The sequence below is a fragment of the Streptomyces sirii genome (assembly GCF_045690365.1).
Lineage (GTDB): Bacteria > Actinomycetota > Actinomycetes > Streptomycetales > Streptomycetaceae > Streptomyces > Streptomyces sirii.
This window is the reverse complement of the sequence record NZ_CP147982.1, coordinates 4,903,786-4,957,601: the sequence shown is the minus strand read 5'-3', so window position 1 is coordinate 4,957,601 and position 53,816 is coordinate 4,903,786. Positions and strand designations below refer to the sequence as shown.

Below are 53,816 nucleotides of genomic sequence, written 5' to 3'. Positions count from 1 at the left end.
ACCGGGGAGATCGCGGTCGGCAAGGCCGCCGACTTCCTCGTCGTGGACCTCCGTGTCCCCGAGCTCACGCCGTCGTACGACCTGCGGTGGGAAGTCGTCCGCCTGGCGAACCGCGACCAGATCGCCGCGGTCGTCGTGGGCGGCAAACTGCGCCTGTGGCACGGCTGGCCGCCGGACTGGGACGGCCCGGCCCTGGTCGCCCGCGCGGCGAAGCTGGGCCCGGAGGTCGTCCGCCGCGCCAAGATCCAACGGGTGGAGCCGGTTTAGGGGCGGTCCGGGGCGGTCCACGTGCAGGAATACCCCCTGCCCCGGCCACGTTGTGGCCCCGTAGGGGGGCCTCGCACCCCCTACGGGATCTGTTCGCCCCCGCCCTAGGTGAAAGACCCCGCTGCCCGCGGGCCGCCCCCTCACCTCCCCTACCGCCCCCGTCAGTTGCCACCCCGCACCCGGTCGAGGGTCGCGTGCAGCGTCAGTCGGTCGCCGCGCAGATGGATGAACTCCAGGTCCGCGGGGCGGCCGTCGGCGAGGCGGGTGAGGCGTTCGACGGCGAGTACGGCGGCGCCCTCGGGTAGCGCGAGCACCGCGCAGGTCGCCGGGTCCGCGACGACGGCCTGTGCGGAGATCTCGGCCCGGCCCAGCGGCTCGCCCGCCGCCGTCTCGATCAGGTCGAACACGTCCTGCCGCTCCAGTGCCTCCCGCCCCCGCGCCAGCAGCGGCCCGCCCACCTCGGGGATGAGGTACGTGCAGTCCAGGGACAGCGGCGCCCCGTCCACCCGGCGCAGCCGCTCCAGATAGACCGCCGGGCTGCCCTCGGCCAGCCCCAGTCGCCGGGCGACCGTCATCGGCGGCCGTACGCTCCGCGCCTCCCGCACCTCGTTGACGACCGTCCCGTGCCGCCCCAGCACCTCCGCCAGCCCGGACAGCTCCCCCAGCGGATGCCGGTACGTCCGCCCGACCACTACCGTGCCCACACCCCGCCGCCGCGCCACCAGCCCCTCGTCCCGCAGCAGTCCCAGTGCCTCCCGCACGGTGTTGCGGGAGGTGGCGAACTCGGCGACCAGCGCCCGCTCGTCCGGCAGCACGCCCTTCGGGAACGCGCCGCGCAACACCTGCGCGCGCAGCACGTTCGCCACCCGCCGCGCCCGGTCCGCCCGCGTGCGCCCCTCGCCGGTCCCGCCACCTGTGGCCATCGGATCGTGCACGCCCGGCCCCTCCTTCGCTGACACGGCTCCCGGTTGCGCCGCGACGCCCGGGCCCGTCCTGGGCGAGCGGCCTGGCCGCGAAGCTACGCCACCCTGCGTGACCTGCATAGATATCGGCGTTACCGGATTGCCGTACCCGATGGGGGATGCATCGCCGCCGCGCCTGGTACCGCTAGCGTGAGGCGCCCGCTCCGGTGCGGGACCGGGATGAATCGGGAGGTTTCAGTGACCAGCAAGGCCGCGCCCTTCGACGACCTCGACCGCAAGATCATGGCGGCGCTGATCGACAACGCACGGGCCAGCTTCGCCGAGATCGGGGCGGCCGTCGGGCTGTCGTCCACGGCGATCAAGCGGCGGGTGGACCGGCTGCGGGAGAACAACGTGATCACGGGGTTCACGGCGACCGTGCGGCCGGCCGCGCTGGGGTGGCTGACCGAGGCGTATGTCGAGGTGTACTGCGACAGCGCGGCGCCGCCCCGGCGGCTCGCCGAGGTGGTGCGCAACCATCCGGAGATCGCGGCGGCGATGACCGTCACCGGGGGCGCCGATGCGCTGCTGCACGTACGGGCGACCGACGTCGAGCACTTCGAGGAGGTGCTGGAGCGGATCCGCACCGAGCCGTTCATCCGCAAGACGATCAGCTACATGGTGCTGTCGCATCTGCTGCCGGACAGCCCGGAGGCGGGCGCGAGCCGCCCCTCGACCAAAGGCGGCGCAGCAAACCGGCTCTAGCCGACGTGTGGACGCAGCATTCCTGCGCGGATGAGCAACATTCGCTTCTTGTGACCGGAATGGGTCCCTTCTTACCGTGGAGTGCACCGCGGGTGACGATCAGTGACAGCTCGTCATGCCGCATGTCCTCACGGGAAGCGGAGGGATATTTCTGTGCCGACGAGTCGTGCGCCGAGCCCCCGGCGCTATCTGGTCTGCGAGCCCCGGCATTTCGATGTGCGCTACGCCATCAACCCCTGGATGCGGGCGGACGTGCCGGTCGACACGGCCCTCGCCGGCCGCCAGTGGACGGCGCTGACCGAGGCCTATCGCGAGCACGGGCACACGGTGGAGTCCGTGCCGCCGGTCCCGGGTCTGCCGGACATGGTGTTCGCGGCGAATTCGGCGGTCGTCGTCGAGGGGCGGGTCTTCGGCTCGCACTTCCACGCACCGGAGCGGCGGCCGGAGTCCACCGCGTACGAGACCTGGTTCAAGGCCGCCGGGTTCGACGTCTACCGGCCGGAGTCCGTGTGCGAGGGCGAGGGCGACCTGGTCCCGGCGGGCCGGTTTCTGCTGGCCGGCACCGGCTTTCGTACGACGCGGGCCGCCCATCGGGAGGTGCAGGAGTTCTTCGGCGTACCGACCATCAGCCTCCAGCTGGTCGACCCGCACTTCTACCACCTGGACACCGCGCTCTTCGTCCTCGGCGGAGACGACGGGGAGCAGAACATCGCGTACTACCCGGGGGCGTTCTCGCCGGGGTCCCGTGAGGTGCTCGCGCGGCTCTTCCCGGAGGCGATGACCGCGACCCGGGACGACGCCATGGCGTTCGGCCTCAACTCCGTCTCCGACGGCCGCCATGTCTTCATCGCCCCGCAGGCCACCGGGCTGATCGACGAGCTCGCCGCCCGTGGCTACGTCCCCGTCCCCGTCGACCTGTCGGAGTTCCACAAGGCCGGCGGCGGCATCAAGTGCTGCACCCAGGAGATCCGTTCATGACTGCTCCCACCCGCACCCTCCGTGTCGGCGCGCCCCGCTCGTCCGCCGAGCTGATCGACGCCGAGCGCCCGGTCCTGGCGCACAATTACCACCCGCTGCCCGTGGTCGTCGCGCGCGCCGAGGGCGTCTGGGTCGAGGACGTCGAAGGCCGCCGCTACCTCGACATGCTGGCCGGCTACTCGGCGCTCAACTTCGGCCACCGCCACCCGGACCTCGTCGAGGCCGCGCACCGCCAGCTCGACCAGCTCACCCTCACCTCCCGGGCGTTCCACAACGACCAGCTCGCCGGATTCGCCGAAGGCCTGGCCGAGCTGACCGGCCTGGACATGGTGCTGCCGATGAACACCGGCGCCGAGGCGGTGGAGAGCGGCATCAAGGTTGCCCGCAAGTGGGCGTACGACGTCAAGGGCGTCCCCGCGGACCAGGCCACGATCGTGGTGGCCGGCGGCAACTTCCACGGCCGTACGACCACGATCGTCGGCTTCTCCGACGACGAGACGGCCCGGGTCGGCTTCGGCCCCTTCGCCCCCGGTTTCCGCACCGTCCCGTACAACGACCTCGCCGCCCTGGAAGCGGCCGTCGACGAGACCACGGCCGCGGTGCTGATCGAGCCCGTCCAGGGCGAGGCGGGCGTGATCATCCCCGACGACGGCTACCTCACCGGCGTGCGCGAGCTGACCCGGCGGGCCGGGTGCCTGCTCATCGCCGACGAGATCCAGTCCGGCCTGGGCCGCACCGGCACCACCCTGGCCGTCGAGCACGAGTCCGTCGTCCCCGACGTCCTGCTGCTCGGCAAGGCGCTCGGCGGCGGCATCGTCCCGGTCTCCGCGGTCGTCGCCCGCCGCGACGTGCTCGGTGTGCTGGGCCCCGGCCAGCACGGTTCGACGTTCGGCGGCAACCCGCTGTCGGCGGCGGTCGGTTCGGCGGTCGTCGGGCTGCTGGCCACCGGCGAGTTCCAGCGCCGCGCGGCCGACCTGGGCGAGGTCCTCCGTACCGGCCTGGCCGACCTGGTCGGCAAGGGCGTGACCGGCTTCCGCGCCCGCGGCCTGTGGGCCGGCGTGGACATCGACCCCGCCCTGGGCACCGGTCGCGAGATCAGCGAACGCCTGCTCAAGGAGGGCGTGCTGGTCAAGGACACCCATGGCTCGACGATCCGGCTCGCCCCGCCGCTGACCATCACCGGCGAGGAGCTGGCGTCGGCGCTGGCCGGCCTGGAGCGGGTGCTGGACTAGGAGCTGCGCGGTGGGGGGACACGCCCTGGGGGTGTCCCCTAGGCGGCGCGCAGGGACTTCCAGGTCTGTGGACCGACGACCCCGTCGGGCAGGAGGCCCCGCACGTCCTGGAAGTGCGCCACCCAGCTCTCGGTCTGCGGGCCGAAGTCGCCGTCGCCGTCCAGCACGCTGCGGCCGCTCCAGTAGTTGATCAGGCACTGGATCTCCCTGACCCCGTCGCCCGTGTCGCCGCGCCGCGTGATGGCCTGGCCGTCGTAGTAGCCGCAGTGGCCGCGGACTTGCTGCGGTGCGGCGGCGGGCACCGGGGACGCGGCCGGGGCGGCGGCGTGGGCGGCGGTGGGTGCCGTGGCCAGCAGCAGGCCGGCCGCTACGGAAAGAGCGGCGGCGCGGGAACGCGGACCCCTGGGCATCGGAAGATCTCCTTCTCCTTCGAACACCGTGCCTGCCGTGCGGACCGTCTTCCGCGGCGGGCCCGGCGGGACCGGCCAGGGCGGCGCGGCAGCCGCAGTCAGGTTTGGCCCGCGCGGTGCCCGGCCATGCGCGCGCCCCGCGGAATCCGCCCCTATGAGTGACGGCGTGGCCCCGTCGCTACGGCCGGGCGGCGCACGCCGCCAGCAGGCTCTCGGCGGCGCTGCGGGCGTGCCGGGCCGCGTCGGGCTCGCCCGAGACGGCGGCGGCGGTGATCGCACCGTCGACCAGCAGCGCCAACTGGCCCGCCAGGGGGGCGGGCTGGCGGACCGGGACGGCCTGGACCAGCTCGGTCAGGTAGGACAGCAGCGCCCGCTTGTGCTCCCGGGCGACCTGGCCGACCCCGTCGGAGACGGCCCCCAGCTCACCGAACGCGTTGATGAACGCGCAGCCGCGGAAGTCCGGCGCGCGGAACCAGTCGTGCAGCCAGTCGAAGACCGCGAGCGGCCGCTTCGCGGGATCGTCGGCGTGCTCGGTGACGTAGGCGGCGAGGGCGGCGCGCCAGCGCTCGTCGCGTCGGCGCAGATACGCCTCGACGAGGTCGTGCTTGGCGGGGAAGCACTGGTAGAGGCGCTTGAGCGACACCCCGGCGGCGGCGCGGAGTTCGTCCATGCCGACGGCCTGGATACCGCGGTCGTAGAACAGCTTCTCCGCGGCGTCGAGTATCCGCGTCCGGGCTTGGGCGCGGGCCTCGTCGTGGTCCATGACACCTCCGTGGCTCTTCGGCGCGGCTTTTCAGGAGAACGGTCGTTCTCTACACTAGCCGACCAGGGAGGGAACGACCGTTCTCCTTCACCCCGAGACAGTCCCGCCGAGGGCCGAGAGAAGCCCCACCCAAGACAGGGAGCCCGCCATGGCACCACGCCCCCCGTTCCCCCCGTTCGACGAGCCGAGCGCACTACAGAAGGTGCAGGCCGCCGAGGACGCCTGGAACACCCGCGATCCGGAGCGGGTCGCCCTCGCCTACACCGAGGACTCGATCTGGCGGAACCGCGACACCTTCCTCACCGGCCGGGGCGAGATCGTGGCGTTCCTGCGCCGGAAGTGGGCCAGGGAGCTGGACTACGCGCTGCGCAAGGAGCTGTGGTCCTACAGCGGCAACCGCATCGCGGTGCGCTTCCAGTACGAGAGCCGCGACGCGGACGGCCAGTGGTGGCGCAGCTACGGCAACGAGCTGTGGGAGTTCGACGAGGAGGGGCTGATGCGTCGCCGGGAGGCTGGCATCCACGATGTCGCGATCACGGCGGCGGAGCGGCGGATCTTCGGCCCGCGACCGGAGGCCGAGCGGGGTCGACTCCTCCCCTTCCGCTGACCGGCCATCCGGAGCCGGCACCTCATCAGGATTCCGGAGGTGCCGGCTCCGGATGTTTTCCACAGCCGCCGCCCCAACTCCTGTGCATGCGGGCCGAGTCGGAGTATCTTGGAATAACCGTTCCAAGATGAGTTGCGGGAGGTTTCCGCAGCGCGAGACGAGCAGGCCGCCATGCCCGACATCAAGCACTTCAACCCCGACATCGTGCTCGACGACGCTCTCCAGATCTTCTGGCGCCAGGGCCTGCCCACCACCGGAATCCAGACCCTGGTGACCGCGACCGGAGTCAGCCGCTCCAGCCTCTATGCGACCTTCGGCAACAAGGACGGTCTCTACGCAGCGGCGCTGGGCCGCTATATAGAGCAGCACTCGACGCCGGCCTTCGCCCGGCTCTCGTCGGCGGGCTCCGGCCTTACGGCCGTCGAGGAGTTCTTCAGCGGGCTGATCGGCATCCGCTGCGCCGGCCCGGTCGCCGGCTGGGGCTGCATGGTCACCAACGCCTACGCCGGTCCCGAGTGCGCCGATCCCGATATCCGCGGCCTGCTCGAAGAGCATCACGGCGCACTCCGGTCGGCCATGCGATCGGCCCTGGAATCCGCCGCCGAACTGGACCAACTCCAGCCGTCCACCGACCTCGACGACGCCGCCGCGGTGCTGGCGACCCTCGCGTACGGCGTCAATCTGCGCTCCCGCGCCGGCGCCGACGCCCGGTCCCTGACCGACACGGTTTCCGCCGCCCTCGCCCCGCTGCGCGCCCGTCCCTCACCCCAGGAGCAACCCTGCCCATGAGCCTCAACGACGAACTCACCGCGTTCTTCCGCGCCGGCTACCCCGAATTGCCGGCCGCCGCCCGCGCCGTGATGGAGCGCGCCGCCCGCGATCTCGGCGTGGTGCTGCTGGAGGGCGCGCAGGGCCAGATTGCAGAAGGGGCACCAGGCGCCGCGGTACCGAGAAGCACTCCCTGGCCTTCGACGTCCTCAGCGACCTCGGCTCGGACACCGCCAAGAGTTACGGCCTCGCCTTCGACCTGACCGACGAACTGGCCGCCGTCTACGACTCCTTCGGCTTCGACCTGCAGCGCGTCAACGGCGGCCACCCCCGCACGCTGCCGATACCGGCCACCTACGTCATCGACCGCGACGCCACCATCCGCTGGGCCTTCATCGACACCGACTACGTCGCCCGCGCCGAGCCCTCCGACATCCTGGCCGCCCTCGACGCACTACCGTCCGCACACTGATTCCGCCGGCGCTCCGGCCGCTCCCTAACGGCGATCTGACGGCGACAGGATCCCCTGTGGCGCGCCTACGGGCCGGTGCGCCAACTCGCCGCCATCCCCCCATAGGCCCCCGCGCGCCAGGGCGCTATGGTCGTTTTTCCAGGAACGTTACGGGGGAGGACAGCCGCCGATGGCACAGGACGATGCCGTGATCGGCTGTACGGGAGTGCTGCTGATCGGCACTCGCGGGGCTGCCGGCCCCGGTGAGGTCCTGGTGCGGATCAGAGGTGGTTCGGAGGCCTTTCTCGCCTGGTCCGCCCAGCCCCTTCCGGTAGGGGCGACCGTGCTCGTGACCGAGTCCCGTGGCCATCGCCAGGTCGACGTCATGGAGTGGGCCGATCCGTTGGACGCGTTGACCGGCGATGCCGGCGACGCTTGTTGAGGAGACACAGGATGTTCGGTTATCGCGTTCCCTCCCCCGATCAAGCCATGCTGATCTCGGGTGGCAGGCGTGGACATGGGGGCGCGCCGTTTCGAGTGGTGACCGGCCACGGCAAGTTCGTGCTCCCGGTCTTCCGCAAGGTCCGCTTTCTCACCCTGGGGTTGTGTGAGGCCGAGGTGGCCGAGCGGTGCGTGACCCGGCAGGGCATCACCCTCACGGTCCGCGCCGTGATCGCCTTCAAGGTCGGCAACGACACCGAGAGCATCGTCAACGCCGGTCAGCGCTTCCTGTCCGACCAGGACCAGATGTCGATCCTGACCGGCCGCATCTTCGCCGGTCATCTGCGCTCCATCATCGGTTCGATGACGGTCGAGGAGATCGTCACCGAGCGGCAGAAGCTGGCCACCGAGGTCCTGGAGACCTCCAAGACCGAGATGGCCAAGATCGGTCTGATCGTGGACTCCCTCCAGATCCAGTCGATCGACGACGGCGACACCGGCTACATCGAGGCGATGTCCGCCCCGCACAAGGCGGCCATCCAGCGCCAGGCGCAGATCGCGCAGGCCCAGGCCACCCAGGCATCGGTCGAGGCGCAGCAGGAGGCCGCGCGCAATCAGGCCGAGTACTCCCGGCAGACCGCCGTGGTCCAGGCCGAGTACACCGCCGAGGTGGACCGCGCCCAGGCCCACGCCGCCCAGGCCGGCCCGCTCGCCCAGGCGCATGCGCAGCAGGAAGTCCTCGCCGCGCAGACCGAGCTGGCCGAGCGCCGCGCCCGGCTGCGCCAGCAGGAACTGGTCGCCGAGGTGGTCAAGCCCGCCGAGGCCGAGGCCGAGCGCATCAAGCTGCTGGCCATGGCCGAGGCCGAGCGGATGAAGATCCAGGCCGAGGCCGCCGCCTCCTACGACCGGGTCGCCCTGGACCGGATGCTCATCGACCAGCTCCCGCAGATCGTCAAGGAGGCCTCCGCGGGCCTGGCCAACGCCAACGTCAACGTCCTCAACGGCACCGACGGCCTCGGTGAGATCGCCGCCGGCCTGGTCGGCCAGGGCCTGACCATCCTCGACTCCGTCCGCCGCAACCTCGGCACCCCCGAGAAGACCGACACCGCCGCGTCCCCCAACGGCCAGGGTCCCAGCGGCCGCGTCGAGATCGAGTAGCCCGCGCCGAGAGACGTCCGGTGGGTCGTGTCCGTTGCGGCCCCGGGCCCACCGGAGACGGCCTCAGGGCGTGTCCATACCGCCCCGGCCCCGCTGCCGTTCCTCCTGCGCGTGCCGGTGGCGGGCCCAGGCGACCAGGTGGTTGAGGACGGAGACGGTGGTGGCGATGTCGGCGTCGTCGAAACCGTCGAGCGCCTCGTGGAGACCGGCCTGGCTGGTGTGCTGGAGGCGCTGGAGGACGGCCTTGCCGTGCGGGGTGATGGCGACCTGGCGGGCGCGCCGGTCGAGCGAGTCCGGGGTGCGTTCGACCAGGTTCTGGGACTCCAACTGGCCTATCTGACGGGTGACATGAGGGGGCTCTACCATCAGCAGGTCGGCCAGGTCGCCGACCCTGCTGACCCCTCCGCTGTCCTCCAGGGCCATCAGCAACCACAGGTCGGAGCGTGCCGCCGTGACGCCCGCCTTGGTCGCCTGGCGTTCGTGCGCCCGGGATCGGGTGAGCAGGTAGGACAGCGTGGCCAGCACTCTCTGCAGTGCGGCGGTGGGGTCCTGGTCTCTTCCGGGCTCCTGCATGCAGGCACTTTAGCCGCCCCGGTGACCACGGGAACGCGATGCTCCGGGCACGCTCCGTACGCCTCCCCGCTCGCTTTGAGCCAACCTCACGGCGGCCGTGAACGCCCCTTTCCGGGCCCGCTCAGGGTGAGTTAACGTGACGTCACTTCGTTGCTTAACTTAGGTAACTAATTACGTCGGCCCACGGCCATGGGCCGCCCCTGCCCGGCCGCACAGGACCATCGAGGAGTGGCGCCACCCGCACACCGTTCACCACGGCAGTGCCGTGTCCCGATCGCGGAAGGACCAGCCGCATGACGACCGCAGAACGCACCGAGGCCCAGCGCGACGCCGGCCCCGGCGAGGGCCCCGCCGCCCTCACCCTCCCGGCCACGCGGGCCGGCGGCTGCCCCTTCGATCCGGCACCCGGAGTCGAACGCGCCCGCCGCGAGGAGCCCGTCACCCGGGCGACGCTGTGGGACGGCTCCTCCTGTTGGCTGGTGACCCGGTACGAGGACGTACGGGCGGTGCTCGCCGACCCGCGGTTCAGCGCCGACGCGACCCGCCCCGGATTCCCCTTCCTCACCGCCGGCGCCCGGGAGTTGTTCGCCAAGACCCCGGCCTTCATCCGCACGGACGACCCCGAGCACGCACGGCAGCGCCGGATGCTCACCGCCGACTTCATGATCAAGAAGATGGAGGCGATGCGCCCCGAGGTGCAGCGCATCGCCGACGAACTGCTCGACCGGATGACCGAGGGCCGCGACGCGGCCGACCTCGTGGCCGAGTTCGCGCTGCCGCTGCCGTCCCTGGTCATCTGCCTGCTGCTCGGCGTCCCGTATGAGGACCACGGCTTCTTCCAGGAGCGCAGCCGGATCCTGCTCAATCTCGGCTCGGCACCCGAGGCCGTACGCACCGCGCAGGAGGATCTGCAGCGCTATCTGAGCGAGCTCGCCGAGTCCAAGCGGCAGACCCCGGACGGCGGGATCGTCAGCCGGCTGGTCGAGCGCGGAGAGCTCGACGACGCCGAAATCGCCTCCATGGGGCGGCTGTTACTGATCGCCGGCCATGAGACCACCGCGAACATGACCGCGCTGTCCACCCTCACCCTGCTGCGCAACCCCGCCCAACTGGCGCGACTGCGCCAGGACCCGTCGCTGATCAAGGGCGCCGTCGAGGAGCTGCTGCGCTATCTGACGATCGTCCACAACGGCCTGCCGCGGGTGGCCACCGAGGACATCACCGTCGGCGGCGCCACCATCCGCGCCGGCGAGGGCGTGCTGTGCACGATCAACACCGCCAACCGCGACGAGGACGTCTTCCCCGACGGTGCCGTGCTCGACGTCGGCCGCGACGCCCGCCGCCATGTCGCCTTCGGCTTCGGCGTCCACCAGTGCCTGGGGCAGCCGCTGGCCCGGGTGGAACTGCAGATCGCCCTCGAAACGCTGCTGCGCCGGCTACCGGAACTGCGGCTGGCCGTGCCCTTCGAGGACGTCCCGTTCCGCCACGACATGGGGATCTACGGGGTGCACGCCCTCCCGGTCGCCTGGTGAACGGACCTCAGGCCGCGTAGCCGAAACGCCGAACCGGAACCCCGGGAACCCGGAACCCGAAGGCCACAAGCCGCGGACCCCGGGCTCCGGAAGCCGGATCCCGACCCCCGGCCCTCGACATCTCGGCTCCGCTCGGCGATCTGGCACGCGAAGATCAGGCCCCCGAAATGCGCCACCCGACATCCGCCACCCGACACCCAACTACGGGGAGAACCATGCGCGTCCACATCGACCAGGACAAGTGCTGCGGCGCCGGAAGCTGTGTGCTGTCGGCACCCGACGTGTTCGACCAGCGTGACGAGGACGGCATCGTCGTCCTCGTCGACGCCGAACCGCCGGCCGAGCTGCACGACGCGGTACGCGAGGCGGCGGCGCTCTGCCCCGCGGCCGCGATCACGACGGAGCAGACCGAGCGGGTGTAGCCGCCGCCCGCGGGGGCCTCGGCCCGGCGCGCCCGCAGGCGTCGCCACCGAGGCCCCGCACGCCCCTCCCGCACGCCCTCCGCGGACCCTACGGCCGCGGCGCCGGCCCGTCCGCGACCAGGCCGTCCGCGACCAGGCCGTCCAGCACCGCCTCCCCCAGCGCCTGCACCGCGGACTGGGGACGCACCATCACCGTGAACTCCTTGATCAGGCCCGCCTCGTCGAACTGCAGCAGATCGATGCCGTGGATCTGCTTGCCCCGCACGGTGGCCCGGAAGATCAGGATCGCCGAGTCGGCGGAGCCGCCCGCCGCACCGGCCGCCGTCTCCGCGCTGCCGGCCAGCTCACCCACGTAGTGGAAGTCCTCGAAGGTGCGCAGCAGCACCCCGAACAGCCCGAGGACCATCGGCCGCCCCTCGAAGGGCTTGAACTTCACCGGGCTGTACAGCCGGATGTCCTCGGTGAACAGCTCCTCCAGCGCGCCGAGTTCGCCCGCCTCCACCGCCGCCTTGAACCGCTCCGCGGTGGCCTGCCCGGTCCGCGCCCCGGTCGTCATGGTTGTCCCCTCTCGCCGCTTCCTAGTCATGGATATGATTAGTCATATTCTTGAGTATGGGAAGAGCGGAGAAGGGGCGACCCGGGGCGATGGCTCTCAAGCACGCGGTGCTGGCGGCACTGCTGGACGGCGAGTACAGCGGCTACCAGCTGGCCAAGGCGTTCGACGTCGGCGTCGCCAACTTCTGGCACGCACTGCCGCAGCAGCTCTACGCCGAGCTGACCAGGCTGGAGGCGGCGGGGCTGGTCGGCGGCCGGCAGGTGGTGCAGGAGACCCGGCCCAACAAGCGGCTGTTCCATGTCACCGACGAGGGCCTGGCCGAGCTGGAGCGGTTCGCGGCGGCCACCTCCAAGCCGTCGTTCATCCGCGACGATCTGCTGGTGAAGGTGCAGGCCGTGGACCGGGTCGACGCCGCGCCGGTGATCGAGCAGCTCGACGAGCGGGCCCGGACCGCCGCCGCCAAGGTCGAGATCTTCGAGAAGCTGCTGGCCCGGCTGCGCGGCGAGCGGGACGAGTCGGAGTTCCTGGCCCACGGCGCGCGCATCGGCCCGTATCTGACCTGTCTGCGTGGCCTCGCCTTCGAACGGGAGACCCGGGACTGGTGCGAGCGGATCGCGGGCGTCCTCAGGGAGCGCAGCGCGGTGCGCCGACAGCACCGGGGCGGCGCGTAGTTGATCACCCCGGACCGGCGTCTCGTACAGCGCTCGACGGATCGATTCGCCGGCACCCCTTCGTGTGACGGGCCACATCACCGGGCTCGGGCATGGGCAGCTCCCTTCCGCACAGCTACCGGAAACGGAAGGAATGTCCCCATGCGTCCACGCCGCGCCACCACCGTCGCCGCCACCGCCCTCGGCGCCCTCGCACTCGCACTGTCCCTGCCCGCCTCCTCGGCCGGCGCCGCCACCGGCACCTTCACCTACGTCTACGAGGACCTGGGCGGGGGCCCGCACCTGGGCGTGCTGCCCGACCCGCCCAGCCGGGAGTGCATCACCCTCCCTGAGGTCGCGCCCGAATTCGTCCCGCCCGCGCACTCGCCCCGCAACGACACCGGCTCCACCGCCACGGTCTTCACCGGCGCCCACTGCGACGGCGACCACTTCACTCTCCGGCCGAACGGCGGCCACGCCTCCGAGCGGCTGAAGCTCCGCTCGGTGGTCTTCTCCTAGGCGCCCAGATCCTCCGCTTCGGCCGGCGACCGGCCGAAGCGGAGGGTGGTCCTGGCAGGGGTAGGCACAGCGTGCCCAGGTTGAACAGGGCACTGGTTAGGACAACCGGAACGCCGGATTCTCGATGGCATGACCCACACCTCTGTCTCCGCGTACGCCGCGCCCGCCCCCAACGCTCCACTGGAGCGGATCACGATTCCGCGCCGCGAGCTGGGTGCCCACGACATCCTGATAGAGATCAAGTACGCCGGCATCTGCCACTCCGACATCCACACCGTGCGCGCCGAGTGGGGCGACGGCGGGAACTTCCCGATCGTCCCCGGCCATGAGATCGCCGGTGTGGTCGCCGAGGTCGGCGCCGAGGTCAGCCGCTACCGGGCGGGCGACCGCGTCGGCGTCGGCTGCTTCGTCGACTCCTGCCGGGAGTGCGAGAACTGCCGGTCCGGCCTGCAGCAGTACTGCACCGGCGAGCTCGGCAACGTCGGTACGTACAACGCGACCGGCCGGGACGGCGAGCCCACCTACGGCGGCTACTCCACGCACCTCGTCGTCGACGAGAACTACGCGCTGCGCATCCCCGACGGCATCCCGCTGGACGCCGCGGCCCCGCTGCTGTGCGCGGGCATCACCCTCTACTCCCCCCTCGCCCACTGGAAGGCCGGTCCGGGCAAGCGGGTCGCCGTCGTCGGACTGGGCGGCCTCGGCCACATGGGCGTGAAGATCGCGCATGCGATGGGCGCCGAGGTCACCGTGCTGAGCCAGTCGCTGCGCAAGAAGGACGACGGCCTGCGGCTGGGCGCGGACCACTACTACGCGACCTCCGACCCGGCCACGTTCGAGGCGCTGGCGGGCACCTTCGACCTGATCGTCAACACCGTCTCGGCCGACCTGGACCTGAACGCCTACCTGGGTCTGCTGCGCACCGACGGCACCCTGGTCCAGGTCGGGGCGCCCGAACGGCCGCTTCCGGTCGCGCCGTTCGCGCTGATCCCGGGGCGGAAGTCGCTGGCCGGGTCGATGATCGGCGGCATCCCCGAGACGCAGGAGATGCTCGACTTCTGCGGTGCGCACGGGCTGGCCGCGGACATCGAGGTGATCAGCGCGGACCGGATCAACGAGGCGTACGAGCGGGTGCTGGCGAGCGATGTGCGCTACCGCTTCGTGATCGACACCGCCACGATCTGACCGCCCGTCCCCCGCCGTTCCGGCCAGACTCCCCGTGCGAGACTGCCCGAAGGAGCGCTCGCCGCGCCCGTCCCGGCCCCTTCTGGGTGCCGGGGCGGCCCGCTGAGCCGGGCCCCGAAAGATTCTCGCCGCCGCCCGGCAACCCCCGGGTCCGCCGCACGTCGTGACGGGTGAAGGGCGCCATCTGGCGCTGCCCGTCGAAGAACGTGGAGCAGCCGACCGTGAAGCACATCCGCACTTCCCGCCTCCCCCGCGCCGTTTCGCCGTACGCGGCCGATGCCGCCCCACGGCGCACCGCCCGCCCCGCCGTCCGCCCCGCGCTGCGCCGTGCGGCCGGCGCCGGGCTGCTCGCGGCGCTGGCGTTCACCGCGCTGTCGGCCGCGGGCACCGCGCACGCCGACGACCGCACGCCCAAGCCGCAGCACACCCGGCCGGGGCAGGCCACCCCGTCGCCCGCGCCGCGTCCGACCGACGGCGGTGCGCGGCCGACGCCCGCCCCGGACACCAGCGTCAGCCCGTCCCCCAGCGCCCGGCCCAGCTCGCCCACCGACCCCCGGCCGTCCGCCTCGCCCAGCCTCCCGGGGCCGCGGCCGAGCAGCACCGCCTCGCCCCGCCCCAGCGCCGAGCCGTCCAAGGCCCCCCAGCGCGGCGAGGGTCGCGGGAGCGGCAGGCAACTCGCGCACACCGGCGCCTCGTCCGCGACCACGATGGCCTTCGGCGGCGGCGCCGCGGCACTGATCGCCGCGGGCGGCGGCACGGTCTACGCCGTCCGGCGCCGGCGCGGCTGAGCCGCCGCCCGGCCGCCCGTCCCGAGGAACACATGGAGTACTCCGTCGGCCCGCACAGCGCCCCGGTACGGTTCGCCCTGCCGGGGCCCCGGCACGCCCTGTGGCGGTGGCTGCTGCGCGGCGCCCGCCCGGCGGCCGTCCACCGCGAGGCACCGCAGCGCACCGGGCCCTTCGCCCAGCGGCCCGGGGACGGCCACCCGCCGTACGGGCACCGCCCGCCCGACGACGCCACCGCCCCGCCGCCCGACCCCCGCCCCACGATCAGCGAGCTCTACCACGCGCAACGGCTCGCCATGGTCCGGCTGGCCGTACTGCTCGTCGACGACCGCGCCACCGCCGAGGACGTCGTCCAGGACGCCTTCGCCGCGCTCTACAAGCGGCACGGCGACCAGCTCGGCGAGGTCGACAACGCGCCGGCCTATCTGCGCACCGCGGTCGTCAACGCCGCCCGCTCGGTGCTGCGGCGCCGGCGCACCGCGCGCGACTACACCCCGCCGTACGAGGCCGACGCGCCGTCCGCGGAGGAGCGGATCGTGCTGGACGAGGAGCACCGCGAGGTGCTCGCCGCGCTGAGCGGGCTGACCGCCCGGCGCCGCGAGGTCCTCGTACTGCGCTACTGGTGCGATCTGACGGAGGCTCAGATCGCGACGACGCTGGGCATCAGCCGCGGCGCGGTGAAATCCCTCGCCAGCCGCGCCCTGGACGCACTGGAGAAGACCTTGGAGGCGCGGTCATGAACGGCCCCGGCACGGAGCCCGAACGGCGCGTCGAGGAGCGGCTGCGGCGGGCCTTCGCGGCCCGCGCGGACAGCATCGGCGCCCGGGATCTGCGGCCCGCCGCGCCCCCGGGACCGCCGCTGCGCCGCGGCCGGCCGACCGGCCCGCAGCGGCCCTGGCTGCGCCGCTTCGGCCTGCCCCTGGCGGCTGCCGCCGCGGCCGCCGCCGTCGCGCTCGGCTATCTGGCGACCGCCCCGGACGGCCCGCCGGTCCGCCCCGCGCCCCCCGCCACCTCGCCGAGCCCCGTCCCCACCCCGTCCCCGTCGCGCAGCGCCGCGCCCCCCGAGCCGTCGACGCGCGACACGCCGACGGGCCCGGGCCGCTCCGCGAGCCCCTCCGGCGCCCCGTCGCCCGGCGCCGACCCCGCACGCCCGCCCGGGCGCGCCCCCAGCGCCACCCCCACACCCCCTAGGGGCGGCCGCCCGATGGAGAGCACCCGGCCGCCCTCCTCGGCGACCCCGTCGGCCACCCCCGACCCGAGCAACTCCCCCTCGCCCTCGTCGCCTTGACGGCCCCGGCCGGGGACACGGCCGGTGCGGGGCGCCGGCGCCCGGCGGCGGGCGGCCCCGCGCGTCGGCGCTCCGGCACCCGCCCGTCCCCGGGCGAGCGTTAGCGGCGCGTTAGCCGATCACCAGCGCCCGCGCCGAAGGTCGTATGCAGCCACCGTCCCGGGGGGAGTCCCATATGCCGCCCATCACCGCCGTCACCGCCCGCCGGGCGTTCGCCGCGGGCCTGACCGCCACCGCCGCGCTGGCGCTCACCGCCGGCTGCCACGACGGCTACGGCACCCGGGCCGACGCGCCGGCCACCGCGGTGTCCCCGGCCCCCGCCCCGCCCGCCCCGCCGGACGGCGGCGACCGGCCCGGCCCCGGCGGACGGGTCGCCTGTACGCCGGAGATGCTCCGCTTCCACGCGGGCGCGCTGCCCCACCCCGCCCACCGCATGCTGCTGACGGTCACCAACGACTCCGACCGGACCTGCGACTTCGCCGCCCAGGGCTACCCCCTGCTGCGCTTCGGCGACGACCGGCAGCCGGCGATCCCCGCGATCGAGGACAGCCGGCCACCGTCCGTGGTCACCCTCGCGCCCCACGCGACCGCGTACGCCGCGATCACCACCTCGGCGGGCGGCGGCCCGCACTTCGGAGGGGGCCGGGGCGGCCGGAAGATCTCCCAGTTCGGTGTCGCGCTGGCCGCCCGCGCCCACCCCACCCAGGTCGGCCTGGACGACCGCGCCCCGGTCCCCGTCGACCCGCACACCGCCAAGGTCACCTACTGGCAGGCGAGCCTGGCGGCGGCCCGTAAGTGGTGACAGGGTCCGGAAGCGGCTGCGGGCGCCGGCGCGGAACGGGGCGCGCCCGACGGGGCGGGGCGCGCCGTAGTCCGTTCGGGTCGCATCCGGCCATATCCCCCGGAGTGTCGCCCGCCAATGATCCAAATTTGCCGCCAATGATCCTTTTGCACTGCTGCGGCATGGCTGCGCCTGGTGCCGCTCGCCCGGTAGGCTTTCCGTGTGATCTTCAAGCGCATCGGAAATGGGCGGCCGTACCCCGACCACGGCCGGGAGAGCACCCGCCAGTGGGCGGATGTCGCCCCGCGCCCGGTACGCCTCGACCAGTTGGTGACCACCAAGCAGCAGCTCGATCTCGAAACGCTGCTCGCCGAGGACTCGACGTTCTACGGCGACCTCTTCGCGCACGTCGTGAAGTGGGGCGGCGACCTCTATCTGGAGGACGGCCTGCACCGCGCGGTGCGCGCCGCGCTCCAGCAGCGCCAGGTGCTGCACGCCCGCGTCCTCGAACTGGACTGACGCTCCCCACGCCGCCACCGGTACGCGTACGCCTGCCGGCAGGCGGCCCACCGGTGAGCGGCCCACCGGCAAGCACCGATGGGCCGCCCGACTCAGCCGTGGATCACGGCATCTGGATCCAGGGGCTGCGCGGGATCACATTGTGCGTGGACCCCACGCCACGGAGCCGCGCCACCACGGTGTAATCGCCGGCCGACTTCGGCTCCCAGTCGAATCCCTTGATGGTGTACTTGTTCACCTTGCCCTTGGGGCAGGGCCGCTTGGCCGCCTTGTAGACCGTGCTGCCACTGCCCGCCTTGAGGACGTTGAACTCCACCTCGCACTTGTCGTGCTTGGCGGGCAGCCAGACGCGCGCGTAGGCGCGCAGGAGCCCCCGCCCCGGCTTGCTGACGCACGACTGCCAGTAGTAGATCTTGTTGTTGTGCTCGTGGGTGTTGGAGTAGTCGTAGCAGCCGCCCTTGCCTCCGGCGTAGGCCGCCGGCGCCAGGGTCAATCCGGTCAGGGACACGGCCGCACACAGCGTTCCCACCGTGGCGGACTTGAGCATCTTCACGTTCTTGTTTCCCCGCATTAGGCGTACTGGGGGCAGGAAAGAGCCCCCTGAAGTGGTCATGACAAGCCTAACTTCCCCTGTGGCACCCCGGACCACCCTCCGTCCGAATTGATCCTTTTGGGTTGGGTCTTGCGCCACGCGTTGATCATTTAGTAGGCACGGACCGCCGTCCGCACTACGCTGCGCCCATGAGCATGCTGACGCCTCCAGGCATGGGCGGTAAGAAGTACCGCGTCACGGGCGACAGGTATCCGCGGATGCGCCGTCCCCGGCACCGTCGCCGGATCGTCCTCACCCTCGTCGCGACCGTCTGTGCCCTCGGTCTGATCGGCTGGGGCACGCTGCAGCTCATCGACGTCTTCGGCGGCAAGGGCGACACCGCCCAGGCCTCCCCGGGCAAGAAGCACTGCCAGGACAGCGGCCGGGCGAACGGGGCGCAGGCCAGGTCCGCGGTGCGGAAGCCGCCCGCGCCCGGCACCCTGACCGTCAATGTCTTCAACGCCACCCAGCGCTCCGGTCTCGCCAAGCGCACCGCCGACGAGCTCAAGAAGCGCGGCTTCAAGATCGGAAAGGTGGGCAACGCCCCGGCCGCCTACGACAAGAAGGTCAAGGGCGCCGGGATACTGCTCGGCCCCAGGGCGGCGGTCGACGGCCCGCTGAAGGTGCTGGCCACCCAGCTCGCCGGCGCCCAGCAGAAGACCGACGACCGCAAGAGCGCCGAGCTCGACCTGATCCTCGGCGACGCCTTCAAGGACCTGGCCACCCAGCAGGCCGCCGCCAAGTCCCTGTCCGTGCTGTCCCACCCGTCCCCCGCCCCCGCCGAGGACACCTGCTGAGCGCATGCGAGCGGGCCCCGCACCGAACGTGGTGCGGGGCCCGACAGTGAGCAGAGAGGGTAGGCGCTCGCTCAGCCGGCGGTGCCGTACATCCGGTCGCCCGCGTCGCCGAGGCCCGGCACGATGTAGCGGTCCTCGTTCAGCCGCTCGTCGACGGCCGCGGTGACCACCGTCACCGGCGTCCCGGCCAGCTCCTTCTCCATGACCTCGACGCCCTCCGGCGCGGCCAGCAGGCAGATCGCCGTGACGTCGTCCGCACCGCGCTTGATCAGCTCGCGGATCGCCGCGACCAGCGTGCCGCCGGTGGCCAGCATCGGGTCGACGACGTACACCTGCCGCCCCGAGAGGTCGTCGGGCATCCGCGTGGCATACGTATGCGCCTCGTACGTCTCCTCGTTGCGCACCATGCCCATGAAGCCGACCTCGGCGGTGGGCAGCAGCCGGACCATGCCGTCCAGCATGCCCAGACCGGCCCGCAGGATCGGTACGACCATGGGGCGCGGATGCGACAGCCGCACGCCGGTGGTCGCGGTGACCGGGGTCTCGATGTCGACCTGCTCGGTGCGCACATCACGGGTGGCCTCGTAGGCGAGCAGGGTGACCAGCTCGTCGGCGAGCCGCCGGAAGGTGGGGGAGTCAGTGCGCTTGTCGCGCAGTGTGGTGAGTTTGTGCGCCACCAGCGGGTGGTCGACAACATTCAAGCGCACAATTTCCTCCAGGGGGTCTGATCTGCAACAACGGCCGCAGGAGCGACCCAACCACCCAAGGCTACCGGCGGCGGCGCAAGGTTGGCTTCCGTGGTGACCGCGCACCAGGTCAGGCTGTCCGCCCCAACGGGGGGAGGTCCTTGCGGTCGGTTTTCCATCGAAGTCTGAGCGGCGCCAGGGTCCTCTACCGTGTCGCGTCATGACAGTTCTGATCATCGGCGGCAGCGGGTTCCTGGGCACTGAGCTGGTCCGCCAGGCGGGAGCAGCGGGGCACGCGACGGCTGCGACCTTCGCAACCAGGCCCGGCAAGGCTTCGGACGTCGGGTCTGCGGGCCGGCAGCGCGCTTCCCGGGGCTCTCGACGTTCGCCTCGACAGCCACGCGACGCAACAAAGGCTCCGCACCGGGACCCTCGGCCTGACGGCCAACGTCCCGACACTTGTCGAGCAGTTGAGAGCCCAGGCGTCTATAGACGCTCCGGAAAGGCACAGGTCAAACGAGGTGTCCTGTGCGCCAGACGCACATTTTCACGCGGTCTTCCGGTACAGCTCCCATCCGATCGGCGTCCTGTCCGTGACGTCGAGCGAGGCCTTGACGACCGAGGACGGCCCCCAACCGCCACGCCCCGATGACCATCGGCAGTAACCGAGCCGGCGGGCCCCGACGCCCGCCGTGCGGCGCCCGGCTGCCGGCCACGGTCACCCGGCCCGGCTGGCATGACCCCGCGAAAAGGAGGGAAAGTGGGCACGTACGCCCGATCGGCCGTCCCGTCATCGGGCGAAACATCGCGCCCAAGGTGGTGTGCAGCGTGCCCGACCGCAAGCGGACCGACGACACGAACGATGCCGTCCACGGCGATCCGGGGCCGGCGTCCGGCGCCGAGCCGGGCGACGGGAGCGCGGCGGCGCGCCGACGGCGCCGCGCACAATTCCTCCGTGAACTGCACGAGGCCAAGGAGCTGCGCGACCGCGTCCAGCCGCGCCGGGTCCGGGCCGAACGCATGCGTATGGCCATGCGGATGCGCACATTCCGCTGGTAGCGGAGACCGTTCCGCCGGTAGCGGAAATCCGTCGCGCACCCGCCCGCGCTGCGGCACGTGAGCGACATCTCGCACACCTCCGCACGACGCAGCGTCGAAGACCCCGCGCGAACGCCATGTTTCTGCCACGATTCCGAAGGGGCGGGACCACCGGCGTGCACGCCGCCCCGCCCCGGCCCGGCACGCCTATGACCAGTGGGAGAGTCACGGTGTACTTCGCCGCACTGCTCGCGCGCACCGAAGACGGGTGGGAAGCGAGCGATACGGAGCTCGACGATGTGGAAACGCTGACCGATCTGGCCGATCTGGCCCGAGAGGCGGCGGTGGACGACGACACGGTGGTGGCCTTGGTCGAGCAGGAGGACGCCTGGTTCGGCGTCATCCGGCTGGACGGGGACGACGACCCCCGCGTCTTCATCTCCAACGCCGCCGTGGCGGCCCGGAGCTCGTACGGTGCGATGCTGACCGACGAGCTGCTCGGCCGCGACAAGGACGTCGAGGACGAACTCGCAAGCCTCGACCTGGACGGCACGGAGGACGGCGAACCCGAGACGCAGCAGGGCGAGGACGAGGCGGACACCCCCGTCCCGGCCGGCCCGCTCGGTGACGCCCGACTCCTGGAGGACCTCGGCATCGGGGAGAAGGAACTGCTCATCCTCGACGGCGACGCCCTGGGTGCGATCGCCGAGGCCCTCGGCTGCACGGACATCCTGGAGGCCGTCCGGTAGCCCCGTCACCGACACTGGGGGGCATGAGCGCCCCCCAGTCCGATCCGCTGCACGGTTCCCCCTCCTCGCCCGCGCCCGACCCGCTGCGCGATCCCTGGGTCGCACCGATGCGGCAGGCACTTCAGGAGGCCGCCCGCGCCCCCGGGACCGGTGACGTCCCGGTGGGCGCTGTCGTGCTGTCCGCGGACGGCAGGGTGCTGGGCACCGGCCACAACGAACGCGAGGCCACCGGCGACCCCACCGCGCACGCCGAGATCCTCGCGCTGCGGGCAGCCGCCCGCACCCTCCGGGAGGAAGCCGTGCGCACCGGGTCCTCCGCCGCGCGGTCCGCGGAGGACGCAGGCCCGGGCGGGAGCCCGTCGGGCCGGTGGCGGCTGACCGGCTGCACCCTCGTCGTCACCCTCGAACCCTGCACGATGTGCGCCGGCGCCCTCGTCCTCTCCCGCGTCGACCGCGTCGTCTACGGCGCCCGCGACGCCAAGGCGGGCGCGGCCGGCTCCCTGTGGGACGTCGTCCGCGACCGGCGTCTCAACCACCGCCCCGAGGTCGTCACCGGCGTCCTCGAAGCCGAGTGCGCCGCTCAACTCACCGCGTTCTTCCGCGACCGCTGACCGGCGGCCCGGGCCCCGCGCACAGGCGCTCCACGCCTTCCGGGGAATCCGATTTCGGCGCACGGCCACCCGTGGGCTAAGCTCTCTCTCGGTAGCGTGTCCGAGCGGCCGAAGGAGCGCGCCTCGAAAGCGCGTGAGGGGGCAACTCCTCCGTGGGTTCAAATCCCACCGCTACCGCTCGAAAACGAAGGCCCCGATCCCACTGGGATCGGGGCCTTCGTCATGTCCGGGCCCGCGGGGCCTCAGCGGGTCGCCTCGGCTAGGCGTCGCGCCGTCGGCTCACCGCGCGGCGCACGAAGCGGACGAGCAGCCAGATCACCACGATCATGACGATCAGGAAGACGACGAACAGCACGATCAGGAAGATGCCGAGCTTCTTGAAGAAGCCCTTCTTCTTCTTGACCTTCGACTTCCACTTGCCCTTCTTGGACTTGAAGGCCTTCTTGTAGTGCGTGGCCTGATGCACGCCGTGGTGCGCGGTGTGGTGGCGGTACGAGGCGGCCTGCGCGGGAGTCTCGGCGGCGCCGGACGCCTCGGCGGCGCGGCTCACCGTGCTCGTGGCGGCGGCCGCCCGTACGGCCTCCCCGGCGCCGCGGCCGACCGCCGCCGCGGGCGCGACGGCCGCGGCCAGCAGGCCGATCAGCAGCGCCAGTACGACGGTGGGCCGCGCGGGGCTCGACGGGCGGCGACGCGCCGGGACGGGCGGGTGGCCGGTCCGGTACGACGGATCGGACTCGGGCCGTGCGGAGTTCATGGGCATTCTGGGTCCCCCCTCGGGTCATGCGTCCCGCCATTATGGTCGGGGGGAGCGGAGTCGGGGGACGGCCGCTCCCCCCGACACGGACCGAACCCCAAAGTCCACGCCGTGTCAGGGGGGCGAACGGCGCGGACCCCGCAGTGAGGCCCTGGTCCCGGGCCCGGGAATTCCTGCCAGATCCACTGGGCCACTCACTCATGGTGCTCCCCAAATGCGGCTCAACAGGCTGACAAAGGGCCTCCTTTGGCGGGCCTTTGGTCCATAAAGTCCGGATCAGTACCCCGGTCCCAACGCCGTCGCGACTCCCACGGTCGAACACGTGTGGTTACACTCACCCGACTGCAACCGGGAACCACCGGGACTGCCGTAGGGGACTGCCGTAGGGGAGACGGGACTGATGGCACAGGCGAAGAAGATCGCGATGTACCTGATCATCGTCTTCGTGCTGTACACGATCATCACGTCCCCACAACGGGCCGCCGCCCTGGTCCAGATAGGCTTCGAGGGCATCTCGTCCGCCGCTCAGGGCGTCGGCGAGTTCATGACCCAGCTGATCAAGTAGGGGTCCGCCGCACCGCCGGACGGCCCCGGCGATCGCCCGTCGTACGGAGGCCCCCGTGATCCGCCACCTGGTCCTGTTCAAGCTCAATGACGACGTCGCCCGCGACGAGGAGCGGGTGCGAGCCGGCGTCCGCGCGTTCGAGGCCCTCAAGGACGAGATCCCGGAAGTGGAGTTCTGGGAGTGCGCCTGGAACATCACCGACCGCCCGATCGCCTACGACTACGCGATCAACACGGCCGTGGCCGACGCGGGCGCCCTCAAGCGCTACCTGGAGCACCCGGCCCACCAGGCAGCCGCCGCCCAGTGGCGCGAATTCGCCACCTGGGTGATCGCCGACTACGAATTCTGATCCGCACACCTCCCCGTACGCCGTACGCCGAGCCCCTCGCCCCACCGGGCGGGGGGCTTTGCCGTACCCCACCCCGGGTACGCCACCCGCCCGCCCCGCGCGCCTCCCCCAAGGCCCGCTCCGACCACCCAACTCTCTGTTCAACACGGCGTTATGAGGTCCTTGCACACCGTGCATCTGTCTTGTAATGCTATGACCGCTTTTGCCGGATTCGTGCACTGTGAGCACCGTGAAAGGGTGGCGTGACCGTGACGGCCCGTACTGCCCCCAAGGCTCCATCCCGCGAGAGCCGTAGCGCGGACACGCGGGCGCTCACCCAAGTACTGTTCGCCGAACTGGCGGACCTGGAACCCGGCACTCCCGAGCACACCCGCGTCCGCGCCGCGCTGATCGAGGCCAATCTGCCGCTGGTCCGCTACGCCGCGGCGCGCTTCCGCAGCCGCAACGAGCCGATGGAGGACGTCATCCAGGTCGGCACGATCGGCCTGATCAACGCGATCGACCGGTTCGATCCGGACCGGGGCGTGCAGTTCCCGACCTTCGCGATGCCCACCGTCGTCGGCGAGATCAAACGCTACTTTCGAGACAATGTCCGTACGGTCCATGTGCCGCGCCGCCTCCACGAGCTGTGGGTGCAGGTCAACGGCGCCACCGAGGACCTGACGGTGCTGCACGGGCGCTCCCCCACCACCGCCGAGATCGCCGAGCGGCTGAAGATCGGCGAGGACGAGGTGCTGGCCTGCCTGCGGGCCGGCCGGTCGTACCACGCGACGTCACTGGAGGCCGCACAGGAGGGCGACGGCCTCCCCGGCCTGCTGGACCGCCTCGGCTACGAGGACCCGGAGCTGGCCGGCGTCGAGCACCGCGACCTCGTACGCCACCTCCTCGTCCAGCTCCCCGAACGCGAGCAACGGATCCTTCTGCTGCGTTACTACAGCAATCTGACGCAGTCACAGATCAGTGCCGAACTGGGGGTGTCGCAGATGCACGTGTCACGGCTACTGTCGCGGAGCTTCGCCCGCCTGCGATCCGCAAACAGGATCGACACATAACCGGGACGGACGACCCGTTCCTGCGCAGATATGTCGACATGGCGCTACAGCGTGTTGCCGACATGTGACATTCTGCAGGAACCGCGTTTGCCGTAGCGCTGCCTCCGGTATTCAGGTGGAGGTATCACTCCTCGGTCCACCCCGGGCCGGGGACGCCGCAGCGACCCGTCCGCGACCTCAAGGGGGTGGCATGTCCGTAGAACTGGGCAGCTCGAAGGTGCTTTCCGCGATTCCCGCGCCCGCGCCGCACGTGCACGACGACGACGCCATCAACACCCGCACGCTCTCCCGCTCCCTGTTCCTGCGGCTGGCCTCGCTCGACAAGGACTGCGTGGAGCGTACGTACGTCCGTGACACGCTCATCGAGCTCAACCTCCCGCTCGTGCGCTACGCGGCGGCTCGCTTCCGCAGCCGCAACGAGCCGATGGAGGACATCGTCCAGGTCGGCACCATCGGCCTGATCAAGGCGATCGACCGTTTCGACTGCGAACGCGGGGTGGAATTCCCGACGTTCGCGATGCCGACCGTCGTCGGCGAGATCAAGCGCTTCTTCCGCGACACGTCATGGTCGGTGCGGGTTCCGCGCCGGCTCCAGGAGCTCCGGCTCGCCCTCACCAAGGCCAGCGACGAGCTCTCGCAGAAGCTGGACCGCTCCCCGACCGTCCCCGAACTGGCCATGTGCCTGGGGGTGTCGGAGGAGGACGTGGTCGACGGTCTGGCCGTCGGCAACGCCTACACCGCCTCCTCGCTCGACTCCCCGTCTCCCGAGGACGACGGTGGCGAGGGCTCCCTGGCGGACCGCCTGGGCTACGAGGACAGCGCCCTGGAGGGCGTGGAGTACCGCGAGTCCCTCAAGCCCCTGCTGGCCAAACTCCCGGCCCGTGAGCGCCAGATCATCATGCTGCGCTTCTTCGCCAACATGACGCAGTCCCAGATCGGCGAGGAGGTCGGCATCTCCCAGATGCACGTCTCCCGTCTGCTCACCCGCACCCTTTCGCAGCTGCGCGAGGGCCTGATCTCCGACTGAGGAACGGTCCGCCGAGGGGCAGCCGTTCAGATGCTCCGCGCCGCTCGGCGGACAGTTGCAGGACCTTCGCGGGCAGTCGCAGGACCTCGCGAGGCGACCCGTACAGCTGACGCATCCTCGACCTATACAGCTGACGCATCGTCAGTAACACTGTCCCGATGCGACGGACGACAACGACTTACGCCTCGGCCTCGGCGGCCGTGCTGTGTCTGGGTGTCCTGCTCACCGGCTGCGCGGGCGCGGCCGAAGAAGGCTATGCCGCGGTGGGCGCGGCAGGCCCCGCCGACGGGCACGCGCCGGTCAGGCCCGTACCTCCACGGGACGGCGTCGAACTGACCCCTCTGGACGGCCACGAGGCCGCCACGGAACACGGAACGCGCGAAGGCCGCGACAGGGACGGCGGCGCCACCCGCCCCGACCGCCCGGCTCCCACCCCCGGCAGCTCCCCCGGCCCCTCCCGTTCCGCCGCACCATCCCCGCCCTCCGGCACGGACGGCACGCCCGCACCCAACTCGCCCTCCCCGTCGGGCACATCCGCACCATCGCACGACTCTCCCGCGCCCAAGCCGCCCTCGCCCACCGTCCCCGCCGGCCCGGGCGCCCCCGCCGACCTCCTCGTCGGCAAGCCGGGCCTCGCCGACACCGATGTCCGCTGGTGCGAGAAGGTGCGTATCGACTTCCTCAACACCGGCGACCGCTCCGTCACCTCCGGCACGGTCACCTTCGGCTCCCACGTCATCGGCGCGCTCGGCATCGACTGGGCCACGCTCACCTCCAGCCACCGGCTCCCGCTGCCGCTCGCCCCCGGCGAGCGCAAGGCCGGCACCTGGCGGGTGTGCGTCGACGCCTGGCGGGTGCCGATGGGCATGCACCTCGACACCAAGGACGTGGCCTTCGTCTGGAAGTGACGGCGGGCGCTCCGGTGTGGATCGGCGGGAACTGGTGGTGACCGGCGCGGGCCGGTGGGCGTGCCGCACGGACCGTGTTCGCCCCACGGGCCGCCACAACCCGTTCGGCGAACACCGATGACTTCCGCGCGCCGCCACGGTCAATACACACAGTGGCCCGTCCCGACACGAGGCCGGCCCGCAGACGACGCCAGGAGAGCGCCATGCCCAAGATCACGCCCAACCTCTGGTTCGACACCCAGGGCAAGGAGGCCGCCGAGTTCTACTGCTCGGTGTTCCCGAACTCGAGGATCAAGAACGTCACCCACTACAACGAGGCGGGCCCGCGCCCGGCCGGCACCGTACTGACCGTGGAATTCGAGCTCGACGGCCAGGAGTACGTCGCCATCAACGGCGGCCCGGAGTTCACCTTCACCGAGGCGATCTCGCTGCAGATCGACTGCGCCGACCAGGACGAGATCGACTACTACTGGGCCAAGCTCTCCGAGGGCGGCGAGGAGGGCCCCTGCGGCTGGCTGAAGGACAGGTACGGCCTGTCCTGGCAGGTCGCGCCGGGCGGTATGGCGGAGCTGCTCAACGACCCGGACCAGGAGCGCGCGGCCCGCGCCATGAAGGCGATGTTCGGCATGAAGAAGATCGACATCGCGGCACTCCAGGCGGCGGCGGACGCGGCGTAGGTCTTCAGGTCCCGGCCGGACAGTCCGGCTCCACTCCTGTCGTGGTCCGAGCGGGGCGACCGTGCCCCCCGCTCGGACCACGAAGCGCCGACAAGAGACCGGCCCGGTGCTATTCCCCTGCCGAGGTGTAGGGCTGGAAGGCTGCCCGGACGGCGTCGGGCATCTCCTTCTTACCGCCGGCCACGGTATCGGTGAACACGTGCCGTACCTCGCCCTCCGCGATGAGCCGTTCGCCGACCTTGAACCTCGGGCACACGATCATGCTGGTCGTTCCGAGACGGGTGAGGGGCATCTCGATGTCGATCAGTTCGTCGTAGCGTGCCCCCTGGCGATAGCGGATCCGCGCCTCCGCCACGACCAGGTCGGTTCCCCCCTCGACCATGGACGCGTAGCCGCCCGTGACTTCGCGCCACAGCTCCGTCATCGCCACGTCGTAATAGAAGAGGTAGTGCCCGTTGAACACCACGTTCTGCTGGTCACACTCGCTGTAGCGCACCCGCAGTCGGTGCGTGAACAACTTGGTCATGGGCGGGATCGTAGCCATCTCTCGCACTGACGACCGAGGTTCTGCAGAAGGTCACCCGAGGCCCGGGACTCCCGGCCCGGGCCGGCCGTGAGTGGAGGCTTCCAGCCCCAGGCGGTGATCATCCCGGGGGCGAGGCCGGCGGACCGCGGCGAGGACAGATCGCTCAGGGCCCGGTCGATCTGCGCGTCGTCCACCCGTCCCGTCGCCAGCATGGCCGCCCGCGACCGCTCCCAGGTGTCGGCCCAGAAGCGGTTGATCGGGCTGCCGGGGACCAACGGGGGGACGTGGATCTCGGCGGCCACGGACCGCAGGCCCTCCTCCAGCAGGAGCCGGGGGTAGTCCGGCACCCAGGAGATGTCCGTACCGATGGTCTCCCGCAGCCCCTGCCACAACGCCCGCATCACGGCGGTGAACGGGGAGGCCGGCGCGTCGGCGGTCGTCAGGTCGACGGCGTCGCTGAGCACCAGCACTCCCCCGGGGACGAGCAGTGAGCCGAGCACGGAGATCAGGCGACGCCAGGACCGCAGATGCATCAGCACGAAGCGGGCGTGCACGAGGTGGAAGCGGCCCGGGTCGAAGCCCGGCGCCGTGATGTCGGCGGTCTGCGCCACCAGTCCCGGGGTGTGGTCGGCGACGAGGAACCGGGTGTCACGGTCCACGGCGAGGACGGACGTGACCTGCGCCGACTCCAGCAGCCACCGCGCGAGGGTGCCGGTGCCCGCGCCCACGTCCAGGCAGTGCCAGCCGGGGCCGACGCCCAGCGCCGTCAGCCGCGCGACGCTCACCTCGTCGTAGGCGAGCGCTCCCAGATCGATGCGCTCGGCCTCGCCGCTCTCTCCCGGACGGAACACCTCTTCGCCGTAGCGCCCGGAATCCGTACGCCGCACAGTCTCAGTATGCGCGGGCCCCCGCCGGCCGGCCGAGCGTCCACCCAGCAAGCCCTCAGGTGCAGCTCCGCCATAGTTGCGCCATGGCCTCGACGACTATTCAGGTACGGCGGGAGACCCGTGATCACCTGGCTCAGCTCGCGAAGGAACGTCCGGGCCGTTCGGGGCTCCGCAACGTGATCATCCTCGACACCAGTGCCGTCAAGGCGCTCGCCGACGGACACAAGGCGCTGAACCTGCGACTTCCCCGGAATGCTCGGCTTCCACTGACCGGTCTCCGGATCTATGAGCCCTCGGAGGGGCGGCGAGTTGCTCGACCACTCTGGCGAGCTGCTCGACGCGGGAATCACTGCGGGACGCGCGGCGAGTCGCCGGGAGCAGGGGTGAGCGCCTCGTGTGAGGGCGGCGAAGACAATCGGGGCCCGGCAGGCAGTGCCGGGCCCCTTACGCGTAAGGACAGATCACGGCCGACTGGTCAGGACAGCGCCAGCCAGGCCGCGCCCGCGACGACGAGGATGGCGACGATCACGCCGAGGATGACGCCCACTCGGGGGCCCGCCGACTGCTGCGGGGCCGGGGCGCGGCGGCCGCCGGCCTGGGGGGTGCCGCCCTCGTCCACGAAGGCCCGGAACATCTGCGTGCTGCCCGCCGGATCGTAGTTGCCGCCGGCCTGGTTCTGCGGGTTGGTCGCCATGGGGAAGGACCCTAGCGAACCGGTGCTGCGGGGGCACCCCTGGGGCGCGTACGAAACGGCCGCCGAGTGCCGTCTCACCGCGGGTCGAAGGTGAGCAGGTCACCGGGCTGGCAGTGCAGTTCGCGGCAGATCGCACTGAGTGTGCTGAAGCGGATCGCTTTGGCCCGGTCGTTCTTCAAGACGGAGAGGTTGGCGACGGTCACCCCGACCCGTGCGGCCAGTTCGGCCAGGGTCATACCGCGTTCGTCCAACAGCCGGGCCAGGTGGCACTCGATCTGGTGCGCCTCCTCCGGTGGCATCAGACCAGCCCTTCGGTGTCGGCGCGCAGGCGGGTGCCGTTGCGGAACGCTCCGGCCGCGGCGGCGACGAGCACCGCCAGGAACACGGGCTCGACCGCATAGTCCTTGGCGGGCGAGACCGCCTCCGCCATCGCTTCGCCGCGGACCAGGAGGTTCGTGGTCATCATGTCCAGCAACGGTACGAGAATGCCCATCAGGACGAGGGCGACGGCGACGACGGTGAGCCGCCGCGTGTTCTCGGGCACGAAGAAGTCGCCGGCCCGGAACGTGCCGGCCATCCGCAGCAGCACCATCAGGATCACGATCACCAGCAGGCCGCCCGCGAGTTCCGGGAGGGCGAGCAGCACGCGCTGCCCGAGGCCGGGATCGTGGATGACCAGCTCGGCGCGGTCGGTGCCGCGCAGCGTGACGGGTCCGGACGCGGTGGCGCCGGACAGTCGCGCGGCGGCGTCGACACGCACCTCGCGGGAGGCCGTGGGCGGCAGCGGGCCGGTCACCCCCAGGACCGGGAAGAGGACCTGGAAGAGCCCCACCAGCAGCAATGCCAGCCCCAGGACCAGCTCCAGCACGTGCTCCATTGCCCGTGTCCACCAGGACGTGTCGTTCATGTTCCTGCTCCCCCTCCGGGACCATATCGTTTTTCGATGGTATCGATAATCGATACAGCCCCGTCAAGCGGGTGGCGGTGGACCCCTTGGCGCCGGCCGGGCGCCACGTGACGCCGACCGAGCGCTACGCCCGATCCCCCGCACGCCGAACGCCCCTCGTGAGGTGCACCACAAGATGGCCGAAAAGCGTGGACCGGGCGCCCCCCGATCGACCTGCGGCTTTACGTGCGCCATGGGCATCCATTGACCAATGCCCGGTCCAGGCTTTTCGCCCCCTTTAAGCGCGGAGGCCGCGAATCGTTTGCCTTCAGCAACCAACATTGCGTACAGTCGCATGGTTGCCTCAAGCAACAAAGATGTGCGAGATGTCCGACGGACGCGTGGAGGAGCCGATGGCCGCTCAGAGTCAGTACGAGGAGCTGGCCAGGCAACTCAGCGCCATCGGCGCCGTCAAGCGCGAGATGGGGCGGATGCTGCCCCAGGACTGCCCGCCCGCCTCGGCCGGCGTGCTCACCCTCCTCGACCGGCACGGCGAGATGCGGATGAGCCAGCTCGCCGAGCTGCTCGCGATCGACATGTCGGTGACCAGCCGGCACGTCGCGCACGTCTGCGAGCGCGGCTGGGTCGAGCGCAAGCCCGACCCGGCGGACAAGCGGTCGCGGCTGCTGCGCCTGACCCCGAGCGGGCGGGAGCTCCTGGAGGAACTCGCCGAGCGCTACACGGCAGCACTCGCCCGGTACTTGGGTGACTGGACCGACGCCGACGTCGGGCACCTCATCGAACTGCTCGCCAGGCTCCGCACGAGCTTCGGCGACTGCCGCACCCGGGCGCATCACGACTTCACCACCCGTACACCCGCAGGATGAAAAGGAACCACATGGCTACGACCACACCGGCAGGTGTGCGGGGCGGCCACGCCAAGCACGGAGGGGGCGGACACAGCACCTCCAGCGGGGCGCCCATGACGCACCGTCAGATAATGGAGGCGCTGTCCGGGCTGCTGCTCGGCATGTTCGTCGCCATTCTTTCGTCGACGATCGTCTCGAACGCGCTGCCCGAGATCATTCACGATCTGGACGGCGGCCAGAGCGCCTACACCTGGGTGGTCACCGCCGCGCTGCTGTCGATGACGGCGAGCACGCCCCTGTGGGGCAAGCTCTCCGACCTGTTCAGCAAGAAGCTGCTGGTGCAGTTCGCGCTGGTGATCTATGTCGCGGGCTCGGTCGTCGCCGGCCTGTCGCAGAACACGGGCATGCTGATCGCCTGCCGCGTGGTGCAGGGCATCGGCGTGGGCGGTCTGTCGGCGCTGGCCCAGATCGTGATGGCCGCGATGATCTCGCCGCGTGAGCGCGGTCGTTACAGCGGCTACCTCGGCGCGGTCTTCGCCGTCGCCACCGTCGGCGGCCCGCTGCTCGGCGGCGTCATCACCGACACCGACTGGCTCGGCTGGCGCTGGTGCTTCTACGTCGGTGTGCCGTTCGCGGTCATCGCGCTGATCGTGCTGCAGAAGACCCTGAAGCTGCCCGTCGTCAAGCGCGAGGGCGTCAAGGTCGACTGGGCGGGCGCCTTCTTCATCACCGCGGCGGTCTCGCTGCTGCTGGTGTGGGTGACGCTGGCCGGTGACAAGTACGACTGGATGTCGTGGCAGACCGCCTCGATGGTCGGCGGTGCGGTCGTGCTCGGCGCGATCTTCGTCTTCATCGAGTCCAAGGCCAAGGAACCGATCATCCCGTTGCGGCTGTTCCGCAACAAGACGATCACCCTGGCCTCGCTGGCCTCGCTGTTCGTCGGTATCGCGATGTTCGCCGGCACCGTGTTCTTCAGCCAGTACTTCCAGCTGGCGCGCGGCAAGTCGCCGACGATGTCCGGCGTGATGACCATCCCGATGATCGGCGGGCTGTTCATCTCCTCGACCGTCTCGGGCCAGATCATCACCAAGACCGGCAAGTGGAAGGCCTGGCTGGTCAGTGGCGGTGTGCTGGTGACCGCGGGCCTGGGTCTGCTGGGCACCATCCGCTACGACACCGAGTACTGGCACATCGCGATCTTCATGGCGCTGATGGGTCTCGGCATCGGCATGATGATGCAGAACCTCGTTCTCGCCACGCAGAACCAGGTCGCTCCCGAGGACCTCGGTTCCGCCTCGTCCGTCGTGACCTTCTTCCGCTCCCTCGGTGGTGCGGTGGGCGTCTCGGCGCTCGGTGCGGTGCTCGCCAACCGCGTCACCCACTACGTCAAGGACGGCCTGGCCGAACTCGGGCCCAAGGCCGCCAAGGCCGCCGCGCACGGCGCCGGCAACAGCGGCGGCATCCCGGACCTGGACGCCCTCCCGGCGCCGCTGCGCACCGTGATGGAGAGCGCCTACGGCCACGGCGTCGCCGATGTCTTCCTGTACGCGGCGCCCTGCGCGCTGCTCGCCTTCCTCCTCACCCTGTTCATCAAGGAGGTCGCGTTGAAGACCCGTGGCGGACTGTCCCAGAGCGCCGAGAGCGAGGCCGCCGCGTCGGACGCCGGCGTCCCTGCCCAGGCCGCCGCGCCGGCACCGGCCGCGGACCGCGAGCCCGCGCTGGTGGGCGCCCCGCTCACCTCGGACGACGATGCCCACACGCCGTCCTGGGCGCAGCCCGCCGCCGCGCCGGCCACCCAGCCCCTGCAGGCCTTCGCCTCCGCCGGCGGCTCCGACGCCGCCCCGGACGGCCCGTCCGTCCACGGCTTCGTCCGCAATGCGGAGGGCAGCCCCGTGGCGCGCTCCGCGGTGACGCTGATCTCGCTCAGTGGACGCCAGTTGGCCCGCTCGGTCGCCCAGGCCAACGGCTCGTACGCGCTCAGCGCCCCCGGCGCCGGCTCGTATGTGCTGATCGCGGCGGCCGACGGACACCAGCCGCAGGCGTCCACGGTCGTCGTCGGCGACCAGCCCTACGGCTACGACATCCTGCTCAGCGGCACCGGCGGCCTCGCCGGCCAGGTCCGCGGCGCGGTCGACGGCGAGGGCGTCGACGGTGCGATGGTCGTCGTCACCGACGTCCGCGGCGAGGTGCTGGCCACTGGAAAGACCGGCGCCGAGGGCTACTTCGCCTTCGACGAGCTGGCACCGGGGACCTTCACCGTCGCCGTGAACGCCGCCGGCTACCGGCCGTCCGCGCTGCCGGTCGAGGTGGGCGGGCAGGGCACGACCCGTATCGAGGTGGAGCTGCTGTCCGGGGCGCGGGTGCAGGGCGTCGTGCGCGCCGGTGCCGACCGCCGGCCGCTGTCCGACGCGCGGGTCACGCTGGTGGACGCGGCGGGCAACGTCGTGGCCACCTCGACGACCGGGGAGGACGGCGCGTACGCCTTCACCGACCTGGACGCCGGCGACTACACGGTCATCGCGAGCGGCTACCCGCCGGTCGCCAACGGCCTGTCGGTCGACGCACGCGGGATCGACGGCTACGACGTCGAGCTTGCGCACCCGGGGGACTGACCCCGAAGGAGCCCCGGGGGACCCCCTCCGGGGCGACAAGACCCCGGTCCGGGGCGCGCGTTGAGCGGAGACGCGCCCCGGACCGGCCACCAGGGCTCCGGCGGCGGCACTGCGCACAGGCAGGGGACGGCCTGCAGGCCGCCGTCCGGAGCCCGACACTCGGCCCCCATGAGCAGGGGAGACCCCAGACCAGGCGACAAACGGGAGAGGCAATGCATTCGACGGGCGCGGGAGCTGCGGGCGTAAGGGCGCAGGTCCGCACACGGGACGGCTGGGCGGTCCAGCACGCCGTACTGACCGTCACCGACATGACGGGCGCGCAGGTGCTGCGCGCGGCGGCGGACGAGGAAGGCGCCATCCGCAGCGGGCAGCCGCTGCCCGCCGGCCCGTACACGGTCATCGTGACGGCCGTCGGCTACGCGCCGGTCGCCTCCAGCGCGATCGTGACGGCGAGCGGCCGGATGGACGTGGGCGGCGTCGTGCTGGCCCGGCAGGGCGGGGCCGAGCTGCCGCCGCCCGGCCCCTGGACCATCGACCCGATGCACTCGACGGTGGCCGCGGTCGCCCAGCACCTGGGGATCTCCAGTGTGCACGGCCGGTTCACCGAGTTCGGCGGCCGGATCGAGATCGCCGAGGACCTGGCGGAGTCGCGGGTCGAGGCCGCCATCAAGGCCTCCTCGATCGACACCGGCAACGGTATGCGCGACGGCCATCTGCGCTCCGAGGACTTCCTCAACATCGAGGAGTACCCGGAGATCACCTACCGCAGCTCGGGCCTGCAACCGGCCGGCCCGGACCGCTGGACGGTCCACGGCGAGCTGGCGCTGCACGGCGTCGTACGGCCGGTGGACCTCGAACTGAGCTACCTCGGCACCGGCCCCGACCCGTGGGGCGGGGTGCGCGCCGCCTTCCGCGCCACCGCCGAGCTGCGCCGCGAGGACTTCAAGATGAACTACAACCAGGTCGTGGCGGCCGGTATCGCGGCGATCGGGACGACGCTGAAGGTGGAGCTGGACATCCAGGCGGTGCAGGGGGAGACGCTGCCGATGGCGTGAGAGCGCGGCGGGCGGGCCGGCGCAGCGGGTGGGCCGGCGCCGCCCGTCGTCGCCGTCCGAGCGCGACCCGTCAGCGGCGCCGGCGGGCGTTGAGCCGGGCGGCCTGGCGGGTGAGGTGGTCGCGTTCGGCGAGGTTGGGTGCCTTCCGGGCCGCCTCGGCGTACAGCCGGGCCGCCGTCGCCGGGTCGCCGTCGCGCTCGTGGAGGTACGCCGCCACCGCGGCGTGGCGGGGCAGTGCGGCGTCGAGTGGCGCGAGGGCTGCCAGCCCGGCGCGCGGTCCGTCGGCCTCGCCGACGGCGACCGCGCGGTTGAGCCGGACGACCGGGCTGTCGGTCAGGCGCAGGAGTTCGTCGTACCACTCGACGATCTGCACCCAGTCGGTCTCCTCGGCGGTGGGCGCGTCCGCGTGGAGCGCCGCGATGGCGGCCTGGGCCTGGAACTCGCCCAGCCGGTCGCGGGCGAGGGCCGCCTGCAGGATCTCCACGCCCTCGGCGATCGAGGCGGTGTCCCACCGGCCGCGATCCTGCTCGGCGAGCGGTACGAGGCTGCCGTCGGGCGCGGTCCGGGAGGCGCGCCGCGCGTGGTGGAGCAGCATGAGGGCGAGCAGCCCCGCCACCTCGGGGTGGTCGATCGCGGCCGCGAGCTGTCGGGTGAGCCGGATGGCCTCGGCGGCGAGGTCGATGTCGCCGGAGTAGCCCTCGTTGAAGACCAGGTAGAGGACGCGCAGCACGGTGGCGACGTCGCCGGGCTGGTCCAGGCGCACGCCGGAGACGGTGCGCTTGGCCCGGCTGATCCGCTGCGCCATGGTCGCCTCGGGCACCAGGTAGGCCCGGGCGATCTGGCGGGTGGTGAGGCCGCCGACGGCGCGCAGGGTGAGCGCGACCGCGGACGACGCGGTCAGCGACGGGTGGGCGCACAGGAAGTAGAGCCGGAGCGTGTCGTCCGCGTCGGGTGCGGGTCCGGGCGCGGGTTCGTCGTCGAGGCGGTCCTCGCGGCGGCGCCGGGCCGCGTCCGCCCGGGTCGCGTCGAGGAACTTGCGCCAGGCCACGGTGACCAGCCAGCCCTTCGCGTCCCGCGGAGGGTCGGCCGGCCAGACGCGGACCGCCTCGATGAGCGCGTCCTGTACGGCGTCCTCGGCCGCCGCGAAGTCGGCTCCGCGGCGGACGAGGACGGCGAGCACGCTCGGTGTGAGGCTGCGGAGCAGGACCTCATCCATGGAAGGTGCACTCCGAGATGGTGGGTGGCGCGGCCAGGAACGGGCGCACCTCCAGCCACTCGTGGATCGGCCTCCCGCCCGCCCCGGGGGCGGCCGACAGCTCCCCGGCCAGCTCGACGGCGCGCTCGTAGCTGTCGACGTCGATCACCATCCAGCCGGCGATGAGGTCCTTGGTCTCGGCGAACGGGCCGTCGGTGACCGGCGGGCGCCCCTCACCGTCGTACCGGACCCACGTCCCCTCGGGAGCGAGCGCCTGACCGTCGACGAACTCGCCGGTCTTCTCCAGCCGGTCCGCGAAGTCCTGCATGTACTGCACATGCGCCGAGATCTCCTCGGGCGCCCACTGGTCCATGGGGACGTCGTTGACCGGAGCCGGAGCGCCGCGGTAGTGCTTCAGCAGCAAGTACTTGGCCATGGTGTCTCTCCTCGGTGCTGGTGCGATCCATTGTGGTCGCGTTCACCTCGGGGACGGAGCCGGCCACGGGTTCTCGACATCGCCGTCGGAAGTTTTTTTGGGATCTCGCGTCGGTCCACGAAGCGCCCTTTTCGACCCACATCGAAAAGATGGCGCATCAACGACCAGACCGGTGGCGCCAAGGCCCGCACCTGCACCGGCTACAACGGCACGGGCGACTGCCAGGGCTTCAGGGACCCCGGCTACTACGTGGACAAGGACCTGACGCCGATCAACTCGATCGTCCTCGTCAGGCCGTAGCCACCCACCGCACGCACGCCGCGGATACACGGGGTCGCGGTTTCGCGAGTCGCGGTTCCAGCCGGGCCGGGCCTCCTACCGGGGGCCCGGCCCGGGGGCGTCGCCCCGGTCCCGCAGCGCCTCGATCCCCGCGATCTGCAGATCCAGCGCGAAGGCGAAGTCCCGGTCGCGCATCTCCCGCACGGTGGTCCCGCCGCGGGCCTCCATGACCTTGGTGGAGTTCGCCATCGTCTCCGCGAACTCCGGACGGCCCTGGACCGCGGACATCACCTGCTGGAAGTACTCGTCGACGGGCATCCCCGCCTCCGCGCAGCGGGCGTCGAAGAGGCCCTCGATGGTGGCGAAGCCGTAGACGAACTGGAAGACGGCGGACAGCCCGCCGGTGATCTGCTCCAGGGACAGTCCGCTCTCCTTCATCACCCGCATGGTGGCGTTGGAGAAGGCGATGGAGTGCGGGCCGATGTTGATGTACGTGCCCAGCAGCCGGACCACCCAGGGGTGGCCGGTCAGCAGGGCGCGGTATTCGCCGGCCAGTGCGCGCAGGTGGTCGCGCCAGTCCCGGTCCGCGGCGTCCTCGTCCGGCATCCGCATCTCGCCCATGACGCTGTCCAGGGCGAGTTCCAGCAGGTCGTCCTTGGTGTCGACGTACCAGTAGACGGACATCGCGGTGACGCCCAGCTCGGCGGCGAGCCGGCGCATGGAGAACTTCGCCAGGCCCTCGGTGTCCAGCAGCCGGACCGTGGCCGCGACGATCTTGTCGCGGTCGAGTCCGGCCGGCTGGTCCGCCTTCCGCTTGAGCGGGGGCCGTTCGGTCAGCCAGACGCTGTTCGGCCGCTTTCCGGCGCGGCCGTTCGTCGCCGCCATGGCGCCCCTCCTTGTTTCCGAGCGTCGCCGTTCACGATCACGTACACCGTCGATGCTATTCGGCCGCGGCGGCGGGTTCTGGGCCGGTGGCCGTCCCCGGTGCCGTCGGCTGCTGGGCGGTGCGCTCCGCCCGGCGCAGCAGTACGGCCGCGAGGAGTCCGCCGAGGAAGACCGCGGCCGCGCCGACCAGCTGGCTGGTGCCGATGCCGGAGGCGAACGCGTCCTGGACGGCGGAGCGTTCGGCGTCGGTGTGGGTCCGGTCGAGGGCGGCGGGCAGCGAGCCGGCGCCCGCGGCGACCAGCGGGAGCAGCGCCACGAAGCGGGAGTTGAGGACCGCGCCGAGGACGGCGACGCCCAGGCCCTGGCCGAACTCCATCAGCGTGCCGTTGACGCCGGCACCCACGCCGGCCTTCGCCGGCGGGATGGCGGACATGATGGCGTTGGCCATCGTCGGCATGGCGAGCGCGACGCCGATGCCCATCACGATCAGGCCGGTCAGCATGCCGCCGTAGCTGTGGCCGCCGAGCAGGGAGATCGCGGCGAGGCCGGCCGCGAGCAGGGACATGCCGGAGACGATCATTCCGGGGGTGCCGAACTTGGGCAGCAGGCGGGCGCTCAGGCCGGTGAAGTTGATCAGGATGACGGTGACGGCGAGCGGCGCCATCCGCAGTCCCGCGTCCAACGGGCCGTAACCGAGCACCAGTTGGAGGTGCTGGGTGAGCAGGAACATCGAGCCGCCCATGCCGAAGGCGACGAGGATGCCGCCGGAGACCGCACCGATGAAGCGGCGGTTCTGGAAGAAGTGCATGTCCAGCATGGGGTGCGGGACATGCAGCTCCCACCCCGCGAAGAGGGCGAGCGCGGCGATGCCGATGGCGGCGGAGATCACCACCTGCTCGGAAAGCCACCCGTCGACCGGCCCGGAGATGATCGCGAAGACCACCCCGACCATGCCGATCGTGGACAGCAGGGCACCCAGCAGATCCGGGCTCGCACCGGCCCGGCTCTTGGACTCGGGGACGAGGGTGACGACGGCCATGAACGCGATGACCGCGACGGGGAGGTTGACCAGGAACAGCGAGCCCCACCAGAAGTGGTCGAGGAGTGCACCGCCGATCAGCGGCCCGGCGGCGAAGCCCAGGGAGTTGACCGAGCTCCAGATGCCGATGGCCCGGGGGCGCTCCGCGTCGTCGAAGATCTGCATGACGACGGCGAGGGTGGTGGTGACCAGCAGCGCGCCGCCGACACCCATGCCGGCGCGGGCGGCTATCAGCTGGCCGGGGGACTGGGCGAGCGCGGCGCCGAGCGAGGCGACACCGAAGAGCACCAGGCCGACGGCGAGCATCTTCTTGCGGCCGTAGCGGTCGGCGGAGTTGCCCGCGGTGAGCAGCAGACCGGACTGGACCAGCGAATAGGCGTTGATCATCCACTGGACGTCGGCAGTGGTCGCACCCAGGTCCTCGGTGAGGGAGGGGATGGCGACGTTGAGGACGGTGTTGTCGAGGATCACCGTGAGCTGCGCGATGCAGATGACGGCCAGGATCAGCCAGCGGGCGGAGTGCCGGCCCGTCGGCTGAAGGGTGGTGGCTTCCGAGGCCACAGAGGTCATACGGGCTCCCTGTACGGTGCGAGCGGATGCTTTACACCGTACAGGGATGCCTATACGCCGTACAATTGAATTACTGCGGGCGCGACTGGGGAGGGCTTTGCCAGGGGGCCCATCGACCCCTTAGGGGAAGACCCCGAGCGAGGGGGGAAGGCCTTGTGTCTCATCGGCTCGACAGTCCTTCCGGCCCTCGTTGGGCCCTTCCCGGCCCTCGTTGGGCCCTTCCCGGCCCTCGCCGGGCTCTTCCCGGTCCTCGCGGGGCCCTCCGGGCCATCGGTGGGTCTTCCGGGTCCGCTCTAGGCCTTCCGGGTCAGGTCGTAGAAGGTGGCGCTGCCGACGGTGACCTTCTTGAAGGTCTTCTCCACCCAGGAGCTGATCTTCGACGAGTCGCCCTGGCCGCCTCCGGGGCCGCCGAAGCCACCCCGTCCGCCACCGATGAAGTAGTGGATCTTCCCGTCCGCCACATAGTTCTTGAACTGGGCGAGGGTCGGTGACGGGTCGCTCCCGTTGAAACCGCCGATCGCCATCACGGGCTTCTGGGTGGCCAGTTGGTGGCTCGCGGCATTCTGGGAGCCGATGGCCGCGGCGGCCCAGGTGTAGTCGTCCGCGTCCTTCTCCAGCAGGGCCTTGGCCTTGGCGCTGACCTTGCTGCCGTTGAGCAGGCCGCCCATACCGCCCATACGGCCGGCGCCGCGCTCACCCATTCCGCCGATACGGCCGGGGAAGGCCTGCCCGCCCTGGTTCCGACCCGGGGGGAACGCCTGGCCTGCCGGGTTGCCCTGGCCCGGCCCGCCCGCGCCGGGCACGGCACCTTGGGCACCACCCTGGGCGCGGCCGGGCATGCCGTTGTTGGTTCCGTTGCCGTTGGCGTTCGGGTTGCCATTGGGGTTCGAGTTGCCGTTGGCGTTCGGGTTGGCGTTGGCGTTGGTGTTGGCCTTGTTGCCGGCGTTGTTGCTGGCGTTGTTGCCGGGCCACATGCCCCGGCCGGGGCCGCGGCCGCCGGGGAAGCCGCCGCCTCCAGGTCCGCCCATACCGCCCCGCACAGAAGGCCCGGCCGTGATGATCGAACCGCCCTTGGGTGTGTTGACCGTGTCTAGCGTGTACGCCACCGGCCCGGCCAGCGCCGCCGCCAGCCCGGCCCCGGCCGCGAGCACGACGACCCTGCGGCCCGTCCGCACCCGCGCCTCACCCCGTACCGCTGCTCCCGTCCGCCGCAGGGGCACCAGCAGGCCCAGCGCCGCCACCGTCCCCAGCGCAGCCACCGTCCAGCGCAGCCACGGCAGCCAGTCCGGTGAACGGTCCAGCAGCACGTACGACCAGGCGGCGGTCACCGCGACCGTCGCGGCCAGCACGATCGACGCGAGCCGCCCGCCGCGCCGCCACAGCAGCGTCGTACCCATCCCGACCAGCGCCGCGATATACGGGGCCAGCGCGATGTTGTAGTACTGGTGGAAGATCCCGGACATAAAGCTGAAGGTCGTGAACGTCATCAGCAGCGCGCCGCCCCAGATCAGGAACTCCGCCCGCTGACCGGCCTGTTCGGCCTGATCGACTCGTTCGGCCTGATCGGCGGCGTTCGCCCGCCGGGCCCGCCACAGCACGCACACCGCCACGACCAGCAGGATCAGCGCGGCGGGCAGCAGCCATGCGATCTGCCCGCCCATGTCGGCCGAGAAGAGCCGGGTGATGCCGGTCTCCCCCCATCCGCCGCCGCCTCCGCCGGGACGAGCACCGCCCCCGCCGACACTGCCGGTCTCCTCGCCGGTGATCCGCCCGAAGCCGTTGTAGCCGAAGGTCAGCTCCAGGAAGCTGTTGTGCTGCGAGCCGCCGATGTACGGGCGCGAGGCCGCCGGCCAAAGCTCGACGATCGCCACCCACCAGCCGGCGGACACCACGATCGCCAGCCCGGCGAGCAGCAGCTGTCCGAGCCGCCGGCGCAGCGCGACCGGCGCACAGCAGGCATGGACCACGGCGAGCGGCGGCAGGATCAGCCAGGCCTGCAGCGTCTTGGTCAAAAACCCCAGCCCGAAGCAGACCCCGGCCAGCACCAGCCACTTCGTACGGCCGTCCTCCAGGGCGCGCAGCACGGCGGCGATCGCGCAGACCATCAGCAGACACAGCAGCGCATCGGGGTTGTTGAAACGGAACATCAGCGCCGCGACCGGCGTCACCGCCAGCACCCCGCCCGCGAGCAGCCCGGCACCCGCGCCGAACCGCCGCCGTACGGCCGCGTACAGCACGCCGACCGTCGCCACGCCCATCAGCGCCTCGGGCACCAGGATCGCCCAGGAACCGAGCCCGAAGAGCCGTACGGACAGCGCCATCGGCCACAGCGCGGCCGGCGGCTTGTCGACGGTGATGGAGTTCGCCGCGTCGGAGGAGCCGAAGAAGAAGGCCTTCCAGCTCTCGCTGCCGGCCTGTACGGCGGCCGAGTAGAACTGGTTGGCGTACTCGGACGCGGACAGGCTCCACAGGTAGAGCACCGCCGTGACCAGCAACAACGCCAGCAGCGCGGGTCTCGCCCAGCGTGGATCCGTGGGGTGGCCGCGCAGGATCCGCGCGGGCGCGGACGGCGTGGGGGACGGGTGCGGGGTCATCGGGTGCTCCTGGGGGTGTCGTTCAGGTCGTGCCGGTCGTGCCGGTCGGGCAGGTCGTGCCGGTCGGGCAGGTCGGGCAGCTCATGCCGATCGGCCAGGTCGTACGGCCCGCGCCGGTCGCGCGAGTCGTACGGCCCGCGCCGGTCGCGCGAGTCGCGCGGCTCGTGCCCGTCGCGCGAGTCGTGCCGCTCCTCCCGGCGCTCACGCTCCGGAAAGACCCAGGCGCGGAAGAGCAGAAACCGCAGCACCGTCGCCGCGAGGTTGGCCGCGACCAGCACCGCGAGCTCGGTGCCGTGCGAGGCATTGCCGCTGGCGGCGTCCAGGGCGGCGAGAGAACCGCTGGTCAGCGCCAGCCCAATGGCGAAGACCACCAGCCCCTGGGCCTGGTGGCGGATCGCCCGGTCCCGCCCCCGTACGCCGAAGGTCAGCCGCCGGTTGGCGGCGGTGTTGCCGATCGCCGACACCAACAGCGCGGCCGCGTTGGCCAGTTGGGGTCCCAGCCCGAGCCGGAAGAGGGAGTACAGGGCGAGATAGCACAGCGTGCTGAGCCCGCCGACGACACAGAAGCCGACCAGCTGACGCGCCAGCCCGCCCGGCACCCCGGACAGCTCGCGGTCCCGCGGGTCGTCCCCGAACGGCCGGGCCAGCCGGTCCAGCGGCAGCGCGCCGGTCGCCAGGGCCCGCCCCACCCGCCATACGCCCTTGAGGTCGTCCGTGGCCGTCCGCACGATGTGCACGGTGCTGTTCGGGTCGTCGACCCAGTCCACCGGCACCTCGTGGATCCGCAATCCGGCCCGCTCCGCGAGCACCAGCATCTCGGTGTCGAAGAACCACCCGGTGTCCTCGACCATCGGCAGCAGCCGTTCCGCCACGTCTTTGCGTATGGCCTTGAACCCGCACTGCGCGTCAGAGAAGCGCGCGGCGAGCGAGCCCCGCAGGATGAGGTTGTACGTACGGGAGATGAACTCCCGCTTGGGTCCGCGAACGACGCGTGCGCTCCGACTGAGCCGGGAGCCGATCGCCAGGTCCGAATGCCCCGAGATCAGCGGTGCGACCAGCGGCAACAGGGCGTTGAGGTCGGTGGACAGATCGACGTCCATATAGGCCAGCACCGGCGCCTCGGAGAGCGACCACACGGTGCGCAGCGCCCTGCCGCGCCCCTTCTGCTCCAGCCGTACCGCCGTGACCTCGTCGATCGCGTCGTCGAGCCGGGCGGCGACGTCCGGCGTACGGTCGGTGCTCGCGTTGTCGGCGATGGTGATCCGGAACCCGTAGGGGAAGGTCCGGGCGAGGTGCTCGTGCAGGCGCCGGACGCACGGCTCAAGATCACTCTCCTCGTTGTAGACGGGAATGACCACATCGAGCACGGTCGCGATCCGCCCGAGAGGCAGATGCTCACGTGGCGGCAGGGAGCCCAGTGGAGTGCGGGGCGGCTGAGTCGTCGTCATGTCGACGACATTCGCCAACCGCCCTGTCATGGCCGTGTGCTGAGCCTGTGCCGGTGCTGTGAGTCCGCGGTGGCACCGGGCGGATCCCCCGCTGAGGGCCGCCGCAGAGATCAGATCCGGGACACCCGCCTCAGGGATCACACCGCGCGGACCACACCACAGCGACGATCGGTACCGATCACACGACGGCGAGGATCGGTACCGGTCACACCACGGCGAGGATCGGGCGGCCGCTGGAGTGCGCCACCGGGAGCGTCACCGTGAACACCGTCCGGCCCGGCACGCTCGCGACCTCGACCGTGCCGCCGTGCGCGGCCACCACGGCCTGCACGATCGCCAACCCGAGGCCGGTACTTCCGGCGGCCCGTGAGCGCGAGGCGTCACCGCGCGCGAACCGCTCGAAGACATGCGGGAGCAGCTCGGCCGGAATGCCGGGCCCGTCGTCCTGCACCTCCAACTGCACGACACCGCCTCGAACGCCGCCGCCCTTGGGGGCACTACCGTCGACGCCTCCGTACGCGCCCGCCTGCCCCGCGGTGCGCACCCGCGCCGTGACCGTCGTCCCCTCCGGAGTGTGCGTACGGGCGTTGGCCAGCAGGTTCACCAGAATCTGGTGCAGCCGGCCGCCATCGCCGTACACCAACGCCGGCTCTTCCGGCAGCTCCAACCGCCACCGGTGGCCGGGCCCGGCCACACGCGCATCGCTGACCGCATCCACCACCAACGGCGAGAGATCAGTGCTCTCGTACGAGAGCGGGCGCCCGGAGTCGAGACGGGCGAGCAGCAGCAGGTCCTCCACCAGCCCCGTCATCCGCTCCGCCTCCGACTCGATCCGCCCCAGGGCGTGCCGGGTCGCCGGCCCCGGCCGCTCGTTCCCGCGCCGGGTCAGCTCGGCATAGCCCCGGATCGACGCCAGCGGTGTACGCAGCTCATGGCTGGCGTCGGCGACGAACCGCCGGACCCGCATCTCGCTCTCCTGGCGGGCCGAGAGCGCCGAGCCGACGTGCCCCAGCAGCCGGTTCAGCGCCGCACCGACCTGTCCCACCTCCGTACGCCCGTCCGCCTCGGACTCCGGCACCCGGACGTGCAGCACCACCTCGCCCTGGTGGAGCGGGAGTTCGGAGACACGGGTGGCGGTGGCGGCGACCCGGCGCAGCGGCCGCAGTGCGAAGCCGACCATGGTGGAGCCGGCGATACCGGCCGCGACCAGCCCGGCGACCGTCACACACTCCTCGATGACCACGAGCCTGCCGACCGTGTCCTGGACATGGCCGAGCGGCAGTCCGAGCAGCAGCGAACCGTCCTTGGTGGACCGCACGCGATAGTCACCGAGCCCGGGGATCTCAGCGGTGTGCGGCCTACCGTCCCGCGGCACCGCGTTCAGCGCCCTGACCTGGCCCCGGGTCAACCACGCCAATCCCTCGCGCGGATCCCGGCTCTTCGAATCGCTCAGCCTCTGACCGAAGTCGACCCTGCCGTCGGGTCCGACCAGCGCCCCCACCGTCCCCAGCGGCTGGCCCCCCATCGCCACGAAGTCGAGCGGTCCGCCGCCCGGAGGAGCGTGCGACCGCAGCCCCTGCGCCCGCCCGACGGACCCCTCCAGTTGCTTGTCCAGATCCCCTTGCAGATAGGAGTGCAGCGCGATCGTCGTCACCACTCCGATGACGGTCCCGACGACGGCGATCAGCGCGACGGCCGACACCACGAGCCGCGCCCGAAGCGACCAACGGCGCCGGGGACGGGGACGGGACTTGCCGCTCACCACCCGCCTTACCCGACCGGCTTGATCAGGTAGCCCGCACCCCGCCGGGTGTGGATCATCGGCTCCCGCCCCGCGTCGATCTTCCGCCGCAGATACGAGATGTACAGCTCGACGACGTTCGCTTGGCCGCCGAAGTCATAGCTCCAGACCCGGTCGAGGATCTGCGTCTTGCTCAGTACCCGCCGCGGATTGCGCATCAGATAGCGCAGCAACTCGAACTCGGTGGCCGTCAGATGGATCTCCCGGCCGTCCCGCCACACCTCATGACTGTCCTCGTCGAGCACCAGATCACCCACGGTCAACCGCGATTCGCTGCGTGCTGCGGCCGCCCCGGCCCGCCGCAGCAGGCCCCGCAGTCGCGCCACCACCTCTTCCAGGCTGAACGGCTTGGTGACGTAGTCGTCGCCCCCCGCCGTGAGCCCGGCGATCCGGTCCTCGACCGCGTCCTTGGCGGTCAGGAACAGCACCGGCACGTCCGGGAGTTCACGCCGCAGTCGCCCGAGCACCGTCAGGCCGTCCATGTCGGGCAGCATGACGTCCAGCAGCACCGCGTCCGGCCGCCAGCTGCGGGCGCTGCGCAGCGCACCCGCGCCGTCCCCCTCCGACCGGATGTCCCAGCCCTCGTAGCGCAGCGCGAGCGACAGCAGATCGGCGAGCGAGGACTCGTCGTCCACGACCAGCACCCGTACGGGGCTGCCGTCGGCCCGCAACAGCTCCGGCTGCTTCCCGGGCGCGCCCCTGGAAGACGAGGCCGCTGCCGGCGCACGAAGGGAGGCTGAGGACGACGAAGTCACGGTCATGCCGCAGAGCTTGACCCACCCCCGTGAGAGCTTCCTTTCCCCTTTCTGTGAATCTCCTGAGAAACCGCTTCGGGTGTCTCCCGAGAACCCAGTCCGCGCATCTCGCGAGAAGCCACCTCCCCCGTGCCGCTATCCCCCTGTCCCCGCCGCAACGGACCTGGTCCGCCCCCCGCGCGGTCCACGTCGATCACCACTTCCCCAGCCTCGCACCCACCACTGACAATCCCCCTGACCAGTACTTTCCCTGTCCCACGGCCCCTCCCCGCCCGCGCTCCGCCCCACCCCGTTACCGTCACCTCCATGAGACTCATCGCCCTCTCCGGCAGCCTGCGAGCCCGCTCGTCCAACGGGGCGGTACTGCGTTCCGCCCTCGGCTTCTGGGACGGGCCGGCCGCCACCGCGGACATCGGCGCGCTGCCGCACTTCAACCCCGATCTGGACGGCGAGGACGCCACTCCCCCCGCCCCCGTCGCCGCCCTGCGCAAGGCCGTTGCGGCCGCCGATGCGCTGCTCCTCGTCAGCCCCGAGTACGCACATGGGGTCCCCGGCGTCCTCAAGAACGCGCTCGACTGGCTGGTCAGCAGCGGCGAATGCGTCCACAAGCCGGTCGCGGTGCTCACCGCCTCCCCGTTCCCCACCGGCGGCGACCACGCCAACGCCCAGCTCCGCGAGACCCTGCGCATGATGACCGGCGAGGTCGTCACGGCCGCCTGCCGTGAAGTCCCCGCCATCGGCCCGAAGATCGACGCCGCCGCCGAACGGGTCACGGACGAGCCCACCCTCGCCGACCTGGCGACAGCCATGGCTCACCTCGCCGCGGCCGTCACCGTCCCGTCCACCCCTGATCCGGCCTGAGGCACCGGGGGATCCGGTCTCGAGCCCCGGGCCCTGCCCGCCCGCCCCCTCACACGCCGAACAGCCGCGCCGCATTCCCGTAACAGACCCCCCGCAGCCACTCCTCCCCCAGCTCCAACGGGGTCAGCGCCTCCAGCGCATGGGCGTACCCGTAGGGGATGTTGGGGAAGTCGCTGCCGAACAGCACCCGGTCGCCGAGGTCCGCGAGCCGGCCGCGTTCCGCTCGCGGAAAGGGTGCGTCCCGCTCGGAGAAGTCCGTGAAGGCCATCGTCGTATCGAGGTGCACACCCGGATAGCGCTGCGCGAGGTCCAGGAAGTCGGCGTACTCCGGCATCCCCATATGCGCGATGATCAACCGCAGTCGAGGGTGTCGGGCCAGCAGCCGCGCGATCGGCTCGGGCCCGGTGTGCTTCCCCGGCACGGGCCCCGACCCGCAGTGGACGACCACCGGCACACCCGCCTCCGCCACGGGGCCCCACACCGGGTCGAGCAGCGCATCGGCCGGGTCGTACGCCCCCACCTGCACATGCGCCTTGAAGACCCGTACCCCGTCGGCCAGTTCGTCCCGGACATAGGCCGCGGCCGCCTCCTCCGGGAAGAACGTCGCGGTCCGCAGGCAGTCGGGCGTACGGGCCGCGAACTCGGCGGCCCATCCGTTGAGCCACTGCGCCATCCCCGGCTTGTGGGGATAGATCATCGACGTGAACGCCCGTACGCCGAAGCCGCGCAGCACCGCCAGCCGCTCGTCCTCCTCCAAGCGGTACTCGATCGGCCATCGTCGGCCCACCAGCGGCCCGGCGGCGTCGAAGTACGCCCAGACCTTCGCCATCACCCGCGCCGGCATGAAGTGGGTATGCACATCGATCAGCCCCGGAAGCCCCAATCCCCGCCAGAACGCACCGACCCGCTCATCACCGTCCGCCACTGCGGCCCCTCCCCGACTCCCCGACGCTTCCTGCCCTCTCGCAGGCCACCCACTTCCAGACCTACCAGCCCTACCAGGCCCTCCACCAGGCCCACCAGTGCCAGTCCGGCCCACTGGCGCCACTGCGGCCCACCAGCCCACTAGTTCCACCAGTCCCCGACAAGCCCTGCCCCTGCCCCTGCCTGGCCTGCCCACCCTCCCGCGGATCAGAACAAACCCTCCTGCTCCCCCTCCCGCTCCCTCATCCGGGATGCCGCCGCCCGGACCGGAACGGTCGTCACCCGCCCCGAGGCGGCCCCCAACACCCACCCCGACAGCCCCCTGGCATCCAGCACCGCAACCACCCCACCAGCCTCGCCACCGGCCGCTCCGCCGACCACCTCAGCCGCCCCTCCCCCGGCCTCTCCGACCGCCTCCCCGGCCAGCCGCAGATACACATCCGAGCCCACCCCGGCCAGCACCTCCCCCACGATCTCCGCACCCGCCGTCATCCCGCCCAGCTCCGCCACCTCAGGCGGAACACGGCCGAGCCCGAACAGCTCCGTATGGTCCGTACAGGCGAACGCCACCGGCTCCAGCGCCTCCGGCCAGCCCGCCAGTTCTCGTGCTCTGCGGTGCAGTTGGGCCAGTTCGGCGGCCCGCTCAGATACGGGCGGCAACGCCCCGCGCGCCGCCCGCTTCGCCGCCTTCGCGAACCGGTCGGGCACCGCCAGCGCGCTCCCCAGCAGCGCCTCCGCCCGCCGCGCCGCCATCAAGGGCCCGCGCCCCAGCCAGGCGTACGCGATGGCGCCCTGCTCCACCAGGCGCGCCGAACCGCGCTCGGCGGCCGTGATCCCCGCCTTGAGCAGACCGGGACCGAAGTACGCGAGATAGACGCCGTACGGACGCGGATCGTCGGCCATGGTGTCGGCGGCCACCGACCGCGAGCGGTCCAGCTGCGCACAGCGCGCGCACTGGTCCTTGGCGCTCGCACCGTCGAGCACCGCCGCATACGGGCAGACGATCCAGCCCCCGGCCCGCCGCACCCCCAGGCAGCGCCGCTCACCCTGCGCGGCGAACGCCAGCCGTTTGCCCGCGGGGAGCATGCTGACCCGCTCCTCGCCCCGCTCGGCGCAGTACCAGCCGAGCCGCTGCCCGAACGGCCCCTCCGGCCCCGGCACCGACCCCGTCCGCCTACCCGACCCGCCGCCTGACCAGCGAGGTCCCGTACACCGCCACACATCGCCAGCGTACGACCGCCCACTGACAACGTCCCGCCATCGCACCCGTCGCCGCCCGCCCAGCCCCCGGGCCGCGCCGGTCCCCCAAGCTCACGCCACCAGCCCACCCCTACCGCTACCGGCCCCAGCCCCTCGAAAGGTGCTCCGATACGCCCGCGGCGACACCCCCAACGCCGACTGGAGATGCGCACGCAGCGAGGCCGCCGTCCCGAAGCCCGCCTCCGCCGCGATCCGGTCCACCGTCAGCTCCGTCTCCTCCAGCAACTGCCGTGCCCGCTCGATCCGTTGCTGGGTCAGCCACTGCAGCGGCGAGACCCCGACCTCCTCCCGGAAGCGCCGGGTGAAGGTCCGTACGCTCATCGCCTCCCGCGCCGCCAGCTCCCGCAGGCTCAGCGGCCGGTCCAGGTGCTCCAGCGCCCAGGCCCGCGCCGCCCCCGTGGAGGACACCTGCGGCTCCGCCATCGGCCGCCGGATGTACTGCGCCTGACCGCCCTCCCGGTGAGGCGGCACGACCGTCCGCCGCGCGACATCATTGGCCACCGCCGCCCCGTGGTCACACCGGACCATGTGCAGACACAGATCGATCCCCGAGGCGACCCCGGCCGCCGTCAGCACATCCCCCTCGTCCGTGTACAGCACCTCCGCGTCCAGCTCGACGGCCGGGAACAGCCGGCGGAAGTCGTCCACCGACCGCCAGTGCGTGGTCGCCCGCCGCCCGTCCAGCAGCCCGGCCGCGGCCAGCACGAACGCCCCCGTGCAGATCGACGCGACCCGGGTCCCGGGCCGGATCCGCCGCAGCGCGTCGGCCAGCTCCGCGCCCAGCCGCCCGGCACACTGCTCCTCCCCCGGTCCGTAGTCCGCGTTGGCCGCCGGTACGACCACGGTGTCGGCCTCCGCCAGCGCCTCCGGACCGTGCGCGACGTTCACCGTGAAGTCGGTGTCCGTACGTACCTCCCCGGGCCTCAGCGCGCAGGTCACCAGCTCGTACAGCGGCTCCCCGGCGGCCGACCGGGCCTCCCCGAAGATCCGGTGCACGATCCCCACCTCGATCGGCAGCATCCCGTCCCGCACCAACACGGCCACCCGATGCCGCCGCCCCTCACCACCTTCAGCAGCCCCCTCCACCACACCACTCACACCCGTCACACCACTCACGCCACCCACACCCATCACGCACCTCTCTCGCCCCACATCCCATGGGCCGACCCCCACGCCCCGCACCCCATGGCCTGATCCTTGCACTCTATGACCATCCGGCCACTCGTGCGCCGCCCCGCTCACCCCGGACAGTGGACGCCATGAAGGTCCTCTGGCTGTTCGCGCACCCCGACCAGCGCTCCCTGAGCGGCGCCCTCAAGACGGAGGGCCTGCGCACCCTCGAATCCCACGGCCACCAGTACCGCGTCTCCGACCTGTACGCCATGAAGTGGAACCCGGTGGTCGACGCCCCCGACTACGACCACGACCCGACCGACCGCCTACTGGTCGGCGAGGCCTCCGAACGCGCCTACGCCAACGGCCACTTGAGCCCCGACATCGCCTCCGAACAGCAGAAGCTCACCTGGGCGGACACTCTGATCATCCAGTTCCCCCTCTGGTGGTACGGAATGCCGGCCATCCTCAAGGGCTGGTTCGACCGCGTCTTCGTCAAGGGCTTCGCCTTCGGCCTCACCGACCCCGCCACCGGCCGCCCCCGCCGCTACGGCGACGGCCGACTCACCGGTAAGCGCGCCATGGTCATCACCACCGCCGGCGCCCGCGCCGCGACCCTCGGCCCGCGCGGCGTCAACGGCGACCTCAACGACCTCCTCTTCCCCCTCCAGCACGGCACCCTCTGGTACACCGGGGTCTCCGTCGTCCCGCCCCTCCTGATCCCCGGTGCGGACCGCGCCGCCCCCACCGCCTACGGGACCGCCGCCGCCCGCCTACGGGAGCGCCTGCGCACCCTCCCCACCACCGAGCCGCTCCGCTTCCGGCACCAGAACACCGGCGACTACGACGACGGCCTCCTCCTGCACCCTCACCTGGCCCCGACCCCCACCGGCCCGGCCGCCCACTACACCGCCCCGCCACCCCCGACCCACGACTGAACGCAAAAAAGGCCGTAGGCCCAGCGGATCTGAATCCACTGGGCCTACGGCATCAGTAGCGGGGACAGGATTTGAACCTGCGACCTCTGGGTTATGAGCCCAGCGAGCTACCGAGCTGCTCCACCCCGCGTCGGTTCCCCGAACACTACGCGACTCTCGCCCCAATGCCTAATCGTTTCCCCGAACCACCCCGGCACGCCCCGCCCACGCCCCCCGACACCCGCACCGCCCCGTGTACCGCTCTCTGCCACTGGCAGCCTCCGTGAGCCGTCGTTGCCGTCAAGGTTGCCGGGACAGCACACCTAGGCGGCACCCCCCGTGGAGCCCACCGCTGTTCGCGCCGCCGCCACGAACGCGCCGATCGCCGGGTGCGTGCCGCCGCCCGAGCGGAAGGCGACCTTCGAGCGGCGGAAGAGGGGCAGCCGGGTCAGGACCACGCCGTCAGGGGCGTGCGCAGTGGCCATCTTCGGTACGAATCCGGCACCTTGCCCGATGGCGGCCAGCGCCAGGACCGTACGGAAGTCGTTGACCTGATGGCGGATGCGCGGCTGGAAACCGGCCGCCTGACAGGCGCGTACGGCCATCGCGTGACCGGTCGTGCCGTCCCGGGCCGTGATCCACGGGGACGTGGCCCACGGTCCGAGCAGCTCCGCCAGCGTGTCGCCGCGGGTGGCGGCACCGGCTGCGGGAGCGCTGTCGGTGGCCAGGTACATCGGCTCCTTCAGCAGGGGCACCTGGTCGACCGTGGTGTCCGGTGACGCGGGCACGAAGTCGTAGTCGTGGACGAGGGCCACGTCGAGTTCGCCGGCGCGCAGGCCGTCGGAGACCCGCGCCGAGTCGATCTCCTGCACCATCGGTTCCAGCGCGGGATGCCGCCGGGCAAGCTCGGCCAGCGTGGCGGGCACGATCGCGGGGCCGCCGGAGGGAAACGTCCCGATCCGCAGCGGCCCGCCGATGCCCTCGCGCGCCCCGGCCAGCTCCGAGACCGCCAGTTCGAGGCGTTCGAGGACGGCGTCGGCGTGGGTGACGAGGGTGCGGCCCGCGGGGGTGAGCACCACCCGTCTGCCGCTGCGTTCCAGCAGGGGCACGCCCGCCTCGCGCTCCAGCACGCCCAGCTGCTGGGAGACGGCCGAGGCGGTGAAGGTCAGCGCCTCGGCCACGGCCGCGATGGTGCCGCGCCGGTCCAGTTCGCGCAGCAGGTGGAGACGTCGAACATCGAGCATAAGGTGAGCTTACGTATCAGCGTAGGAATGCGAAATGGATCTACTGGGTCCGTGTGGGACAGGCTGGGGGCATGAAGCCCGATGCGATCCTCACCGGCCTGTTTGTCCCCTTGGTGACCCCGTTCACCGACGACCTGCGCCTCGCCCCGGACGCCCTCGCCCGCCTCGCCGACGAGGCGCTGTCGGTCGGCGGTGCTCGCGGACTCGTTGCCCTCGGCACCACCGCGGAGGCGGCCGTGCTGACCGCCGAGGAGAAGCGGGCCGTGGTCCGCGTGTGCGCGGCCGCCTGCCGGGCACACGGGGCTCCGCTGATCGTCGGCGTCGGCACCAACGACACCGCCGCCGCCATCACGTCGCTGCGGGAGCTCGCTCAGAGCGGTGACGTCGCCGCGGCGCTGGTTCCCGCGCCGCCCTACACCCGGCCCGGCGAGGCGGGGACGCTGGCGCACTTCACGGCGCTCGCCGAGCACGGCGGCCTGCCGCTGGTCGTCTACGACATCCCGTACCGCACCGGCCAGACCCTCAGCACCGGCACGCTGGACGCGCTCGGGCACCTGCCGGCGGTCGTCGGGGTCAAGTACGCGACCGGCGCGATCGACGCGGCCGCGATGGAACTGCTCGGCTCGCCGGCGCCGGGCTTCGCGGTGCTCGGCGGCGACGACGCCGTCATCTCGCCGCTGCTCGCGGCGGGCGCCGACGGCGGCATCCTGGCGTCGGCCAATGTCCGCACCGCCGACTACGCCGAGCTGATCTCGCTGTGGCGGCGCGACGCCGCCGGACCGGCCCGCCGGCTGGGAGCCGAGCTGGCCCGGCTGTCCGCCGCGCTCTTCGCCGAGCCGAACCCGACCGTGATCAAGGGGGTGCTGCACGCACAGGGCCGTATCCCCAGCCCGGCCGTCCGGTTGCCGCTGCTGGCCGCCTCCGCCGATTCGGTCCGGCGGGCGGCGGCCCTGGCCACCGACCGGACCCACCAAGCCCGCCAAGGGGCCGCGGCCTGACACCGGCCCGTGGGCCCTGGGGGAATCCGGTGGACTCCGATGGAAACCTGCTCGGCGACGTCAGCGCACCCGCCCACGCCGACCTCGCCAAACTGCTCGACGCCGCCGCCGACGCCCCGAGCGCCGAGGTGACCCGCGTCCAACTCGTCGACGACCTCAAGCGGCAGCTCGACGACGGCAGTTCCCGTGCGGCCCGCGACCCGTTCCGGGCCGGAGCCGTCTACACCGACTTCGACTCCGTACCCCACGCCTTCGGCCTGGCCGCCACCGCGCAGCTGTACCACCGTGTGACCGGGGACTCCCACTACGAGGCGTTCGCCACCCAGCAGCGCAACTGGACGCTGGGCGCCCACACATGGGGGTCCCCCTTCGCAGCTCAAGGACCTCAACTCCTTGCCCACCATGCGCAAGTGCCCGACCGGCCAGGGCAACCCCTTCGCCGCCTTCGACGGCCACGGCTACATGGACCACGTGGGCGCCTGGCAGACGGTCGAATCCGCCGACGACTTCACCGCCACAGCCCTCCTCTCCTTCACCCTCTCCGCCGCACCTCAGACCACCGAGACCGACCCCAGCCGAGGGCACAACGGCACAACGGCACACACGTGACA

At 71.8% G+C, this 53,816-nt stretch carries 61 protein-coding genes, 2 tRNA genes and 1 pseudogene (1 of these 64 running past the window's edge); 38 read left to right on the top strand and 26 right to left on the bottom strand.

Features of this window, described 5'->3' with window-relative positions; all coding sequences use genetic code 11:
• On the top strand, window positions 1-267 hold the end of the coding sequence (locus WAB15_RS22365) for an amidohydrolase family protein (protein WP_399146075.1). 1,020 nt of this gene lie to the left of the window's left edge; the window shows 267 of its 1,287 coding nt (coding positions 1,021-1,287); the start codon falls outside the window, past its left edge; its stop codon occupies window positions 265-267.
• Window positions 268-428: 161 nt separating this feature from the next.
• Here WAB15_RS22365 and WAB15_RS22360 read toward each other — a convergent pair whose 3' ends face one another.
• On the bottom strand, window positions 429-1,190 hold the full coding sequence (locus WAB15_RS22360) for a GntR family transcriptional regulator (protein ID WP_399146076.1): 762 nt from the start codon (window positions 1,188-1,190) through the stop codon (window positions 429-431).
• Between the two features lie 237 nt (window positions 1,191-1,427).
• Between WAB15_RS22360 and WAB15_RS22355 the strand changes: the two genes are divergently transcribed.
• The 3 genes from WAB15_RS22355 (at window position 1,428) to rocD (ending at window position 4,144) form a co-directional block, all read left to right on the top strand.
• Entirely contained in the window at window positions 1,428-1,934 is a 507-nt protein-coding gene (locus WAB15_RS22355; RefSeq protein ID WP_407287330.1) for an Lrp/AsnC family transcriptional regulator, read from the top strand.
• 153 nt (window positions 1,935-2,087) lie between these two features.
• Window positions 2,088-2,912, top strand: coding sequence for a dimethylargininase (ddaH, locus tag WAB15_RS22350; RefSeq protein ID WP_407287329.1), 825 nt, complete (start codon window positions 2,088-2,090; stop codon window positions 2,910-2,912).
• Window positions 2,909-4,144 carry an ornithine--oxo-acid transaminase gene (rocD, locus tag WAB15_RS22345; protein ID WP_407287328.1) on the top strand — a complete coding sequence of 412 codons (1,236 nt, stop codon included), beginning with the start codon at window positions 2,909-2,911 and terminating at the stop codon, window positions 4,142-4,144. The genes ddaH and rocD overlap by 4 nt, the downstream gene beginning before the upstream one ends.
• Before the next feature lie 38 nt (window positions 4,145-4,182).
• Here the strand turns inward: rocD and WAB15_RS22340 are convergent, their stop codons facing one another.
• On the bottom strand, window positions 4,183-4,554 hold the full coding sequence (locus WAB15_RS22340) for a peptidoglycan-binding protein (RefSeq protein ID WP_399145602.1): 372 nt from the start codon (window positions 4,552-4,554) through the stop codon (window positions 4,183-4,185).
• Between the two features lie 178 nt (window positions 4,555-4,732).
• Window positions 4,733-5,317, bottom strand: coding sequence for a TetR/AcrR family transcriptional regulator (locus WAB15_RS22335; protein ID WP_407287327.1), 585 nt, complete (start codon window positions 5,315-5,317; stop codon window positions 4,733-4,735).
• Between the two features lie 148 nt (window positions 5,318-5,465).
• On the opposite strand from WAB15_RS22335, the gene WAB15_RS22330 reads away from it, so the two are divergent.
• From WAB15_RS22330 to WAB15_RS22310, 5 genes are all read left to right on the top strand, one after another.
• A complete protein-coding gene (locus WAB15_RS22330) occupies window positions 5,466-5,924 on the top strand; it encodes a nuclear transport factor 2 family protein (RefSeq protein WP_407287326.1) in 459 nt (152 codons plus the stop codon).
• A gap of 171 nt (window positions 5,925-6,095) precedes the next feature.
• Window positions 6,096-6,713, top strand: a complete 618-nt coding sequence (locus tag WAB15_RS22325; protein WP_407287325.1) for a TetR/AcrR family transcriptional regulator — start codon at window positions 6,096-6,098, stop codon at window positions 6,711-6,713.
• A complete protein-coding gene (locus WAB15_RS22320; protein ID WP_407287324.1) occupies window positions 6,710-6,955 on the top strand; it encodes a hypothetical protein in 246 nt (81 codons plus the stop codon). Before WAB15_RS22325 ends, WAB15_RS22320 begins: the two co-directional genes overlap by 4 nt.
• A 378-nt stretch (window positions 6,956-7,333) precedes the next feature.
• Complete coding sequence (locus tag WAB15_RS22315) at window positions 7,334-7,585, top strand: hypothetical protein (protein WP_399145607.1); 252 nt, start codon at window positions 7,334-7,336, stop codon at window positions 7,583-7,585.
• 11 nt (window positions 7,586-7,596) lie between these two features.
• Window positions 7,597-8,742, top strand: a complete 1,146-nt coding sequence (locus tag WAB15_RS22310; protein WP_399145608.1) for a flotillin family protein — start codon at window positions 7,597-7,599, stop codon at window positions 8,740-8,742.
• A 63-nt stretch (window positions 8,743-8,805) separates the two neighbouring features.
• Here WAB15_RS22310 and WAB15_RS22305 read toward each other — a convergent pair whose 3' ends face one another.
• A complete protein-coding gene (locus WAB15_RS22305; RefSeq protein ID WP_399145610.1) occupies window positions 8,806-9,315 on the bottom strand; it encodes a MarR family winged helix-turn-helix transcriptional regulator in 510 nt (169 codons plus the stop codon).
• A 293-nt stretch (window positions 9,316-9,608) separates the two neighbouring features.
• On the opposite strand from WAB15_RS22305, the gene WAB15_RS22300 reads away from it, so the two are divergent.
• Both WAB15_RS22300 and WAB15_RS22295 read left to right on the top strand, forming a co-directional pair.
• A complete protein-coding gene (locus tag WAB15_RS22300) occupies window positions 9,609-10,847 on the top strand; it encodes a cytochrome P450 (RefSeq protein WP_399145611.1) in 1,239 nt (412 codons plus the stop codon).
• Window positions 10,848-11,062: 215 nt separating this feature from the next.
• Entirely contained in the window at window positions 11,063-11,269 is a 207-nt protein-coding gene (locus WAB15_RS22295) for a ferredoxin (RefSeq protein WP_399145612.1), read from the top strand.
• An 88-nt stretch (window positions 11,270-11,357) separates the two neighbouring features.
• On the opposite strand, the gene WAB15_RS22290 is transcribed toward WAB15_RS22295, so the two are convergent.
• Window positions 11,358-11,825: a nuclear transport factor 2 family protein gene (locus tag WAB15_RS22290; RefSeq protein WP_407287323.1), complete on the bottom strand. Its 468-nt coding sequence runs from the start codon at window positions 11,823-11,825 to the stop codon at window positions 11,358-11,360.
• 89 nt (window positions 11,826-11,914) lie between these two features.
• On the opposite strand from WAB15_RS22290, the gene WAB15_RS22285 reads away from it, so the two are divergent.
• The 8 genes from WAB15_RS22285 (at window position 11,915) to WAB15_RS22250 (ending at window position 17,552) form a co-directional block, all read left to right on the top strand.
• Window positions 11,915-12,496: a PadR family transcriptional regulator gene (locus WAB15_RS22285; RefSeq protein WP_407287322.1), complete on the top strand. Its 582-nt coding sequence runs from the start codon at window positions 11,915-11,917 to the stop codon at window positions 12,494-12,496.
• Between the two features lie 141 nt (window positions 12,497-12,637).
• Window positions 12,638-12,994, top strand: coding sequence for a hypothetical protein (locus WAB15_RS22280; RefSeq protein WP_407287321.1), 357 nt, complete (start codon window positions 12,638-12,640; stop codon window positions 12,992-12,994).
• A 129-nt stretch (window positions 12,995-13,123) separates the two neighbouring features.
• On the top strand, window positions 13,124-14,179 hold the full coding sequence (locus WAB15_RS22275) for an NAD(P)-dependent alcohol dehydrogenase (protein ID WP_407287320.1): 1,056 nt from the start codon (window positions 13,124-13,126) through the stop codon (window positions 14,177-14,179).
• Between the two features lie 170 nt (window positions 14,180-14,349).
• Complete coding sequence (locus WAB15_RS22270) at window positions 14,350-14,967, top strand: LAETG motif-containing sortase-dependent surface protein (protein WP_407287319.1); 618 nt, start codon at window positions 14,350-14,352, stop codon at window positions 14,965-14,967.
• Window positions 14,968-14,999: 32 nt separating this feature from the next.
• Window positions 15,000-15,704 (top strand): RNA polymerase sigma factor, encoded by a 705-nt coding sequence (locus WAB15_RS22265; protein WP_407287318.1) that lies wholly within the window; start codon window positions 15,000-15,002, stop codon window positions 15,702-15,704.
• Window positions 15,701-16,252, top strand: a complete 552-nt coding sequence (locus WAB15_RS22260) for a hypothetical protein (RefSeq protein WP_407287317.1) — start codon at window positions 15,701-15,703, stop codon at window positions 16,250-16,252. Before WAB15_RS22265 ends, WAB15_RS22260 begins: the two co-directional genes overlap by 4 nt.
• 175 nt (window positions 16,253-16,427) lie before the next feature.
• A complete protein-coding gene (locus WAB15_RS22255; protein WP_407287316.1) occupies window positions 16,428-17,054 on the top strand; it encodes a DUF4232 domain-containing protein in 627 nt (208 codons plus the stop codon).
• A 201-nt stretch (window positions 17,055-17,255) separates the two neighbouring features.
• Window positions 17,256-17,552, top strand: coding sequence for a type II toxin-antitoxin system VapB family antitoxin (locus tag WAB15_RS22250; RefSeq protein WP_362912149.1), 297 nt, complete (start codon window positions 17,256-17,258; stop codon window positions 17,550-17,552).
• A 103-nt stretch (window positions 17,553-17,655) separates the two neighbouring features.
• Here WAB15_RS22250 and WAB15_RS22245 read toward each other — a convergent pair whose 3' ends face one another.
• Window positions 17,656-18,105 (bottom strand): hypothetical protein, encoded by a 450-nt coding sequence (locus WAB15_RS22245; protein ID WP_399145624.1) that lies wholly within the window; start codon window positions 18,103-18,105, stop codon window positions 17,656-17,658.
• A 188-nt stretch (window positions 18,106-18,293) separates the two neighbouring features.
• On the opposite strand from WAB15_RS22245, the gene WAB15_RS22240 reads away from it, so the two are divergent.
• Window positions 18,294-18,941 carry a LytR C-terminal domain-containing protein gene (locus WAB15_RS22240; RefSeq protein WP_399145625.1) on the top strand — a complete coding sequence of 216 codons (648 nt, stop codon included), beginning with the start codon at window positions 18,294-18,296 and terminating at the stop codon, window positions 18,939-18,941.
• Between the two features lie 71 nt (window positions 18,942-19,012).
• Here the strand turns inward: WAB15_RS22240 and upp are convergent, their stop codons facing one another.
• A complete protein-coding gene (gene upp / locus WAB15_RS22235) occupies window positions 19,013-19,648 on the bottom strand; it encodes a uracil phosphoribosyltransferase (protein WP_399145626.1) in 636 nt (211 codons plus the stop codon).
• 199 nt (window positions 19,649-19,847) lie between these two features.
• Here upp and WAB15_RS22230 point away from each other — a divergent pair.
• From WAB15_RS22230 to WAB15_RS22210, 5 genes and pseudogenes are all read left to right on the top strand, one after another.
• Window positions 19,848-19,955 (top strand): annotated as a pseudogene (locus tag WAB15_RS22230) (dTDP-4-dehydrorhamnose reductase); the annotation flags it as partial.
• 500 nt (window positions 19,956-20,455) lie between these two features.
• Window positions 20,456-20,686, top strand: a complete 231-nt coding sequence (locus tag WAB15_RS22225) for a hypothetical protein (protein ID WP_399145628.1) — start codon at window positions 20,456-20,458, stop codon at window positions 20,684-20,686.
• Window positions 20,687-20,895: 209 nt separating this feature from the next.
• The gene (locus WAB15_RS22220; RefSeq protein ID WP_407287315.1) at window positions 20,896-21,414 is read left to right on the top strand and encodes a hypothetical protein; all 519 of its coding nucleotides are present in this window, start codon (window positions 20,896-20,898) and stop codon (window positions 21,412-21,414) included.
• Window positions 21,415-21,437: 23 nt separating this feature from the next.
• Window positions 21,438-22,025, top strand: a complete 588-nt coding sequence (locus WAB15_RS22215) for a nucleoside deaminase (protein WP_399145630.1) — start codon at window positions 21,438-21,440, stop codon at window positions 22,023-22,025.
• Between the two features lie 90 nt (window positions 22,026-22,115).
• Window positions 22,116-22,202 (top strand) — tRNA-Ser (locus WAB15_RS22210).
• 82 nt (window positions 22,203-22,284) lie between these two features.
• Here the strand turns inward: WAB15_RS22210 and WAB15_RS22205 are convergent.
• On the bottom strand, window positions 22,285-22,779 hold the full coding sequence (locus tag WAB15_RS22205) for a hypothetical protein (protein WP_407287314.1): 495 nt from the start codon (window positions 22,777-22,779) through the stop codon (window positions 22,285-22,287).
• Between the two features lie 400 nt (window positions 22,780-23,179).
• Here WAB15_RS22205 and WAB15_RS22200 point away from each other — a divergent pair, with 400 nt between their 5' ends.
• The 6 genes from WAB15_RS22200 (at window position 23,180) to WAB15_RS22175 (ending at window position 27,357) form a co-directional block, all read left to right on the top strand.
• Entirely contained in the window at window positions 23,180-23,344 is a 165-nt protein-coding gene (locus WAB15_RS22200) for a hypothetical protein (RefSeq protein WP_399145632.1), read from the top strand.
• A gap of 55 nt (window positions 23,345-23,399) precedes the next feature.
• Window positions 23,400-23,693, top strand: coding sequence for a Dabb family protein (locus tag WAB15_RS22195; RefSeq protein WP_407287313.1), 294 nt, complete (start codon window positions 23,400-23,402; stop codon window positions 23,691-23,693).
• 242 nt (window positions 23,694-23,935) lie between these two features.
• On the top strand, window positions 23,936-24,745 hold the full coding sequence (locus tag WAB15_RS22190; protein WP_384424516.1) for an RNA polymerase sigma factor SigF: 810 nt from the start codon (window positions 23,936-23,938) through the stop codon (window positions 24,743-24,745).
• A 190-nt stretch (window positions 24,746-24,935) separates the two neighbouring features.
• Complete coding sequence (locus tag WAB15_RS22185) at window positions 24,936-25,772, top strand: RNA polymerase sigma factor SigF (protein ID WP_407287312.1); 837 nt, start codon at window positions 24,936-24,938, stop codon at window positions 25,770-25,772.
• Between the two features lie 158 nt (window positions 25,773-25,930).
• Window positions 25,931-26,680: a hypothetical protein gene (locus WAB15_RS22180; RefSeq protein ID WP_407287311.1), complete on the top strand. Its 750-nt coding sequence runs from the start codon at window positions 25,931-25,933 to the stop codon at window positions 26,678-26,680.
• Window positions 26,681-26,883: 203 nt separating this feature from the next.
• Window positions 26,884-27,357 (top strand): VOC family protein, encoded by a 474-nt coding sequence (locus WAB15_RS22175; protein WP_407287310.1) that lies wholly within the window; start codon window positions 26,884-26,886, stop codon window positions 27,355-27,357.
• A 109-nt stretch (window positions 27,358-27,466) separates the two neighbouring features.
• On the opposite strand, the gene WAB15_RS22170 is transcribed toward WAB15_RS22175, so the two are convergent.
• The 5 genes from WAB15_RS22170 to WAB15_RS22150 form a co-directional block, all read right to left on the bottom strand.
• Window positions 27,467-27,883: an acyl-CoA thioesterase gene (locus WAB15_RS22170; RefSeq protein ID WP_407287309.1), complete on the bottom strand. Its 417-nt coding sequence runs from the start codon at window positions 27,881-27,883 to the stop codon at window positions 27,467-27,469.
• Window positions 27,880-28,770, bottom strand: coding sequence for a class I SAM-dependent methyltransferase (locus tag WAB15_RS22165; protein WP_407287308.1), 891 nt, complete (start codon window positions 28,768-28,770; stop codon window positions 27,880-27,882). Before WAB15_RS22165 ends, WAB15_RS22170 begins: the two co-directional genes overlap by 4 nt.
• Window positions 28,771-29,245: 475 nt before the next feature.
• Window positions 29,246-29,464, bottom strand: a complete 219-nt coding sequence (locus WAB15_RS22160; RefSeq protein WP_399145640.1) for a hypothetical protein — start codon at window positions 29,462-29,464, stop codon at window positions 29,246-29,248.
• Window positions 29,465-29,538: 74 nt separating this feature from the next.
• The gene (locus WAB15_RS22155; RefSeq protein ID WP_399145642.1) at window positions 29,539-29,763 is read right to left on the bottom strand and encodes a helix-turn-helix domain-containing protein; all 225 of its coding nucleotides are present in this window, start codon (window positions 29,761-29,763) and stop codon (window positions 29,539-29,541) included.
• Entirely contained in the window at window positions 29,763-30,371 is a 609-nt protein-coding gene (locus WAB15_RS22150) for a DUF2975 domain-containing protein (RefSeq protein WP_407287307.1), read from the bottom strand. The genes WAB15_RS22155 and WAB15_RS22150 overlap by 1 nt, the downstream gene beginning before the upstream one ends.
• A gap of 392 nt (window positions 30,372-30,763) precedes the next feature.
• Between WAB15_RS22150 and WAB15_RS22145 the strand changes: the two genes are divergently transcribed.
• The 3 genes from WAB15_RS22145 to WAB15_RS22135 all read left to right on the top strand — a co-directional run bounded on the left by WAB15_RS22145 (window position 30,764) and on the right by WAB15_RS22135 (window position 34,886).
• Window positions 30,764-31,237, top strand: a complete 474-nt coding sequence (locus WAB15_RS22145; protein WP_399146077.1) for a MarR family winged helix-turn-helix transcriptional regulator — start codon at window positions 30,764-30,766, stop codon at window positions 31,235-31,237.
• Between the two features lie 11 nt (window positions 31,238-31,248).
• A complete protein-coding gene (locus WAB15_RS22140; RefSeq protein WP_407287306.1) occupies window positions 31,249-33,831 on the top strand; it encodes an MFS transporter in 2,583 nt (860 codons plus the stop codon).
• Between the two features lie 212 nt (window positions 33,832-34,043).
• Window positions 34,044-34,886: a YceI family protein gene (locus tag WAB15_RS22135; RefSeq protein WP_399145645.1), complete on the top strand. Its 843-nt coding sequence runs from the start codon at window positions 34,044-34,046 to the stop codon at window positions 34,884-34,886.
• 70 nt (window positions 34,887-34,956) lie between these two features.
• On the opposite strand, the gene WAB15_RS22130 is transcribed toward WAB15_RS22135, so the two are convergent.
• The 8 genes from WAB15_RS22130 to WAB15_RS22095 form a co-directional block, all read right to left on the bottom strand.
• Window positions 34,957-36,102: an RNA polymerase sigma factor gene (locus WAB15_RS22130; RefSeq protein WP_407287305.1), complete on the bottom strand. Its 1,146-nt coding sequence runs from the start codon at window positions 36,100-36,102 to the stop codon at window positions 34,957-34,959.
• Window positions 36,095-36,517, bottom strand: coding sequence for a YciI family protein (locus WAB15_RS22125; RefSeq protein WP_399145647.1), 423 nt, complete (start codon window positions 36,515-36,517; stop codon window positions 36,095-36,097). Before WAB15_RS22125 ends, WAB15_RS22130 begins: the two co-directional genes overlap by 8 nt.
• A 375-nt stretch (window positions 36,518-36,892) precedes the next feature.
• The gene (locus WAB15_RS22120; protein WP_407287304.1) at window positions 36,893-37,681 is read right to left on the bottom strand and encodes a TetR/AcrR family transcriptional regulator; all 789 of its coding nucleotides are present in this window, start codon (window positions 37,679-37,681) and stop codon (window positions 36,893-36,895) included.
• 55 nt (window positions 37,682-37,736) lie between these two features.
• Complete coding sequence (locus WAB15_RS22115; protein ID WP_407287303.1) at window positions 37,737-39,290, bottom strand: MFS transporter; 1,554 nt, start codon at window positions 39,288-39,290, stop codon at window positions 37,737-37,739.
• 293 nt (window positions 39,291-39,583) lie between these two features.
• The gene (locus WAB15_RS22110) at window positions 39,584-41,884 is read right to left on the bottom strand and encodes an ArnT family glycosyltransferase (protein WP_407287302.1); all 2,301 of its coding nucleotides are present in this window, start codon (window positions 41,882-41,884) and stop codon (window positions 39,584-39,586) included.
• Entirely contained in the window at window positions 41,881-43,332 is a 1,452-nt protein-coding gene (locus WAB15_RS22105) for a glycosyltransferase (protein WP_407287301.1), read from the bottom strand. The genes WAB15_RS22110 and WAB15_RS22105 overlap by 4 nt, the downstream gene beginning before the upstream one ends.
• A 205-nt stretch (window positions 43,333-43,537) precedes the next feature.
• Window positions 43,538-45,037 (bottom strand): sensor histidine kinase, encoded by a 1,500-nt coding sequence (locus tag WAB15_RS22100; protein WP_407287300.1) that lies wholly within the window; start codon window positions 45,035-45,037, stop codon window positions 43,538-43,540.
• 65 nt (window positions 45,038-45,102) lie between these two features.
• Window positions 45,103-45,804, bottom strand: coding sequence for a response regulator transcription factor (locus WAB15_RS22095; RefSeq protein ID WP_399146078.1), 702 nt, complete (start codon window positions 45,802-45,804; stop codon window positions 45,103-45,105).
• A 390-nt stretch (window positions 45,805-46,194) separates the two neighbouring features.
• Between WAB15_RS22095 and WAB15_RS22090 the strand changes: the two genes are divergently transcribed.
• Window positions 46,195-46,749, top strand: coding sequence for an NADPH-dependent FMN reductase (locus WAB15_RS22090; RefSeq protein WP_407287299.1), 555 nt, complete (start codon window positions 46,195-46,197; stop codon window positions 46,747-46,749).
• 49 nt (window positions 46,750-46,798) lie between these two features.
• On the opposite strand, the gene WAB15_RS22085 is transcribed toward WAB15_RS22090, so the two are convergent.
• From WAB15_RS22085 to WAB15_RS22075, 3 genes are all read right to left on the bottom strand, one after another.
• Window positions 46,799-47,674, bottom strand: coding sequence for an amidohydrolase family protein (locus WAB15_RS22085; RefSeq protein ID WP_407287298.1), 876 nt, complete (start codon window positions 47,672-47,674; stop codon window positions 46,799-46,801).
• Window positions 47,675-47,880: 206 nt separating this feature from the next.
• On the bottom strand, window positions 47,881-48,759 hold the full coding sequence (locus WAB15_RS22080) for a DUF2797 domain-containing protein (protein WP_407289268.1): 879 nt from the start codon (window positions 48,757-48,759) through the stop codon (window positions 47,881-47,883).
• Window positions 48,760-48,984: 225 nt separating this feature from the next.
• Window positions 48,985-50,064 carry a GlxA family transcriptional regulator gene (locus WAB15_RS22075; RefSeq protein ID WP_407287297.1) on the bottom strand — a complete coding sequence of 360 codons (1,080 nt, stop codon included), beginning with the start codon at window positions 50,062-50,064 and terminating at the stop codon, window positions 48,985-48,987.
• Between the two features lie 128 nt (window positions 50,065-50,192).
• On the opposite strand from WAB15_RS22075, the gene WAB15_RS22070 reads away from it, so the two are divergent.
• Window positions 50,193-50,984 carry an NAD(P)H-dependent oxidoreductase gene (locus tag WAB15_RS22070; RefSeq protein WP_407287296.1) on the top strand — a complete coding sequence of 264 codons (792 nt, stop codon included), beginning with the start codon at window positions 50,193-50,195 and terminating at the stop codon, window positions 50,982-50,984.
• Window positions 50,985-51,040: 56 nt separating this feature from the next.
• On the opposite strand, the gene WAB15_RS22065 is transcribed toward WAB15_RS22070, so the two are convergent.
• Together WAB15_RS22065 and WAB15_RS22060 are read right to left on the bottom strand one after the other, a co-directional pair.
• Window positions 51,041-51,114, bottom strand: a tRNA-Met gene (locus WAB15_RS22065).
• A 172-nt stretch (window positions 51,115-51,286) separates the two neighbouring features.
• Window positions 51,287-52,207 carry a LysR substrate-binding domain-containing protein gene (locus WAB15_RS22060; RefSeq protein ID WP_407287295.1) on the bottom strand — a complete coding sequence of 307 codons (921 nt, stop codon included), beginning with the start codon at window positions 52,205-52,207 and terminating at the stop codon, window positions 51,287-51,289.
• Window positions 52,208-52,278: 71 nt separating this feature from the next.
• Between WAB15_RS22060 and WAB15_RS22055 the strand changes: the two genes are divergently transcribed.
• Together WAB15_RS22055 and WAB15_RS22050 are read left to right on the top strand one after the other, a co-directional pair.
• Entirely contained in the window at window positions 52,279-53,205 is a 927-nt protein-coding gene (locus WAB15_RS22055; RefSeq protein ID WP_407287294.1) for a 4-hydroxy-tetrahydrodipicolinate synthase family protein, read from the top strand.
• A gap of 393 nt (window positions 53,206-53,598) precedes the next feature.
• Window positions 53,599-53,814, top strand: coding sequence for a hypothetical protein (locus WAB15_RS22050; RefSeq protein WP_407287293.1), 216 nt, complete (start codon window positions 53,599-53,601; stop codon window positions 53,812-53,814).
• The last annotated feature ends 2 nt before the right edge of the window (window positions 53,815-53,816 follow it).

What these genes read in the sequence shown, in the direction of transcription:
- WAB15_RS22295 (WP_399145612.1), top strand. Translation starts at nt 11,063, where the DNA reads ATGCGCGTCCACATCGACCAGGACAAGTGCTGCGGCGCCGGAAGCTGT.
- WAB15_RS22305 (WP_399145610.1), bottom strand. Translation starts at nt 9,315, where the DNA reads ATGCAGGAGCCCGGAAGAGACCAGGACCCCACCGCCGCACTGCAGAGA.
- WAB15_RS22060 (WP_407287295.1), bottom strand. Translation starts at nt 52,207, where the DNA reads ATGCTCGATGTTCGACGTCTCCACCTGCTGCGCGAACTGGACCGGCGC.
- WAB15_RS22285 (WP_407287322.1), top strand. Translation starts at nt 11,915, where the DNA reads ATGGCTCTCAAGCACGCGGTGCTGGCGGCACTGCTGGACGGCGAGTAC.
- WAB15_RS22135 (WP_399145645.1), top strand. Translation starts at nt 34,044, where the DNA reads ATGCATTCGACGGGCGCGGGAGCTGCGGGCGTAAGGGCGCAGGTCCGC.
- WAB15_RS22125 (WP_399145647.1), bottom strand. Translation starts at nt 36,517, where the DNA reads ATGGCCAAGTACTTGCTGCTGAAGCACTACCGCGGCGCTCCGGCTCCG.
- WAB15_RS22325 (WP_407287325.1), top strand. Translation starts at nt 6,096, where the DNA reads ATGCCCGACATCAAGCACTTCAACCCCGACATCGTGCTCGACGACGCT.
- WAB15_RS22150 (WP_407287307.1), bottom strand. Translation starts at nt 30,371, where the DNA reads ATGAACGACACGTCCTGGTGGACACGGGCAATGGAGCACGTGCTGGAG.
- WAB15_RS22080 (WP_407289268.1), bottom strand. Translation starts at nt 48,759, where the DNA reads ATGCTCCCCGCGGGCAAACGGCTGGCGTTCGCCGCGCAGGGTGAGCGG.
- WAB15_RS22115 (WP_407287303.1), bottom strand. Translation starts at nt 39,290, where the DNA reads ATGACCTCTGTGGCCTCGGAAGCCACCACCCTTCAGCCGACGGGCCGG.
- WAB15_RS22110 (WP_407287302.1), bottom strand. Translation starts at nt 41,884, where the DNA reads ATGACCCCGCACCCGTCCCCCACGCCGTCCGCGCCCGCGCGGATCCTG.
- WAB15_RS22275 (WP_407287320.1), top strand. Translation starts at nt 13,124, where the DNA reads ATGACCCACACCTCTGTCTCCGCGTACGCCGCGCCCGCCCCCAACGCT.
- WAB15_RS22255 (WP_407287316.1), top strand. Translation starts at nt 16,428, where the DNA reads ATGCCGCCCATCACCGCCGTCACCGCCCGCCGGGCGTTCGCCGCGGGC.
- WAB15_RS22300 (WP_399145611.1), top strand. Translation starts at nt 9,609, where the DNA reads ATGACGACCGCAGAACGCACCGAGGCCCAGCGCGACGCCGGCCCCGGC.
- WAB15_RS22140 (WP_407287306.1), top strand. Translation starts at nt 31,249, where the DNA reads ATGGCTACGACCACACCGGCAGGTGTGCGGGGCGGCCACGCCAAGCAC.
- WAB15_RS22215 (WP_399145630.1), top strand. Translation starts at nt 21,438, where the DNA reads ATGAGCGCCCCCCAGTCCGATCCGCTGCACGGTTCCCCCTCCTCGCCC.
- WAB15_RS22200 (WP_399145632.1), top strand. Translation starts at nt 23,180, where the DNA reads ATGGCACAGGCGAAGAAGATCGCGATGTACCTGATCATCGTCTTCGTG.
- WAB15_RS22185 (WP_407287312.1), top strand. Translation starts at nt 24,936, where the DNA reads ATGTCCGTAGAACTGGGCAGCTCGAAGGTGCTTTCCGCGATTCCCGCG.
- WAB15_RS22330 (WP_407287326.1), top strand. Translation starts at nt 5,466, where the DNA reads ATGGCACCACGCCCCCCGTTCCCCCCGTTCGACGAGCCGAGCGCACTA.
- WAB15_RS22335 (WP_407287327.1), bottom strand. Translation starts at nt 5,317, where the DNA reads ATGGACCACGACGAGGCCCGCGCCCAAGCCCGGACGCGGATACTCGAC.
- WAB15_RS22175 (WP_407287310.1), top strand. Translation starts at nt 26,884, where the DNA reads ATGCCCAAGATCACGCCCAACCTCTGGTTCGACACCCAGGGCAAGGAG.
- WAB15_RS22105 (WP_407287301.1), bottom strand. Translation starts at nt 43,332, where the DNA reads ATGACGACGACTCAGCCGCCCCGCACTCCACTGGGCTCCCTGCCGCCA.
- WAB15_RS22260 (WP_407287317.1), top strand. Translation starts at nt 15,701, where the DNA reads ATGAACGGCCCCGGCACGGAGCCCGAACGGCGCGTCGAGGAGCGGCTG.
- WAB15_RS22145 (WP_399146077.1), top strand. Translation starts at nt 30,764, where the DNA reads ATGGCCGCTCAGAGTCAGTACGAGGAGCTGGCCAGGCAACTCAGCGCC.
- rocD (WP_407287328.1), top strand. Translation starts at nt 2,909, where the DNA reads ATGACTGCTCCCACCCGCACCCTCCGTGTCGGCGCGCCCCGCTCGTCC.
- WAB15_RS22055 (WP_407287294.1), top strand. Translation starts at nt 52,279, where the DNA reads ATGAAGCCCGATGCGATCCTCACCGGCCTGTTTGTCCCCTTGGTGACC.
- WAB15_RS22070 (WP_407287296.1), top strand. Translation starts at nt 50,193, where the DNA reads ATGAAGGTCCTCTGGCTGTTCGCGCACCCCGACCAGCGCTCCCTGAGC.
- WAB15_RS22310 (WP_399145608.1), top strand. Translation starts at nt 7,597, where the DNA reads ATGTTCGGTTATCGCGTTCCCTCCCCCGATCAAGCCATGCTGATCTCG.
- WAB15_RS22320 (WP_407287324.1), top strand. Translation starts at nt 6,710, where the DNA reads ATGAGCCTCAACGACGAACTCACCGCGTTCTTCCGCGCCGGCTACCCC.
- WAB15_RS22180 (WP_407287311.1), top strand. Translation starts at nt 25,931, where the DNA reads ATGCGACGGACGACAACGACTTACGCCTCGGCCTCGGCGGCCGTGCTG.
- WAB15_RS22290 (WP_407287323.1), bottom strand. Translation starts at nt 11,825, where the DNA reads ATGACGACCGGGGCGCGGACCGGGCAGGCCACCGCGGAGCGGTTCAAG.
- WAB15_RS22340 (WP_399145602.1), bottom strand. Translation starts at nt 4,554, where the DNA reads ATGCCCAGGGGTCCGCGTTCCCGCGCCGCCGCTCTTTCCGTAGCGGCC.
- WAB15_RS22240 (WP_399145625.1), top strand. Translation starts at nt 18,294, where the DNA reads ATGAGCATGCTGACGCCTCCAGGCATGGGCGGTAAGAAGTACCGCGTC.
- WAB15_RS22360 (WP_399146076.1), bottom strand. Translation starts at nt 1,190, where the DNA reads ATGGCCACAGGTGGCGGGACCGGCGAGGGGCGCACGCGGGCGGACCGG.
- WAB15_RS22120 (WP_407287304.1), bottom strand. Translation starts at nt 37,681, where the DNA reads ATGGCGGCGACGAACGGCCGCGCCGGAAAGCGGCCGAACAGCGTCTGG.
- WAB15_RS22130 (WP_407287305.1), bottom strand. Translation starts at nt 36,102, where the DNA reads ATGGATGAGGTCCTGCTCCGCAGCCTCACACCGAGCGTGCTCGCCGTC.
- WAB15_RS22170 (WP_407287309.1), bottom strand. Translation starts at nt 27,883, where the DNA reads ATGACCAAGTTGTTCACGCACCGACTGCGGGTGCGCTACAGCGAGTGT.
- WAB15_RS22315 (WP_399145607.1), top strand. Translation starts at nt 7,334, where the DNA reads ATGGCACAGGACGATGCCGTGATCGGCTGTACGGGAGTGCTGCTGATC.
- WAB15_RS22075 (WP_407287297.1), bottom strand. Translation starts at nt 50,064, where the DNA reads ATGGGTGTGGGTGGCGTGAGTGGTGTGACGGGTGTGAGTGGTGTGGTG.
- WAB15_RS22265 (WP_407287318.1), top strand. Translation starts at nt 15,000, where the DNA reads ATGGAGTACTCCGTCGGCCCGCACAGCGCCCCGGTACGGTTCGCCCTG.
- WAB15_RS22280 (WP_407287321.1), top strand. Translation starts at nt 12,638, where the DNA reads ATGCGTCCACGCCGCGCCACCACCGTCGCCGCCACCGCCCTCGGCGCC.
- WAB15_RS22090 (WP_407287299.1), top strand. Translation starts at nt 46,195, where the DNA reads ATGAGACTCATCGCCCTCTCCGGCAGCCTGCGAGCCCGCTCGTCCAAC.
- WAB15_RS22160 (WP_399145640.1), bottom strand. Translation starts at nt 29,464, where the DNA reads ATGGCGACCAACCCGCAGAACCAGGCCGGCGGCAACTACGATCCGGCG.
- WAB15_RS22155 (WP_399145642.1), bottom strand. Translation starts at nt 29,763, where the DNA reads ATGCCACCGGAGGAGGCGCACCAGATCGAGTGCCACCTGGCCCGGCTG.
- WAB15_RS22205 (WP_407287314.1), bottom strand. Translation starts at nt 22,779, where the DNA reads ATGAACTCCGCACGGCCCGAGTCCGATCCGTCGTACCGGACCGGCCAC.